Below are 55900 nucleotides of genomic sequence, written 5' to 3'. Positions count from 1 at the left end.
GACGATTGCAGGCGCAACGCTTGGCGGCATGGCTTATGTGCATGAGCAGATGCCGTCGAAGATGGAGCACGTCGCGCATATCGATCAGCCGTACTGGTTCGGAGAAGGCGGCGAGATGGATGCCGATGCCTTCGGAGCCGAACGTGCGAGCCAGCTCGAAGCGAAGATCGTCGAACTCGGCGCGGACAATGTTGCTGCGTTCATCGGTGAGCCGTTCCAGGGCGCGGGCGGCGTGATCTTTCCGTCATCGACCTATTGGCCGGAAATCGAGCGCATCTGCCGCAAGCATGACGTTCTCTTCATCGCCGATGAAGTGATCGGCGGCTTCGGACGCACCGGTGAATGGTTTGCGCATCGGCACTTCGGATTCGAGCCCGATGTCATCACCATGGCGAAGGGTCTGACGAGCGGCTATATCCCGATGGGCGCCGTCGGATTATCGGACCGCATCGCGAATGTCATCGTCGAAGGCGGAGAGTTCAATCACGGCTTCACTTACTCAGGGCATCCGGTCGCGGCGGCCGTGGCGGTTGCGAATCTCAAGCTATTGCGCGATGAAGGCATCGTCGCACGCGTCAAGAACGACGCGGGACCGTATTTCCAGAAGCAGTTGCGCGAGGCGCTAAGCGGTCATCCGATCGTCGGCGAGATTCACGGTGCAGGTCTCGTCGCGGGCATTCAACTCGCAGAAGACCCGGCTGCACGCAAGCGATTCGACAACGGCGGCGAAGTCGGAACCCTGTGCCGCAACTTCAGCTTCAACGACAATCTCGTGATGCGCGCAAGCGGCGATCGCATGCTGTTATCGCCGCCGCTCGTCGTGACGCACGACGAAGTCAACGAGATCGTCGCTCGGGCGAAAGCAGCGATCGATGCGACGGCAAAAGCGCTGAATATCAGGTGATCAGCTTTGCGTCTTGCTGGCGAAGTGGTCCGCCGCCATCAGCCTGAACGCGGTGACGGCGGGATTGTCCTGATCGACGCGCCACGCCATGCTCATTTCCGCCTGTACGCTGTTGTTTGCAATCAGGCGGAACTCGACGTTGTCGTAATGGAAGCGTTGTGCCGATGCCGGCAGGATACCGAGACCTAGCCCGGCGCGAACCAGCGACAGAATGGTCGGTGTTTGATCGATATATTGCGTGAAAAGCGGGTTCACTTCTTCCGCTGCAAGCATGCCCATGATGCGGTCGTAGAAGTATTTTCCGTGCGTCGGCGAATGCATGATGAACGGTTGATGATCGAGTTGCCTGAGCGCGATCTGTTCGTTGTCGCATAACGCATGACCCGCTGGCAGCGCGACGATCAACGGCTCTCTGTCCACGAGCTGAAATTCGAGCTTCTGACGCGACGGCAACGGCCTAAGAAATCCGAGGTCGATTGCATTGGCGGCAAAAGCCTCGATCTGCGCGACCGAAATGAGTTCGAGCAACACGACATCGATGTCCGGGAGTTCGCGCCGCGCCGCAACCAGCAATTCCGGAATCAGTTCATAGCCCGCCGCGCCCGTAAAGCCGATTCGCACGCGCCCCGTCTTTCCCTTGCTTGCCCGACGCACCGCGCTTTCCGCTTGCTCCGAGAGATTGAGCAAGCGCGTTGCATCGGCAAGAAAAACATGGCCTTCGGTGGTCAGCTTGACGGCGCGTCCGATGCGCTCGAACAGCTTGACGCCGAGGTTTTCCTCGAGCAGATGAATCTGCCTGCTGAGCGGCGGCTGCGTCATGTTGAGCAATGCGGCGGCGCGCCTGAAGTTGAGCTCCGTCGCGGCCGCGACGAAGCAACGTACTTGTCCAAGGTCGAGCATCGTGATCGGCGATATCGGCGCGGGTGACGGTATAGCCGACCATTATAGGTGCGCTTTCCGACGCGCCGCGCCGCTGCGCGAATCAGGTCGTGAGGCTGCCTTCAGGACGCTCGCCTGCAAGCGCCTGCGCGATGCTGGCGAGCACCATCTCGCCCATCGCCGTGCGCGACTCCACGGTCGCGCTCGCGCGATGCGCCTGCAGGACCACGCGATCCATGCCGAACAATTCGGACGGCACATTGGGCTCATCGACGAACACATCGAGACCCGCGCCTGCAATCACGCCGCCCTTGAGCGCATCGACGAGATCCTGCTCGGCCACCAGCTTGCCGCGTGCAACGTTGATCAGATAGCCGTCCTTGCCGAGCGCATCGAGCACGGCTGCATTCACGATGCCTTTCGCCTTGTCCGCAGCGGCGGCCAGCACGAGAATGTCGCTTTCACGCGCAAGCGAAAGCAGATCGGGCACGAAGCGATGCTCGACATCGTCCATGCGGCGAATATCCGTATAAGCGATGGGACAGCCAAACGCCGATGCGCGTTGCGCAATCGCGCGGCCAACCTTTCCCAGTCCCACGATGCCCACGCGCTTGCCGCTAAAGCGACGCGATAGCGGAATGGCAGCGGGGCTCGGATTCGATGGCCACTTGCCGGCCTTGACGAAGTCGTTGCCGGGGCAGATCTCGCGCAGCACCGTGATGATCAGGCCGATGGCCAGATCCGCGACATCCTCGGTCAACGCGCCGAAGGTGGCCGTCACCGGAATGCCGCGCGAGCGCGCGAATTCCAGATCGACGGCATCCGTGCCCACGCCATTCACCGCGATCACTTCGAGTGCGGGCAGCTTCGTAATGAGGTCGTTCGAGATGCCCGTATGTCCGCCTGTAATGACGCCTCTTATCGATGCGCCATGCTCGCGGATATACGCTTCCTTGTCGTCCTGCTCGAAGAGGCGATGCATCGTATAAAGCGCGTTCAAGGTGTCGTTGATCGCGGGCACGAGGATGGGATTCAGTTGCAAGATGCTGGGCTTCAAGATGATGTCTCCGTGTGGTCACGTTCGCCGCTGGCGGTGGATTGCGACGGATCATGTCGTCTTTTCCGGTGCGCGTCCAATCCCAAATCGCTATCAATTGATCCACGATTCGATGCGCCGCACGGCGCGCGGCCTATCGATTCAATACGGGAATCAGGTAATAGCAATAAAAGATTGGACGGGCGATCAGGTCCGCCGCGAGAATCGGTTCATCGGCAGCAAGAACACTAAAAAAGCCTTGAATCTGATCGGAGACATCAGCGTGAAATCGAGCCTCACATTCCCACTTCCGTTGCACTCCCCCGCATTCGCACGCCCTAGCGGCCCTGCTTGCTAAAGCACGTCCCCTCGCAAGAACGCGCGCTCATGTCATGCGCGATGTTCTCCTCGCGTCGAATGAACCGGAGGAAGTCACATGAATAACGCTGAAGGCGTTGTCTCGTCCGTGCAGGCCGAGCCCATTGCGGGCAAGCGCACGGGTCATCGATGGATCGTGATGGGCCTGATCTTCTGCATTTGGGCCATCGCTTGCGCGGACCGTGCGAATTTCGGCATTGCACTTCCCTATCTCAAGAAGGAATACCACATCACGAATACCGAGGCCGGCCTGATCGTCAGCCTCTTTTCGTTTGCTTATGGCTTCGTGCAGATTCCCGTCGGTCTGCTTTACAAGCGGCTTAGCGAGAAGACCACGGGCTTTCTGTTTGCGGTGTTCATGATCCTGACATCGGTGTTCACCGGGCTGATGGGCACCACATCGTCGGTGTTTCTGCTGCAGGCGTATCGCGTCGGACTGGGTTTGTCCGAAGGACCGCTCGGCATCGGCTGCACGAACATCATCAATCGCTGGTTCCCGGCTAAGGAAAAAGGCACGGCAACCGGCCTCTGGATCGCAGCGTCGAAGCTCGGGCCGCTGATCGTGCCGCCGGTGTGCATCATCGTGATCCAGCTTTGGGGATGGCGCGAAATCTTCTATGTGTTCGCGGTGCCGGGTATCGTGCTCGCGTTCGTGTGGATGGCGCTCGTGACGAATTCGCCGACTGAGAACCGCTTCTGTTCGCCCGCCGAACGCCGCTATATCCTCGATGAAGCGCCCTCCGGCAAGAGCGAAGTCAAAGCCGCGAGCCGCGGCCATCTCGAACCGATGCCCTGGCTCGACGCCATCAATCGCACGAAGCGCGTCGCTCCGCTCGAGACCATTCGCCAGGTGTTCCGCTCATGGAATGTCTTTGGCGTAGCGTTGGGCTATGGCTGCATGATCGGCATCAGCAATATCTTCATCTCGTGGATCCCGACTTATCTCGTGACCGTGAAAGGCTTCGCTTCGGTCAAGATGGGCTTCCTCGCGTCGGCGCCTTTCATCGGCGCGGTAGCGGGCAACATGCTCGGCGGCGTGATCTCGGACCGTCTGCTTGGCGGCCGCCGCAAGCCGATGATGATGCTCGGCGCGCTCGGCACGATGATCATGATGTTCGCGCTGATCGATGCACCCGATAGCGTCGCTTATCTGGGCGCGGCGCTGATCATGTCCGGCCTCATGCTCGGCATCGGCTTCGCGGGATATTCCGCCTATCCGATGGGCCTGGCGACGAAAGCCACGTATCCGACGGCATTCGGCATCGTCAATTCGCTCGGGCAGATCGGTGGCGCATGCGCGCCGCTGGCGGTCGGGCTGCTGCTGGATCGGTATAGCTGGACGAGCGTGTTCCTCTACATGTTCGGCACATCCCTGCTCTGTCTTCTGCTGCTCCTGAGCATCGTTGAACCGGTGGCGAGCGTCAATGCGCAAAAGAAGGGTTAAGCGGTCATAAGCCTTGCTCGACCATCGCAAGAAGACGCGTTGCAAGCGGCTCGACCTGTTCGGGGCCGAGCCCTTGCAGCGGGCCTTCGATCAATAGCAGCGCGAACCCATGCACCGCGCTCCACGCCAGATATTCCGCCTGCCTGCGCCGACGCGCTTCCAGCGCGCCCGCCTCCACCATCTCGTCCAGCGCGCGGCTCAATAGCTGGAAGGGATCGAGACCGCTCGGCCCTGCGCCATAAGGCGCATCGTGCTCGGCCCACTCCGCTTGCGGCGCGGCAAACGCCGTGCGAAACAATCCCGTCTCTTCCTGCGCGAACCGCAGATAACCCGCACCGATGGCGCGCAGGCCCGCGCGCGCGGCATCGGTGCGGCGACGCTTCCTCGGGCGCGCGGCAAGTTCATCTTCCATCGCCGCGGCCACCGACGACAGCGCCGCCGAGCGCACCGCCGACAGCAACGCCTGCCTGCTCTCGAAATGCCGATATGCCGCGTTAGGCACGACGCCCGCACGGCGCGTCGCTTCGCGCAGCACGATTGCATCCGGCCCGCCTTCACGCGCAAGCTCTATCCCGGCGTCGATCAATGCACGCCGCAAGTCGCCATGTCTGTAAGTGCTTCGCGCTTTCTTCGCGTTCGGTATTGTCATTTTGCTTCTAAGGGCGATGGCGTATGTGGACAGCGTCCATTATCTCTGCTAGTTTTTGTGGACGGTGTACACAAGCGAAGAATAATTTCGCTCAGGCCCTAGCCGTCTGTCACGGCAGGCGCGCATCGTATGAATACCGTCACGCGTGGAGGCATCATGTCCGTTCCGAACGACCGTATGAATGACGAAGCGCGCATTCGCGAGATTGCAGAAGCGTGGCGGCAAGCGGTGCTGGCAAAAGACGCGTCTGCGCTCGTCGCGCATTACGCGGCGGACGCCGTCGTGTTCGATGTCGTACCGCCCGCGTCCATGCAGGGTGTGGAGCGCTATCGCGAGAACTGGCAACGCTGGTTCGACAGCATCGCCGGCCCGTTCACGTTCGAGTTCAGGGAGATGCATGTCGCGGCAAGCGGTGACATCGCGTTCCTGCACTCGCTCAATCACGTGGCGGCGGGCGGGCGCGATGACATCGTTCGCGCCACCGTATGTTTCAGAAGAATAGACGGCGACTGGCGCGTGGTGCACGAACACGCCTCGGTGCCGCTGATGATGGACATGGACCCGGACGAGAAGTCCTGACAGTCGCATTTCAAGGAGCAGACATGCAAGTTCAGCCCTATTTGTTTTTCGAAGGCCGTTGTGAAGAAGCGGTCACGTTCTATCGCGAACAGCTCGGCGCGCAAGTGCTGATGATGATGCGCTTCCGGGACAATCCCGACGCGTCGAAAGACGGCGGCAGCGAAGCGGCCAGCGGCTGCAGCATGCCGGCAGGTTCGGAAGACAAGGTCATGCACACCGCGTTCACCATCGGCGATTCCATGTTGATGGCGTCGGACGGCATGTGCAGCGGCAAGCCCGAATTCAAGGGCGTGTCGCTCTCGCTGACGGCCAGCGACGAGCAGCAGGCCGAGAAGTTCTTCAGCGCCCTCGGCGACGGCGGCCAGGTGCAGATGCCGATGACCCAGACGTTCTTCGCCAAGCGCTTCGGCATGGTGCAGGACAAGTTCGGCGTGTCGTGGATGGTGCTCGGCGGCGTCGAGAGCAACCCGGCGTAATCGCCGCCCGCGCGGGCGGCCCATGGAAAGCCCTAAAGACCGGACACGCGTATAGGCCTTATAAAACGTGGAACAATATACGGCGCTATCCGCAAAACCGAACAGAAGGAGTTTTCAATGAGCAGCCCGCGCAAAAATCATCTAACCGGCTCGGACATGCCCGCTGATTCAGCCGATCGTCCGACGCGCGAGGAAGCCGAAGCAGCGGTGCGCGTGCTATTGCGCTGGGCCGGCGACGATCCCCGCCGCGAAGGCCTGCTGGACACGCCTGCGCGCGTCGTGCGTTCCTACGAAGAGTTCTTCGCGGGCTACGCGGAGAATCCGCACGACATCCTGGCCCGCACCTTCTCCGAAGTGCAGGGTTATGACGAAATGATCGTGCTGAAGGACATTCGCTTCGAGAGCTATTGCGAGCATCACATGGTGCCGATCATCGGACGGGCGCATGTCGCTTATCTGCCTAACAAGCGTGTGGTCGGCATCTCGAAGCTCGCGCGCCTTGTCAACGCTTTCGCGAAGCGCCTGCAGATTCAGGAGAAGATGACCGCGCAAATCGCGGATACGCTCGACGAGGTGCTGCAACCGCTCGGCGTCGGCGTCATTCTGGAAGCTGCGCATCAGTGCATGTCGACACGCGGCGTGCACAAGGCGGGCGTGGCGATGGTGACGTCGCGCATGCTGGGATCGTTCCGCGACGATCCTTCCACGCGGCGCGAGTTTCTTGCGATCGTCGGACAATCGAGCGCGTTCAGCGTGACCAATACCTGAAGCGGCAATTCGCGGCAGGCAAGAGAAAGGGCCTTCGCGGCCCTTTCGTCGTTTATGCGCCGTGACCGTTGTCGCTGCCGATGCCGTTGCGCGGCGCATCCGCTCCCGCGCCTTCGCGCACCTTGCCTTGCGACACGTTGCTGCCCGGCGGAACGCTATGCGTGAGCCACACGTTGCCGCCGATCACCGAGCCCTTGCCGATGGTGACGCGGCCAAGAATGGTCGCGCCTGCATAGATCACGACATCGTCCTCGACGATCGGATGCCGCGCGTTGCCCTTCACGAGCACGCCGTCATTGCCCGATGGAAAGCTCTTTGCCCCGAGCGTGACCGCCTGATAAACGCGCACCCGCTCGCCGATGACCGCCGTCTCGCCGATCACCACGCCCGTGCCGTGGTCGATGAAAAAGCTCGGACCGATCGTCGCACCGGGGTGAATGTCGATGCCCGTCAGCGAATGCGCGATCTCGTTGATGAAGCGCGCGAGCAGCGGCACGCCGAGCTCATGCAGCGCGTGCGCGAGACGATGATGCGTCATCGCCCATACGCCCGGATAGCACAGCAGAATCTCGGTGATGTGCTGCGCGGCGGGGTCGCCGGTGAAAGCGGCCTTGATATCCGAGACGAGCAGCGCGCGGATAGCCGGCAATTGCGCGCCGAATTCGCGCGCGATGCCGAAAGCATAAGTGTTCAGCTCGGCATCGTTGGTATCGCGATGCTCGGGCAGGAAGCGCAATGCGCGGCGAATCTGCTCGTGCAGCAGGCGCAGCGTGTTTTCCAGCGTCTGACCGACGTAGTAATCGACGCTTTCGTCGGTCAAATCCGGCGCGCCGTAATGTGTCGGAAAGAGCGCGGAACGCAGACCGTTGACGATCTTCACAATGGCGTCGCGCGACGGCAACTCGCGAATGCCGAGCGGATGCCGCGTGCGATGCAACTCCTCGCGCGACTCACGCAGTTCCGCGACGATGCGCGACAAGCCCCACTCGCGCGAATCGTGAAGCGGCGCGTCGTTGAGGGAGTCAGGCGCGATCTCGCGTGGCATTGAAGTCCTGAGCGAAGGCGTGTTCTGCATATCGACAGCGATGAAATGGAAACGGCCGCCGTGACGTGCGCGGCGGAATTACCACAAGCGTACCCGGTTTCGACTGGCCTTGCGTCGATGCAGGCCGGAGTTGGCGCTTCGACACGTGAGTCTGTCGATTCGACGCCGCTTGCTCAAACCGTGACATTGCTCGCGTCGATCCAGCGCACGGCCCAGTCCCGCGCATGCGCGATGGCGTCGCCCTCGCTGCGAAAGCGCAGTTCAGCGGGAAAGAAACGGTTCGCCACGAGTTCGCCATCGCTCGAACGCGAGATGACGACATACGGTTGATAGCTTCCGTCCGCCGTCCGGGCGGGGGCGCAGTTGAGAAGATAGCCTCGATGGGAAAAGGCTGCATCGTGTTGCATGAGTCACCCGTCCTAAAGTGCCCTGCTCTTTCGAATGGCGTTGCCCGAAGTCCGGCAGCGTCATTGCGCCTATTGCGCTTTGCTGCGGACAAGCTACAAATAATACTGGTAGTGAAACCCCCGAGTGTCGAAAAAAATCCGCTAAATTTTTAGCGTCGATGAAGCGCCCGTTGCGCAAGGGCTCCGGTTACATCGTCAGCACGCCGGAACGGCTCTTGCAGCGGCGCATCGTCACTCGTGCGAACCGCAGGAGGTCATCGTGAACAACGCTGAAGCTAACGAACCGCAAGGCAAGCAAAGCGATCGTGCGGCCAGGAGTCCGATCAAGACGCCCGCGACCGAGACCGTGCATGTCAGCATGGACGACGCAAGAAAGGCCGAAGCCGGCCGCGAAGCGCATGCCGGCGCAGGCGCGATGGCGGACACATCCGCGCCGAATCAGGCGCACCCGCGGCATCCGCGCGGCATCGATGTGGTCAACGACGAGACGCTCGACGACACCGTCGATACGGATGGCAAGAACGTTCATGCCAAACGGGAAGCAGAAATGCGCGCACGCGAGCCGGACTCGGTGATTTCATCGAATGCGACGCTCGTCAATACCGTCCCGGAACCGGGCGACGGCCTCGGCGGGTTCGACAGCCGTCCCGCGCGCAATGGTCTTGCGCTAGCGCTGGAGCGCGGCTATCGGATGATCGATCGCGGCATGGTCACGCCTGCGCTGCCGGAAGTGGAGGCGCAGCAGCGCTTCGAGGCACGCGATGCACGCGGCCACACGTTGCGCGGCCGCAAGCACTATGCGATGAACCACTTGCGGCCATCGCGGCTCATCGAGATCGAGCGTTCGTGACGGCGTGCGGACAGGCCGCGCGTTGTTGCGCAGCCTGTCCGCCAAAACGCGCTTACTTGTCCTTCTTCTCGCCTTCCTCGTCGGACTCGATGCGCGTCACGCCGCCGGTCGCGGGCGGGTCGCTCGCCGGAAACGTGTCTTCCACTGCCTTGTCGACGATCTCTTCATCGCGCTCGGAAGTGGGATTCTGTTCCTTGGTGTTGCTCATTGTCGGCTCCTTTGTCGTGCGCTCGCGCGTGGCGAGCCGTTGGTGTCGTAACGCAATGCAGCAACGTTCGTTCCAGACGGCGCGGTCCAGGCACACCGATTGCGCTTGGCGGTAGTTGCAAACAAATCGGGAAGACGGACCGCGTCAATCGAACGAGAAGAGGAAGGCCAACATGAGCACGAGCCAGGCATACGACGATTACAACGCCCCTGCCGCAACTGCCGGCACTCCCGCGCAGGCGCCGCTGGAAACGCGCGCCGCCGCGCCCGGACGAACGTCGGCGGAGCAACGGTTTCGCACCGCGCTCGCGTGTCTCGGCGCAGCTTACGCCCTCTCGTGGGCCGAACTGGGGCTCTCCCTCGCGATGGGTTTTCCCGGCGATGCGGCGAGCCATCCGGTCGCGGCATCGATCGTTTCGCGCGTGCTGGTCGGCCTGCTCTATGTCTGCGTCGCGTCGAGGCTGCAGTGGGCGCGCTGGCTGACGGTTGCGCTCGGTTTCGCATCCGTCGGTCTCGTCGCGCCGACGCTCGCGATGCAATGGCACGTGTTCCCCAGCGCCGCCGTGCTGTCCGGCGCGATGCTGGCATGCCGGCTCGCCGCCTCGCTCTACCTGCTTTCGCCGATGCCGTCGCGCAAGGCTCGATAAGCGCCTGGCTTTTCTTCGCGCAGCGGCGCGTGCACAATGCGTGGCGATCCTCAACCGCAACGCATAGCGAGGCTGCACATGAAAATTGCCGTTATCGGCGCCACCGGCACGGTTGGCCGGGCCGTTTGCGCCGAATTGCAGGCGCGTCACGACATCATCGAGATCGGCGCGACGCGCGGGACGCATCGCGTTAATCTGCTCGATGTCGACAGCATCAGGCGTCTCTTCGACGGCATCCGCCGCGTGGATGCGATCGTCGCCACGGCGGGGCATGTCCACTTCGGCGAACTCGTGAAAATGACGCCCGCGCAGTTTCGCGTCGGCCTCGACGACAAGCTGATGGGCCAGGTCAATCTCGTCCTCACAGCCCGCGACTATCTGAACGATGGCGGCTCGTTCACGCTGACGAGCGGCATCGTCGGCGCCGAGCCGATCCTGCAGGGCGCGAGCGCGGCGGCCGTCAACGGTGCGATCGAAGGCTTCGTGCGCGGCGCGGCAATCGAGATGCCGCGCGGTCTGCGCATCAACGGGGTCAGTCCGACGGTTCTGACCGAGGCGCTGGAAACGTTCGGCCCGTATTTTCGCGGGTTCGAAGCGGCGAGCGGTGCGCGCGTGGCGCTTGCATACAGCCGCAGTGTCGAAGGGGCGGAAACGGGGCGCGTTTATAAAGTTCACTGAACATGCAAAGCGCTGCCATGCAATGGACGCGTGACGAATACCGCGTGAGCACCGACGTCGATACATTCGATTTCGGTGTCGTCCACCGTTATCTGAGCGAAGCGGCGTACTGGTCGCCGGGCATCGCCCGCGAGACGGTGGAGCGCGCCGCCCGGCATTCGCTCGCGTTCGGGCTTTTCAGGGGCGAACGGCAGATCGGCTATGCGCGCGTCATCACCGACACCGCCACGTTCGCCTATCTCGCCGATGTGTTCGTGCTCCCCGAGCATCAGCGTGGGGGCCTCGGTACGTGGATGATCGAATGCATCATGGCGCATCCCGCCCTGCAAGGGCTCAGGCGAATGATGCTGGTCACGCTGGATGCACACGGCGTTTATGAGCGATTCGGCTTCGAGGCCCCGAGGCATCCGGAAAGAATCATGGAAAAGATCAGCCGCGCTTGAGCGTCGCGCGATTGTTCGCGTCCTCCGGATTCTCAATTCGACGCGCCGCCCTTTTTCCCGGCCGCCCGTCCTTCTACAGTGTGTCCTTCTTCGCGCCGGCCGTTTCGTCTGAACGCGCCGTGCGCCAGCTTTTCGACTGTCGACGAGCGAGGCCGCGGCCTTGCCGGCACTTTCCGGTTTCCATCGATATGCAACTTGACACGCCCACCGTCTCCGGCGCATCGGACGACTTTTCCACCACGATCCGCCAGTGGCTCGCCGTGCTCGCGGTCGCCGTCAGCGCGTTCGCGTTCGTGACGGCGGAATTCCTGCCGGTCGGCCTGTTGCCGCAGATCGCGCACGACCTGGGCGTGAGTCCCGGCATCGCGGGGCTGATGGTCACGACGCCCGGCGTGATGGCCGCGATCTTCGCGCCGACGCTCATCATCGGCGCGGGCCGCATGGACCGTCGATATGTGTTCCTGCTGCTCACCGCCGTCCTCTTCGTTTCGAACGTGGTGTGCGCGATGGCCCCCGGCTTCGCGATGATGCTCGTCGGGCGCGCGATGCTCGGCGCCGCGCTCGGCGGCTTCTGGACGCTCGCGACGGCCGCGGCTCCGCGCCTCGTGCAAGGCAGGGACGCGGCGAAGGCCACGGCCATCATCCTGACGGGCGTGACGTTCGCGACGGTCATCGGCGTGCCGCTCGGCATCTTCATCGCCTCGTTCTCGTCGTGGCGGCTTTCGTTCGCCGCGACCGCGGGGCTCGTCGCCGTCGCACTGATCGCGCAGGCGCTGCTCGTGCCGCGGCTGCCGTCCGCGTCCGGCCTGCGCGTTCACGACTTCAAGGCGCTGCTTGCAAGGCCGCATGCGCGGCTCAGCATGTTGATGGTCGCGTTCGCTTTCGGCGCGCACTTCTCGACGTACACGTACATTGCGCCATTGCTCGAACAGGACTTCTCGCTGAACGCGATCACGTTGCTGCTGCTCGGCTTCGGCGTCATCGGCTTCTTCTCGAACGCGCTGATGTCGGCGATGGTCGCGAAGCACCTCGTGAAATCCGTGGCCGTGATGATCGTGCTGCTGCTGGGCGCAATCGTATCGATGCTGCTGCTCGGACATTCGCACATCGGCGAGACGGCGGCCATGCTGATCTGGGGCGTCGCGTTCGGCGCGTTGCCGCTGTGCTTCAGCGTGTGGATTCAGCGCGGCACGGCGGACTATCCGGAGGCCGGATCGGCCATGTTCGTCAGCATCATTCAGGTGGCGATCGCAACGGGCTCCGCAGTGGGCGGCGCGATCGTCAACCGCGCGGGCGTGGAAACCGACTTCATGCTCGGCGCGGGCCTCGCCGTGCTCGGTCTCGTGACCTTGCAACGCGTGACCGCGCTGGGCCGTCCGGGCATGACGCATTCGGCCGAGAGCCGGTGCGAGCCGTCCCTCGACTGAGGCAGCGCGTCACGCTGCTTCAGCATCCCTGCGTATTCACGAACAGCGAATACAAGCCATGACTCGCCGCCATGAAGAGCCGGTTGCGATGCCGCCCGCCGAAGCACACGTTCGCGCATCGTTCCGGCAAATCGATATGGCCGATGGCCTCGCCTTGCGGCGTGAAAACGCGCACGCCGTCGAGCTCGGCGTCGCCCATGCCCCAGCCGCACCACAGATTGCCGTGAATATCGACGCGAAAGCCATCGGGCGTGCCGGGGCCGGCGTCGATCAGAAGGCGCGGCTTGCCGAGCGCGCGGCCACCGTCCAGCACGTCGAACGCGAATATCTTGCGCGGCGTCGAGCGCGAGTCGACGACGTACAGCACAGATTCATCCGGTGAGAACGCGAGTCCGTTCGGGCCGGCGAAGTCATCGATCATTTTCGTGATCTCGCCGCTCCGGCCATCGACGCGATACACGCACGGCTTGAGTTGCGCCTCCTGCTTCTCGCCCTCGTAATAGCCGTCGATGCCGAACACGGGGTCGCTGAACCAGATCGATCCGTCCGACTTCACGACAACATCGTTCGGTGAATTGAGCGGCTTGCCGTCGAAGCGATCCGCGAGCACCGTGATGGAGCCGTCGTATTCGGTGCGTGTCACGCGCCGCGTCAGGTGTTCGCAAGTCACAAGCCGCCCCTCGCGATCGCGTGTGTTCCCGTTCGCGTTGTTGGACGGCTTGCGAAACACGCCGACCTGGCCGCTCTCCTCGTCCCATCGCAGAATGCGATTGTTCGGGATGTCGCTCCACAGCACGTAGCGGCCATCGCCGAACCAGACCGGCCCTTCCGACCAGCGCGCGCCCTGATAGAGACATTCGACCGAAGCCGAAGCGATGCGCAGCGCGTTGAAGCGCGGATCGAGCACGCGAATGGCGGGGTCGGGGTAACGGCGATCGGATGAAGGCATGAAGCGGTCCTTTGCAGAAAGTGAAGTCAGTCACGAGACATGGATGCAAGCGCGGCTGCGGATCGGCGCAAGCCGTCGAAAATGCGTTCCGCCACGCGCGACGGGAAATCGCCCGGCAATTTCGCGGCGACTTCTTCGATCGCGCCGGGTGTCCGTTCGATGAGGCTTTCGATGATCGGCTCCGCGTCGTCGGCGAAACCGCAACGCGCGGCCATCGCGTTGAAGTGCCGCCGCTGGATGTCGCGGAACGCATAGTGCCGGCTCTTGCCCGGAATCGCCATCGCGAGTTTGGCCTTGTGCCATGACCACTGGTTCGCGCCGTCGCCTTCGACAGGCCAGATCGACATGACGTCGTAAAGCGGCGTGAGCCGGTATTGTCCGCCCGCGAGCAGGCGGATGCTGAAGTTCTTGGCGTGCCCGTCCGGCGCGGCAAGCAGCGAGAAAAGAATCTGCGATGTCACCAGCGTTCGGATGTCGCCGCGCGCATCGACCGATTGCTGCAACACGCGCGCGAGCTGCAGCACGCCCGGCCCGCCATCGTGCTCGTACTTTTTGTGCGGCGGCAAGCCGGCGACCTGGCAGAAGTCTTCCTGCGGCAGCCGCACGATCCAGTCGCCGCCGGCATGCAGCCTCCGGTCGAAGCGTTCGACGACGAGCACGCGGCGCTGCCCGAAAGTGGCAATGTGACAGTTCGCAACCGGCAAGCCGTATGCGCGGAGTATCGCCATGCACAGCCATTCGTTCTCGATGGATGTCGTCAGGTCCGCGCGCCGGTTGCCGACGAGCCCGAGCGGCAGCTTCAGGATATGCGTGGTCGGCGTCGCGCCGTGCGGCTTCAGCCATCGATCGCCGTGGCGAAGCAGTGCGGTCTTCTCCTGCGCGCCGGCGAGCGAAATGCGAAAGTCGTCGTCATCGTGAGCGCCGGACAGGCCGCCGCCGGCCGTCTGGTCGAGCAGCATTTCGATCTCGTGATCATCGAGCGGCGTTCCCTCGATGCTTCGCACGCCGAAGGGCGATTCGTCTTCCCCCAGCAACTGCACCGCGCCGACACAGTCGCGGCCGATCGCCCGCAACAGATCGAAGGCGTCGACACTGTCGGTGCTGAAGCGCTGCGCGATTCGGCGGCGGATCGCGTCGCTGTCGGGGAGCAGGTTGTCGAAATAATTGAGCACTTCGCCGCCGCGCAGTGGCGCGCCGTCGAGCGGGAGCGGCAGCGACAAGGACAGCGGACGCGCTTGCGGCGATGTGAGCCAGTCCGCGTCATATTGAAGTTCGGGCGCGCCGCGCGCCGGCAAGCGCCAGGTTGCGATGCGCTCGCCATTCGCCCAGACGGACAACGCCCGCGAATGCGACTTTCGGCCAGCCGTCACCATGATTCGGCGGGCGGGCTCGTTTGCGGCAGTTCCGGCCGGTCTTGCACCACGAGTTGTAATCCGTATGCTCCGAGCATCGCGAGTAACTGATCGAGAGTCAGCGCGCCGGGATTGCGTTCCAGCGTCGAAACGCGGCTCTGGCTGATACCGAGCCGCGATGCGGCCTGCGCCTGCGTCAGACCGGCGCGCCGCCGGCCGGCGGCGAGCAGTTTTTCCAATTGAGCGGGCGTTGCGACGACCTGTTGCATGAGCGTATCTGCGTGACGAATAAATGCACTTTATTCGCGACACAAATAAACGTCAAATACTTCTCCCGCAGATACGTCCGGCTCAGTTCGGCCCCAGTTCGCCATCCCTCAATCGCCACAGGTTCAGCGGGTTGTCGTCCGCCAGCGCTCGCGGCAACAGCGGCGCGGGCAAATCCTGGTAACAGACGGGCCGCAGGAACCGCTCGATCGCCATCGCGCCGACCGATGTCGACCGCCCATCGGACGTCGCGGGGAACGGGCCGCCGTGCACCATCGCGTACGCCACCTCGACGCCCGTCGGAAAGCCGTTCGCCAGGATCCGCCCGACCTTGCGTTCCAGCACCGGCATTAAACGCCGCGCCAGATCGATGTCGTCGTTGTCCATCAGCAGCGTCGCGGTCAACTGGCCTTCGAGCGTGCGCGCGACCGCGATCATCTCGTCCTCGCTCTCGCACGCCACGATCACGGATGTCGGGCCGAAGATTTCGTCGGCGAGCTGCGGCGTCGCGAGAAACTGCTCCGCGCTCACCCGATACAGCGCCGGCAACGCGCCGCTCGCCGCATCGCTTTCCTTGCCCGTCGCGACGCGCTGCGCGCCCGACGCGTCGCGATGCGCGATCCCATCCGCATAAGCCGCCGCGATGCCCGCCGTGAGCATCGTCTGTGCTTCCTTTTTTTCAAGGGCGGCCGTGGCGTTGTCGACGAAATCGTCGAGTTTCGCATCCGCCAGCGCGAACACGAGCCCCGGATTCGTGCAGAACTGGCCGACGCCGAGCGCAACCGAATCGATATAGCCGGCGGCGAGCGCATCGCCGCGCGTGGCGAGCGCGCCCGGCAGCGCGAAGATCGGATTCACGCTGCTCATTTCGGCGAAAACGGGAATCGGCTCGCGGCGTTTCGCGGCGATATCCGCGAGCGCGAGACCGCCGCGCCGTGAGCCGGTGAAGCCGACCGCGCGGATCGCCGGATGTGCGACGAGCGCCTCGCCAATCGCATTGCCCGAGCCGACGACCAGCGAGAACACGCCTTCGGGCAGGCCGATGTCGGCGACTGCTTTCTGCACCGCGCGTCCCACGAGTTCCGATGTGCCGAGATGCGCCAGATGCGATTTCACGACGACCGGACAGCCCGCCGCGAGCGCCGCCGCCGTATCGCCGCCCGCGACCGAAAAGGCCAGCGGAAAGTTGCTCGCGCCGAACACGGCGACCGGGCCGACGGGAATCTTCTGCAAGCGCAGATCGGGACGCGGCAGCGGCTTGCGATCCGGCTGCGCGGAATCGAGCGTCGCCGAAAGCCAGCGCCCTTCCCGCACGAGCGATGCAAAAAGCCGCAACTGCGCGACGGTGCGGGCGCGTTCGCCTTCGAGCCGCGCCTTCGGCAGCGCGGATTCCGCCTGAGCGCGCTCGATGAGCGCATCGCCCAGTGCGATGACGTTGTCCGCGATGGCTTCCAGAAACTGTGCGCGCGCCTCCAGCGGCGCGTGCCGATACGGATCTAACGCGGCGTCGGCAAGTTCGCACGCGCGGTCAACTTCCGCCGCGCCGCCACCGCCGAAGACAGGTTCGAGCTCGACGTTGCGGGCGGGGTCGAACGCGCGGAGCGTGGCGTCGGCGCCCCGCACGGCCGACGCGCCGATCAGCATTTCTCCGGTGATCATCATGGTGAATCCTCCGTGCTGGTGATGCAGCCCGCTGAGCAGGCGGCAGGGATGCTGCGAGCGGGCGACGCATTGCGTGTGCCAAAGCGGTGCGCGCCCTGCAGACGGACACGGGACCGTAAGAAGCGTTCCGTCACCGCCTGACGGCCCCGTTCACCCCTTCCCGACCTTCCGAAACGTTATATGCCCGATCCGCCGCACCAGCAAAACCGCGACCAGCGCGGCCACTGCCGTCAGCATCGTGCCGATGTGCACCGCCTGCACGAGCGCATCGCGGGCGGCGTCGAAGAGCGCGGAGGCATCCAGCCCGGCCGAGCGCAGATCGTGCAGCAAGGTATCGCGCAACGCTTCGTCGACGAGAATGCGCGGGTCCACGAAGCGCGGCTGCCATTGCGCCGATGCCGCCGCGCCCAGCACGCTGACCGTGCGCTCGACGACGTTCGCGTAGTGATGCGCGACGATCGTCCCGACGATGCTCGTGCCGAGCATGCCGCCGACCATTCGGGTCGACTGCAGCAGCGCAGTGGTGATGCCGAAGCGCTCTCGCCCCGCGATCTCCTGCCCGAACACGTTCATGTTGTTCAGCACGAAGCCGAGTCCGATGCCGACCGCGGCCATCGGCAATTCGATCCACACATGCGGCGTCAACACGCGCGCAAACGACAGCCCGACCGAGGCCAGCACGAGCAGCGTGAAACCGATGGTCAGGATCTGCGTCGGCTTGCGCAAATGGATCACGATCCGGGTATTGATGAAGCTGCCGAGCGCGATGCACGCGGCGATCGGCGTGGCGAGCAGGCCGGCTTCCTGGGGCGAGAGCCCGAAGCCGCCCTGCAGCAGCAGCGGCGCGAAGAAGATCAGCGAGAACATCACGAAGCCCGCCATGAAGGAGAGCGTGAACAGCGTGACCAGATGCGGATCGCGGAAGATATCGAGCGGAATGATCGGATGAGTCGCGCGCCGCTCGCAGACGAGCAGCGCCGCCGCGCCCGCGATCACCGCGCAGCCGAGCGCGATGTTGCCCGTCGAGAGTCCCGATTTCGGCACGGACTCGATCAGCGCCTGGAAGCCGCCGAGCACGAGCGCGACGAGCGCCGCGCCGAGCCAGTCGATCTTCACGCCGCCTTCGCGCGGCCGGTGCAGATTCGGCAGATGCGACCAGATGAAGTACAACGCCGCCGCGCCGACCGGCAGATTGATCAGGAACGTCGAGCGCCAGCCCCAGTGCTGGCTCATCCATCCGCCGAGCGACGGCCCCGCCGCCGTGCCGATGCCGTATGCCGCCGCGAGCACGACCTGCCATCGCACCCGCGTGCGCGGATCGGGGAAGAGATCGGGGATGGCGGCGAACGCGGTGCCGACCATCATTCCGCCGCCTACGCCCTGCAGTCCCCGCGACAACGCCAGAAACAGCATGTTCGGCGCAAGCCCGCACAGCACCGAGGCGACGGTGAAGGTCACGACCGCCGCGATGACGAACCGCTTGCGGCCAAAGTAATCGCCGAGCCGCCCGAACACCGGCACCGTGACGACGGACGCCAGCAGATAGGCGCTCGCAATCCACGCGTAATACTCGAAGCCGTGCAGTTCCGCGACGATCGACGGCAGCGCCGTGCTCACCACCGTCTGGTCCAGCGCGACGAGCATGTTGACGAGTCCGATGCCGAGCATCGCGTAGAGGGCGGTTCGGAACGCAAGCGCGTGCGGCTGGGGTTCGGTGGTGCGGTCGTCGGTCATGCGGCGTGTTAAGCGGGCGCTGAGTCGGTGGAACCACGGATTGTACGGCGTCGCTTGCGACAGATCGACTCATCCTGAAAACTGCGCGGTCTCGCGACACGACCGCCGCGCTATGCTGAAAGCGCGTATCGCCGCGATGCAAGCGCCACGCCACGCGTCGGCCGGCATGCGCCCGACATTCTCACCGCACGAGGAACACGCCATGTTCAAACGCATCATCGTCGCCATCGACGGCAGCCGCACGTCCCAGCACGCCTTGAATACCGCGCTCGATCTCGCTGTCACGCATCACGCGGTCGTCCAGCCGTATTGCGTCATCGAAAGCGGGCCGATGGTCATGGACGTGCCGGGCTACGATCCGTCCGCGCTGCAGAAGGGCCTGACCGAACAGGGCGAAGCCGTTGCGCGGGAAGCCGCCGAAGCGATGAAGGCGCGCGGCGTTGCGGGCGATGTCGCGACCGTCGAGGCCACCGCCAGCGACGACGTCGCCTCGCTCATCATCGCCGCCGCCCACGCGTTCAACGCCGATCTGCTCGTGATGGGCACGCATGGCCGCAAGGGCTTCAAACGGATGATTCTCGGCAGCGTTGCGGAGCGTTGCCTGCGTCAAGCCAGCTTGCCGGTGCTGTTGATTCCCTCGGCGGCAAATAATTCGGACAACGCCTCTACCGCATGATGTGAAGATTGTGCAAGCGCCGGGGGCGCGGCATTTTTTCACGCGGTCGGCCGGGCTTGCTATGGGACAATCAATTTGTCATCCATCAAGAAACCGAGCTCGCCATGTCTGATCCGATCCTCCCCCGGCGGCAAGCGGCGCACTGTTCCAGCTGCGCAATGCGCCATCTGTGCATGCCCGAAGGCCTGTGCGCCCGGGACGTCACCAAGCTGGAACACATCATCTCCGTGACGCGCAAGATTCGTCGCGGCGATGCGCTCTTTCGCACCGGCGACACGTTCGATTCGCTCTACGCGGTGCGCTCGGGTTCGCTCAAGACCGTCGTCACGAATGACGGCAGCCGCGACGGCGGACGCGGGCGCATGACCGGCCTGCTGCTCGCGGGCGATGCCCTCGGTCTCGACGGCATCGGCGATGGCCGCCACACGTGCGACGCCATCGCGCTGGAAGACAGCTCCGTCTGCGTCGTGCCCTACGCGCTTTTCGAGCGCATGTGCCGCGAGACGGATTCGCTGCAACGGCGCATGCATCGCATGATGAGTCAGGCGATCAATCGCGAAGCCGAACACGTCGTGCGGCTGGGCATGCTGCGCGCCGACGAGCGCGTCGCCCGCCTGCTGCTCGACATGTCCGCGCGGCTCGCGCGGCGCGGGTACGCCACTGCGGAATTCACGATGCGGATGACGCGCGACGACATCGGCAGCTATCTCGGCATGACGCTCGAAACGGTGAGCCGCACGCTATCGCGCTTCGACAAGCTTGGACTCATCGAGGCGCAGGGCAAATCCATCCGCATCCGCGACTTCGACGGGCTGCGCGGCATCTGACAATCGCCTGAGCGCGCCGGTTCGCTCGCCACAGCCGAACAAACGCCGCAATCCGGCGCGCTGGCACGAACTTCGCTAAACACTGGCTCTTTCATGCAAGCGAGCAGGCGTTTTGACGCCTGTTCGAATCCTATGCAATGCTCTCGGCTTGCACCGGAGACAGAGCGAAATGAATCGCGAACCATCCCTGCGTCATCCTTTGCTCGAGCGGCTCGCGGAAGCGCGCCGCGTGACCGACGAACTCTTCGACATCGTCAGGCGCGAGCATCTTTACGACCGGCCGATCGCCGAGCGGCATCGCATCGTCTTCTATATCGGCCATCTCGAGGCGTTCGACCGCAATCTGTTCGACAAGCGCCTCTTCGACCTCCCGAACGCCGATCCCGCCTACGACCAGCTGTTCGCGTTCGGCATCGATCCCGTCGATGGCGGCCTGCCGACCGATCAGCCGGCCGACTGGCCTTCGCTCGACGAAGTGCAGGCTTACAAGGCGAAAGTGCGCGCGGATATCGACGCCCGTTTCGATCCGCTCAAACTCGTCGCCGACCCCGTTTCCGCGGACGAGCCTGCCGCGAAGCTGCTCGAAGTCGCGATCGAACATCGGCTGATGCACGCGGAAACGCTTGCGTACATGCTGCATCAATTGCCGGTCGACAGAAAAATTGCGCCGGCCAATGCGATATGCGAACGGACATCGGACCGCCCGCTCGTGCATGAAACCGTGCGCGTTCCCGAAGGCACGGTCACGCTGGGGCTTTCCCGCGAGAGCGGACGATTCGGCTGGGACAACGAGTTCGATGAAATGCGCGTGGACGTGCCGGCGTTCGATATCGACCGCTACATGGTCACGAACCGCGATTATCTGCGCTTCATCGATGCGGGCGGCTACTGGAATCGCGACTACTGGAACGACGGCGACTGGGCGTGGAAGGAGCGACATCGCATTGCGCATCCGGCGTTCTGGATTGCGGGCGACGAAGCCGTCGACGACGCCGGCAGCGCCGAATCCGGCTGGAAGCTGCGCACGATGTTCGAGGAACTCCCGCTTCCGCTCGACTGGCCGGTCTACGTGAGCCATGCGGAAGCCAGCGCCTACGCACGCTGGGCGGGCAGGAAGCTGCCCACGGAAGCGCAGTGGCAACGCGCGGCCATCGGCGCGCCGCATGTGGCGGAAGGCAACTTCGATTTCCGCCGATGGGACCCGACGCCGGTGCAGGCGCATCCCGAGAACCGCAGCGCGTTCGGCGTCGAGGGACAGTTCGGCAACGGCTGGGAATGGACATCGACGACCTTCGGCCCGCTCGACGGCTTCGAGCCGTTCCCGTTCTATCTCGGCTACTCGGCGAATTTCTTCGACGGCAAGCACTTCGTCATCAAAGGCGGCTCGCCCCGCACGGCGGCGTGCATGTTGCGGCCGAGCTTCCGCAACTGGTTCCAGGGGCATTATCAGTACGTGTATGCGGGCTTTCGCTGCGTGAGCGAGCCAGCCGTCTGAAGATTCTTCGCCGATGGGCTTGTATATCGAGTGCGGGGTCTCTATAATGCGCGGCTCAACAGGCTCGTAGCTCAGCTGGTTAGAGCACCACCTTGACATGGTGGGGGTCGTTGGTTCGAGTCCAATCGAGCCTACCAACGCATATGCTGTAGAAAAATCGCCGCGTTTATCGCGGCGATTTTTTTGCTCACTCTTTTTCCTTCCCTCTCCTGCTTCGCTAATCCCACATGTTCCGGAACGCCACAGCGGCGATCACGGGTACGGTCAGCACGAGCGGAATCGCGAAGTACGGCACTTCCAGATTGACCGTCCAGCTATAGATCAGCCAGCCGATACCGAGCGCCAGCGTGCCGATGCCGACCAGCGCCGAGAGGACATTGAGCGACCGCTTCGACAAGCGCCTGCGGGACGTTTCTTTACTCGAAGTCGGTTCCATGATGACGGTGAGCGCTTCATGCGCGAGACATATACATCGAAGTTTATACCGCTCGCCGGCGCGGCGTAGCGCGGTCCGAAACCATGACAAAGCGCCGCCGGTTCGCGAAAGGAACCGGCGGCGCGCGTTCTTCGGGCGGCTCGATCAGAAGTCAGTCGTCATCGACAGAAGCACCGTTCGCGGCGCGCCTTGCGTCAGATAACCGCCGATCGTCGACGACCAGTACGACTTGTTGGCCACGTTGAGCACGCTCGCTCGGAACGTCGTCGGCTTGCCGAACAGCACGGTCGCATAGCGCGCGCCGAGGTCGAAGCGATCCCACGCAGGAATCGACAGCGTGTTCGTCACGTTCAGATACTGCGAGCCGGTATGAATCCAGCGCGCCGTCAAGGTGAGGCCGTTCAGCACCGGCACGTCGTATTCCGCATTGACGTTGAACATGAAGGTCGGCACGCCGATCGGCATGTTGCCGTCCGTCGTCGCGCTGCCGGTGTCGAGCTGCGTCGCGTGGATGTACGTCGCCCCCGCGATCAGCCGAACGCCGCGCAACGGCTCGCCGTAGATCGACGCCTCCACGCCGCGATGCCGCTCGTTCCCGTTATCGACGAAATAACCGGCGCTGTTCGTGTACGTCAGCGGCTTCTCGATCTGGAACAGCGCAAGCGATGCGCCGTACTTGCCGTTGTCGTACTTCGCGCCGACTTCGTACTGCTTCGACTTCTGGGGCGGCAGTTGCTCGCCGAAATTGACGGCCGTGTTCGGCGCGGAATCCCCGATCGCAAGCGCCTCGCTGCGATTCGCGAAGAACGCCACGTTCTGCCACGGCTTGACGACGAGGCCGAAGAGCGGCGTCGTGATCGAATCGTTATAGGCGCGGGTCTGCTTGCCGGTGTAATCGAACGTGTTGGTGTGCAGTTCCTGATAGCGCGCGCCGACGGTGAACAGCACGCGATCGTTCAGGAAGCCGAGCGTGTCCGACACCGATGCGCTGCGCATCAGATTGAGCGCCGTCGTGCCCGGATCGGCCAGATTGCCGGCCGACAGCGTGCTCGCCGGATACGGCACCTGCGGCGTGTCGTAGAGGCTCGTCGGGAACGCGCCGGCGAACGTATAAGCCGACATCGAATCCACCCGCACGATCGACGCGCCCGCCGTCACGAAATGCGATACCGGCCCGGTGTTGAAATGGCCGCGCACGCCCGCTTCCGCCGAGCTGCCGTCTTCCTTGTGCGGCACGCCGAGCCGCGATGCGGTCGTGGCCGTACTGGATACGGTCGGCGACGAATACTCGCCGTGCTCGTCCGTGTGCCGCATGCCGCCCGCGATATAGGCCGTCCAGCCAGGCAGGAAGTCGTATTCCGCGCGCAGGATGCCGACGGTATCCTCGATGGAACTGAAGCTCCAGGTCTGCGCGTAGTTGTAGGTCGCCGACGGCGTTTCGGGAATGAAATTGCCGCTGACGTTCACCGTCGGCCGGCCGCCGTTCACGCGCTGCCGCTGATAGAGAAAGTCGCCGTAGAGACGCAGCTTGTCGCCGCGCCAGTCGAGCGAAACGGCCGTGGTGTTGTCGCGGCGATGTTCACCGTCGATGCTCGTTTCGCCGTCGTGATTCGCCTGATTCACGCGGATGCCGAACTGCCCTTCGCTGCCGAAGCGCCGTCCCACGTCGACATGCGCGCCGATTTCGCCCGACGCCGTGCCTTCGAGCGTGACGCGCGTGAGCGGCTTGTCGTCCGCGCGCTTGAGCTGCAGATTCAGCCCGCCGCCGACGGCCGATCCGTTCGGCGACGCGCCGTTCAGAAACGTATTCGCGCCCTTGAAGACATCGACGCGCTCCAGCGCATCGGTTGCGACGAGCTGGCGCGGCGTGATGCCGTACAGGCCGTTGAGCGAGACATCGTCGCCATCGAGCTGAAAGCCGCGGATGATGTACGTCTCCGCGAAGTTGCCGAAGCCGTAGGCGGTACGCACCGCCGGATCGTTCGCGAGCACGTCGCCGATGGTGCGCGCCTGCTGGTCCTCGATCAGCTTCGACGTGTACGTCGTCATGCTGAACGGCACGTCGAGCGTGCGCTGCTGGCCGAGCACGCCGAAATCGGCGCCGCGCGCGACCTGGCCGCCCGCGAAGGTCGGCGCGAGATCGCCGGGAAGCTGCTCTTTGCTCGCCTCGACGCGGACGGCCGGCAGCGTGTTTTCAGCCGACGGCGCGGCGTCGGCGCCGGCTGCGGTCTGGGCATGGGCCGGAAAGGAAAAAGCGACGGCAATCGCCGCGACGATGACGGCGCGATGCGACAGCGCCTTCGCAGGCGCGGCCTGCAAGGTTTGCAAACGGAGAACAGGCATGAATCGGAGAAAACGTCGGTGTTGGTCGGTTCCGGCCCGGGGCGTCGAAGGAATCCGGGCGGCGTTTTTCTTGGGTCGTTACCGGCAATCGGAGGCGCGTGACGGCTCGACTTGTCGCCGGATTCTAACGTAAATAAGAGTCGTTATCATTTAAATAACGCGCGGCTTTGCGGAATCGCAACGCGTTCGGTGCTCAGGCGTCAGGACGACAGCGAGCGGCCGCGCGCCGCCCGCGCATCGGCGGCGGCGGCCGAGTGACGGCGCGCGGCGCGTTTTCGCATCCAGATGATGAGGCCCGTTGCGCTCAACACCGCGACCGCGACGCCGACCGCGCTGATCAGAATGCGCCCTGTCAGCCCGATAATGCGCCCCGAATGAAGCGGAAACTGCGCCTGCATGAAGACATCGCCTGCGGAACCGCGGCCTGGAATGGACGATCCGGCGAGCGTTCCGGTGTGGCCGTTGTAGTAAAGCCAGGCATTGCCGAGGCCGCCATCGCCGTGATCGTGGCCCGGTGCAAAGAAGCCGACGCCGTATGCCTGCATCGCGGGCACGTAGTACAGCGCGCCCATCGGCTCCGCGACGTTTTCGCGCTTCGCATCGCGCGCGGCGGTTTCGATGATTTGCGCGCGCGTCGCGGCCGGCTGGCCGGGCGGCGCGGCCCGCATCAGCTCCGCGTTCTCGAGAAACGATGGCGACAGCTTCGAGAACGCGGACACGATGGGCCGCACGACCGGATCGGCGAGGTTCATCGAAACCGACGTGAGCGCCATCATCAGCAACAGCGCCCAGATCCAGACGCCGCCCGAGCGATGCAGATCGAACGTCAGCGCATAGCCGCCGCGCCGGAAGCGGAACGCGAGCGACTTGCGCCACGCCTTGACGCTCGGAAACGACAGCACGAGCGCGATGCCGCTATCGAAAAGCCAGATGATGCCGACGATGCCGAGGAGCCACGTGCCCGTATCGAAGCCGGCGAGCACCGGCAGATGCAGCGTGTAGTGCAGTTTGTAGAGGAACGGCATCAGGTCGATGCGCGCGAGCGACACCGCGCCCCACATCCGCCGCGCCTGAACTTCGCCGGTGGCGGGGTCAACGGCGATCTGGTTGTAGTCGACCGCGTACGGCGCGCCCGTCGACGGATTCGTGCGCGGCCACACCATCATCTGCGTGGTATGCCCCGCCTCGACGCCGAGCGGCAGATAGGTCACTTCGACGCGCGGATCGGCGGCTTCGACGCGCCGCGCGAGTTCCAGCGGCGGCAGCGGCGCGCCGTCGGTGCGTGCGTGGAAGAACGACGGATTCAGAATCGCATCGATTTCGTGATCCCACGCGATGACCGCACCGGTCAGCCCCGAGACGAACAGGAACAGCGCGGTCGCGACACCAAACCAGCGATGCAGGCGGACGAGAACCGGCCTCATGCTTGCATTGCCCTGAAACGGAGGTTGCGCGCGGCTGCGATCATTCGACGCTCTTTGGTAAATAGGAATTATTCGCAATGTTATACAGGACCGGCGATGCGGACAAGCGTTTCGTAAGGCGGCGACATCCGGCGAAACAAATGCTGCGTGGTTTTTGACAGGCGCCGTCACTACAGTGGGTTCATTCGCAACCACTCAGGGCGACAGCATGAAACTGATCGGGAAGTTATCGATGTATGTGCTCGTCATCGTGCTCGCGGCATCGATGATCGAAGCGCTGATTCTCAGCCGCGTCCGCAAGGGGACCGCCCGTGCATTCGACTGGCACGAAGTGTTGATTTCTCTCGCGGATCTCGCCGGCCGCAAATTGCTTGCGTTTCTGCCGCTGTCGCTCGCGACGCCGGTGGTCGCGTTCGCGTGGGAGCATCGCATCCACACGGTGACGAGCAACGCGCCGCTGACGATCTTGCTGCTGTTCATCGGCATGGAGTTCTGCTACTACTGGTATCACCGCGCTTCGCACACCGTGCGTTTTTTCTGGGCGACGCATGCAGTCCATCACTCACCGAACCAGTTGACGCTTTCTTCGGCCTATCGCCTCGGCTGGACGAGCAAGATCACGGGCGCCGCGATGTTCTTCACGCCACTCGTGTGGCTGGGTGTGAAGCCCGAAGTCGTGCTCGCGGCGTTGTCGATCAACCTGCTCTATCAGTTCTGGCTGCATGCGACGTGGATTCCGAAGCTCGGCTGGCTGGAATACGTGCTCAATACGCCTTCGTCGCATCGCGTGCATCACGCGTCCAATGCGGCTTATCTCGATGCGAATTTCGGCGGCGTGCTGATCGTGTTCGACCGCCTGTTCGGCACGTATGTCGAAGAGCGCGCGGATGAGCCGTGTCGTTATGGCCTTACGACGCCGACCACATCGCGCAATCCGATCGTCGTCGAGACGGAGCACTGGACGAGCCTCGCGAAAGACGTGCTGAGCGCGAAGAGCGTGTCCGACGCAGTGGGCTTCGTGTTGCGCCCGCCGGGCTGGCTGCCGGATGGCGAAGGAGAGACGACGGCCGAGTTGCAGAAGCGCGCGAAGGTGTCCTGAGGCTGCGACGGTTCTTCAAGCGAAGGCAGGACGAACGATCTCGATTATTCATCAAGCATCCTAAGCATTCATCGATTCAGGCCACCGGAAATTTTGCCCCGCGCCGCAAGCGAATGGGACCGCGAATGATCGCTTCCGGCGATACCGTAACCGCCCCTTGCGTGATCACGATGCTTCCCTCTTGCGCCAGCCGCGCGGCGACCTGGCGTATCGCGGGCATCAGTTGACGCCATGCTGTTTCATCGTCGGGAATGAGTTGGCGGGCGACATCGGACGGGCAAATGGATGCAGTCGGGGCGCGCCGCCCGAGCAGTTCCAGCATGCATAGCTGAATGTTCCTGTCCGATATCTTCATCGCTCAACGCTCAAAAGCTGTGCCGAAGCCCCGTCATCACCGATAGTTGCGTCAACCCTCCCGCCGCGCTCACTCCGCTCACGCCTTGCAATTGCGCGCCAATGAGCCCGCCGCGATACAGCGAGTAATCAGCCTCGACATAGACATCGGTGCGGCGCGACAGGCCATGATCGGCGACCACCTGGAACTGTGTTGCGTGACCATCTCCGCTTGCGTTCTTGCCGTCCTGAAGCGTGCGCCACACGTTGGCCGACAAGTGCGTGCGCCTGCCGATCAACTGTGTCACTCCGCCAAAGAACATTTGCCGCGATGAAAACTGCGTGAATCCCAGCGCCGTCAATTGAGCCGGCGTATAAGGGCCGTTCGGAGCGTTACCCAGATAAGCCGCGTCCTCGCGATTCACCGCCCAGCCCGCGTTGACCGACGTGTTCCCGAACGTATAGGCTCCGCCCGCCGTCCATGACTTCATGTGCGCGGAGCTGTTCACCGCGTCGCGCGTGTCGAGATAAGCCGCACCCAGCCGCAACGGCCAGCCCGGCACGTAGGTCACGGATGCACCAATCTGGCTTCCCGCGCCATAAGCGCCGGCCACGCCGCCGAACGCATACGAGAGTTCCATCGTCACGTCCTGCCAGCGCGCCGTGTACTTGGCCATGTTGCTGGTCCAGACGCCCTGCGCCATGCCGACCTCCGGCCTGAAGACATACACCGTCGGCAGCCATGGATTGGTGACATAGGTCCGCAGCACGGCCGTCGCGAGCGGATTGACTTGCCGTCCCAGCGTCAGTCGCCCGAAAGTCGAGGACCTGACGCCGACGAACGCCGTGTTGAAGAATGGATAGGAAGGGTCAGTCGTCCCGCTATTCGGGAAGAAGCGATTCTCCAACTGAAAAACGACGCTCGCTCCACCGCCGATGTCTTCCGAACCAAGCAAGCCCCAATGACTTTCGCCGAGGCCGCCGTTCGAGAGTTGCAGGCGGTCGTTGCCGGACGTATCCGCATGAGTCGTGTAGCGCAGCGCCGTATCCACGAGTCCATAGAGCGTCACAGAAGACTGAGCTCGCGCATTGACACCAGAAAGCGCAAGCCCTGCGAGCAGTACGGCCAGCGGTCGCGGTCTCCGTTTGTTACCCAGGTTCATTGTCTGCCCATGTGCTTAGCGAACTTATTGCGGTCGATGCAGTGTCGAACGTACTGCAATCCGAATGCGAAGGCCGCAGACTACCAGCAACGCACACGCGCCAGCGAGTTCGTGTCTCATCGGTAAGAAACGCCTTGACTTTTGCCTTCACTCGCTAAGGAAAAAAGGGAACACGGAAATACTCATGTAAAACCTACTCGCCTCGTCGACACGGCGCTCCCGGCTTGGCGGCCGGGACACATCACGTCCCGCACGTTCGTGAGAATCTTGGTCGTCGCGTTTAGGGGCCAACCTTTATTCCCTAAAGCGGCGCACTTTTTTCTTTCTTTAATCCACGGGATAAAAAATGGACCGCATCGACTCAGCACTTCTCACCCAACACCTGGGCTTTTCATCGCTCGAACAGGACCTGACGCCCGACACCGTCAAGAAAACGGAAAGATTGCCGTTTACGATAAAAGTCGTGAGTGATCAGGCAGAACTCGAGAAGGCCGTCGCAATGCGCCGGGCTGCCTACGGGCGCCATTTGCCGGAATTCGCGGAAACGATGGACGTCGAGGCGCTGGACGCCTCGCCCGGTACGGTCGTGCTGCTCGCGCAATCGCGGCTCGACGGGGGCCCGCTCGGCACCATGCGGATTCAGACGAACGTTCTCGGACCGCTCGCGGTCGAGCAATCCGTCCGCCTGCCGGACTGGCTGAACGAGGCGCGTCTTGCCGAGGCTACACGGCTCGGCGTCGCGCGCGGTGCGATCGGCCGGATGGTCAAGGTGGCGCTGTGCAAGGCGTATTACATGTATTGCGTTCAGAACGATATCGACTGGATGCTGATTACCGCACGTTCACCGCTCGACCGGGAATACGAGGCGATGCTTTTCAGCGACGTGTATGGCCAGAACGAATTCCTGCCGATGACGCACGTCGGCGGCATGCCCCATCGCGTGATGGCCAAGCCCGTTGCGCTGGTCCGCCAGCGCTGGGCCGCGGTCAATCACTCGTTTTACGGCTTCTTCTTCGAAACCGATCACGTCGACATTGATGTCAGCGTCGCCGCGGCGCTCGATGACGCGCAAGGCTGCGCCGATTACAGCGCGCTGCAATCGCTGAGCGAAGCGTAAGGTAACGAACGTCCGCTCAGGCATGATCGGGCGGACCGGTGATCGGCGGCGTCGGCGCATTCGTGCTGTCGTTGCCGATTGTCGTAGCATCTCGATCAACGAGGCGAAAGCGGTAGTCAAGGAGGAAAGGGCAGCAAATGACAAGCGATAAGTGGACGTTTCGGGACCGGCTGACGAGTTGGGCGTTCCTGCGGTTCTCCGTATACGTAGCGCCGTTCGTGATCGCGCTCGGCACCATCGCGGTCATGTTCTGGGCGCCGCGCCAGTTCGACACCACAGGCACGGTTCCGCTTCACTTTCATGTCATCGCGGACCCTTCTGCGACGCTGCAGCCCGCCGACGCCATCGCCCGCTTGCGCGAGTCGGCGTCCACTGCCTCTGCGCGCTTCAGCACGCATCGCGCGGAAACGCCGTTCTGGTTCCTGCTCGAAGCGCCCGCACGCGACACCGGTGTTCCCGCGTTCATCGAGCTTCCGTCGCGGCACGCGCAAACGATATCCTGCTGGAGCACGGACGCGCTCCCTGCCCTGCTCGGCGCCGGCGACCGCTACGGCACGCGCGGCGACATTCGCTTCAACAAGGCAGGCTTTGCGCTGCGACTCGATGCACGCACGGGCGAAACGCCCATTCTTTGCCGCGGCACGTTTTCCGGGCCCGCGTATATCACCGCGACCGCGCTGAGCCGCGACAAGCTCGAAGAAACCACACTGGATTTCCAACAAGGTGCGTCGCTGATTACGGGCGGGCTGCTCACGCTCGCCATCTTCGTGTTCGTGACGGCGATCATCAATCACGAATGGACGTACGTCATTTTTGCCGCATGGCTCGTCGGCAATCTGCGCCTGACGGCCAACGCGATGGGGTTCGATACCGAATGGATGGGCCGCCTCATCCCGCCCGGCCATATTCAGTTCTTGCGTGAATTCACGTTCGCGTCGTACTACATCCTCACCGCGACGCTGTTCGTCGAGTTGTTCCGCCGCGAGCTCAAAGCGATCGGCCTGCGCTGGACGCTGCACGCCGTGCGCTACGGCGGCTGCATCCTGATGGCCGCTGCGTTCACGCTCAGTTACGCCCACTTCATTCCGGTGCTGTGGGCGAGCGCCAGCTTTTGTATTGTCGTCCTAACTTATTTTCTGGCGCAGCTCGTCTTCAAGGCGCGCTCGCGAACGGTGCTGTGGTATGTCGCGTCGATGGGCATCGTGCTGTTCGCGACGCTGTCGGAAGTGCTGGAGGCGGCGTTCGGCTTCAAGGGGCTGGCAGGCGCGCATAGTCCCGTCGTAACGGCGCTCTCGTCGAGCATGCTGTGCGCGTTCGCGATCGCCGAACGCATGCGTGAAGAGCGAGAACGCCGCCGTCAGATGCAGATCGAACTGCGCAATACATATGATGTCACGCCCATCGGTCTCTTCACGCTGAACGAGGAGCATTGCTTCGTTCGCGCCAATCCCGCGCTGCACGCGATGCTCGGCCTGCCTCATGCGCAAGACGGCCTGCATCGCTGGGCCGACTACTTCGCGACAGGCGCCGAGCGTGCGCTCGACGAACTCCTGCGAGGCGACGAATCGGCATCGATCGAAATCGAAGGCGCGCCGGGGACCACCACCGCCGGACGCCGCTATTCGCTTCGCGCCATCCGCGCGAACGGGTTCATCGAAGGTTCGCTCGAAGACGTGACGGACCGCTCGAAAGCGGTCGAACGCCTGCACTTCCTCGCCGAGCACGACCCGCTCACCGGGCTTCTGAACCGGCGCGGAATCGAACATGCCATCGCGCGGCAATGCGAACAGCGCGGCGCGTGGGCGCTCGCGTATCTGGATCTCGACCGCTTCAAGGTGTTCAACGACCTCTTCGGCCACAGCACGGGCGATGAGATCCTTCGGCATGTCGCCGCGCGTCTCGTCGAGCGTCTGGGCTCGCATGTGCCGATCGGGCGCATCGGTGGCGACGAGTTCGTGTGCGTGCTGGCCGACATGACGATCGACGATGCCATCGCGCGCTGCAAGGAACTCGTCACCGCGTTGAACGCGGCGCCGTTTCTCGTCGATACCCGCGCTTTCCAGGTAAGAGGATCCATCGGCGTCGTCGAGTGCTCGCATGGCGAACGCGGGCAGGACGCGCTCGCCTACGCCGACCGGGCCTGCCGCGCCGCGAAGCGCGGCGGCAACGCGCGGCTCGTCGCATTGCGCAAGGGTGCGCCCGCGTTCGAGGAACGCGCCGCCGAGATCAATCTCATCGAAGCGCTGGGCGAAAGCCGCTTGCCCGATGGACTCTTCCTCGTGATGCAGCCGATCATGTCGATGCACGCGCCGGGAGAAGCGCTCGACTTCGAAATGCTGCTGCGTCTGCGTACGCCCGATGGGGCCGTCGCGACTGCGGGCAAGCTGATCGCCGCCGCCGAGGACTCGGGCACGATCGTGCAGATCGACCGCTGGGTGCTGTCGACGACGCTTGCATGGCTGAGCGAGAACCGCGCATCGCTCGCAAGAACGCGCTTCGTCTGCGTGAATCTGAGCGGCGGCTCGCTCAACGACGAGCACTTCCTCGACGAGCTGTTCGCGCTCTTCTCGCGTTACGAGGACGTGGTGCACTACCTGTGCATCGAGATCACGGAGAGCGTCGCGCTGCACGACCTGGAGCATACGGAGCGCTTCATCGCACGCGTGCATGACATGGGCGCGAAGATCGCCATCGACGACTTCGGCGCGGGGCAGACCTCGTTGCGCTATCTGAAGAAGCTGTCGGCCGACGCGCTGAAGATCGACGGCGAGTTCGTGCGGACGATGTGCAATCATCCCGCCGATATCGCGATCGTCGAAGCGATCATCAATCTCGCGCGCAACCTCGGGATGCGCAGCATCGCCGAATGGGTCGAAGACGTGCAAACACTCGATGCGCTGAAAGAACTGGGTGTCGATTACGTGCAGGGTTTTGCGATCGCGAAACCACAAGAGGCCCGCGACATCCTGGCGGCCTCTTCCGCCGCGAGCTTCGTGACCAATGCGGAAGTCAAACGTTATCTGCAAGCGGAAACGGTATGACCTGCATGCGCCACGGAGGTGGCGCATGCACTTGCAGTGCGATTCAGCGCAACACGTCGCCGGTTTCGAGCTTTCGTATGCGCCGCTCAACATCGGCGAGATCTTTCGCGTCGGAAACATACGCATCGTGCCGCTTGCGTTCGCTCGCGTCGAGCCAGGCATCCAGTAGATAGAACAGGAACATGATCATGGCAGTACACCGTCTGGTCGTGTGATAGGGCTCGCGCCATCATGACTGCGCGAAAACATCCGTGCCGCAAATGAGCGTCCGGGCTTGCAGGGGTTCGAGCGCGGCCGCGAGCCGCCGGCCTTGCGCTTCGCTCACCATGCCGCTGAGCACATCGGCGAAGCGCGGGGCCTCCACGCCCGAAACGATGTACTGCCAACGATATGCATCGAGCACGCCCGCGCAGACGCGTGCCTCCTCGTCGTCGGACAACGCGCGGTCGAGCATCGAGAGGAAGCAGTGTGCATCGGCTGCGGCCTGCGTCTGCAATAGGCCGTCTATCGCACAGACGAGATCGATGAGATCGCCGACTGCCGCATCGCGCGCGGCTTCGTCGATGCGCGCATCTTCCCGCTGCCATTCGATTTCGTCGATGATCGCGTGCTGCGACTCCTCCTGCCAGTGAAACAGGAAGATGTCCTTGAAAAGCGGCGACATGCTGCTGTCGCTTTCCATGCTCTGCCGGTAGTGCACCTGCGTGACGATCTCGATGCAGCACGTCAGCGCAAGGATCGACCACGTTGACTTCGTGAGCACGAGCGCGGCGACGTCGTCGGCGTTGGCCGTGAAGCGATAGCCGTGCGGCATGGCCGCCGCGGCGAGCACATCGACACGGCGGAACAGTTCCTGATGCTTCAGCTCTTCGTCGGTGAATCGCACGATGGCTTCGAATGCGGTCTGATCGGCGAGCGCGTGGTCACGGCCCAGTTCGATCATCTTCGCGCCGATGAAGCGCTCGATCAGCCCGAACATGTTCGCGTAAGTGCGGCCCTGAATCTGCGACATCAGGCGGCGTTCGCCGTCATCGAGAAACGGCAGGCGTTCCGTTTCGCTCAGTCCTTCGGGCATGAACTTGTGCAACGGGTCGAAGTGACGGCCGCGTAATACGTCCCGGTCGATGTCCCAGCGAATGCGGCGCGATGCTTCGATGCATTTCATGTAGCGTTGCTGGGCGGCTTGAGGACTGAAGGCTTTCATGGACAACTCCGTGAACTGTCTATCGGAAGAGAAAGGACGGTTCGGCGGAAGAAGAATGAATGCGTTGCGCCACCGTCTGGAGATCATTCTGGGCAGACGCATGCGCGAAAACATGAGTCGCGCGTCCCGGTTGACGCCGGGATCGGGCGCGCAATACGTGTTAATGCGGGACACGTGTCCCGGCGAGCGTGGGTCTATGTCGAAACGTCGTCGAAGCCGGCGCGGCGCGCAAGCACGATCGCCTGTCCGCGGCTATCGACTTCGAGCTTCGAAAAGATGCTGGTGAGGTGATTGCGCACCGTCTTTTCGCTCAACGCGAGCCGCGCGGCGATCTGCGCGTTGTCGCGGCCGCCCGCCAGCAATTCGACGATGTCGCGCTCGCGCGGCGTCAGCATCGCGAAGGCGGGATCGGGCGCGGTCGTTGCCGGAAGAAACGCCCGCACTTCGTCGCGCCATCGCTGCCAGGCGGGTTCGGTTTCGAGCACGAGATGATTGTCGCTCTCGAGCGGCACGAACCGCGCACCCGGGATCATGCCCGCAATCAGGCGGCTCTCATCGAACGGAACGCGCGCATCGCCGCTTGCATGAAGCACGAGTACCGGGCATTCCACCTTCGGCAGCAGATCGAAGACATCGATCTCGTTGAAGACGCGCATGATGCGCGCCGCGTTGCGCGGCGTGGTCGTCATGCGTTCGAGTTCGTTGAACCAGCGATGCTGTTCCGGACTGCCGCCCGGTATGAACTGCGTAGTGAAGAACTGGCGAAACGCGGGATTGCTCTTGCCCCAGCCGATTTCCGCGAGGCGCACGAGCATCTCCGCTTCTTCGTGCAGCGCGAGATCGTCGGTGCGTTTGAGACGTCCTCGCGAATAGCCGCCGTGCAGCACGAGATGCGTCACGCGCTCGGGATGCGCAACCGCATAAGCGACTGCGATCGACGCGCCTTGCGATATGCCAAGCAGCGGAAAACGGTCGATCCCGCAGGCGTCGACGACGGTTTCGAGATCGCGCAGCCAGGCATCGAACGATATTTCGGCGACATCTCTATCGGAGAGACCACAGCCGCGCTGATCGTAGCGGATCAACGTGTGATGCTGGCACAACTCCAGCATCAGATGGCTCCACACGGGGCTCGAAAAGTCCAGCTCCAGATGACTCAGCCAGTTCGCGGCCTTGATGAGCGGCGGCCCCGCTCCGCATGTCGCGTAAGCGATGCGCGCGCCATCGCTCGACGTGCATAGACGTATCTGTTGCCGCGGCGGGGACGAACACTGCTTCATAACGAGGCAATGATGTAGGGAGTACGTACAAATTCGGCCGATCGATACGATCGCCCGATTGAGTCATGCTCGCGCGCAATGGCGGGGGAGTCAAGGCTCGCGACCGGCGTTCTTTCCGCAACCGCGCACCGGACGTGCCGCTGCGGCCTGAGTTGACACTAGCGCCCGATAAGTCTATAACCATCCCATTGGATGGCGAACGGATGGAAGCGTCGGAGCATGGAAAAGACAGACACCCCCGAAGCGGCCCGCACGCGCGGCGGCGAAACGGAAAAAATTACGATCAATCTGGGCCCGGTTGACCTGGGCCAGATCGATTTGCTCGTCGAAGAAGGTTTCTATTCGAACCGGACAGACCTGATTCGCACGGCCATTCGCAATCAACTGGCCGTTCACGCGGTGGTCGTCCGGGAGACGGTGACGCGGCGCGAGCTGGTGCTGGGCTTGCAGTACTTCTCGAGGCGCGATCTCGAAGCGGTACGCGCCGCCAACGAGCGGCTCCGGATCCAGGTGCTCGGACTCGCCAGCATCGCTGCCGACGTGACGCCCGAACTCGCCTTGGCCACCATCGATTCAATCCTGGTGCGCGGCGCACTGCACGCACCGGCGGCCGTCAAGGCTGCGCTCGCGGATCGAATCCGCTAGCGCGACCCTGACCGTCAACGCTAAACGGACCCACAAATGAAACTCAACGAAGGCTTTCTGGACTCGATGAAAGAAGCGTTCGCGCGCTTCAAGGAACACGACACTGCCGCTGCAACCGACCTGATCAGGCGGGCGTTACGCGGAGAATCGGCGAACGTCGAGCCGCCGCCCGCGAAACGCCCGGAACGTGCGAAGGCCGAGCGCGTTCACCGGACATCGAGTGAAGCCGATACTGCCGTCGAGGATCGCGGACACTTCAGCCGCCGAAGCTACGCGAATGCCGCCGGACTGCGCGACTACAAGCTGTACGTGCCGAGCGGATATCGCGGCGAGCCGATGCCGCTCATCGTCATGCTGCACGGCTGCACCCAGGACGCGGACGACTTCGCGGCCGGCACGCAGATGAACGCACTCGCGGACGAACACGGCTTCATCGTCGTCTATCCGGTTCAGCCTCAAGCGGCGAATGCCTCGAAGTGCTGGAACTGGTTCAAGCCTGCCGATCAGGCGCGCGACGGCGGCGAGCCGTCGTTGATCGCGGGCATCACGCGCGAAGTCATGGCGAGCCACAGCGTGGACCCGGGGCGCGTGTATGTCGCGGGATTATCGGCGGGAGGCGCGATGGCCGCGATACTTGCAGAGACCTATCCCGACCTGTACGCCGCGGCAGGCGTGCATTCGGGGCTGCCCGCCGGATGCGCGCACGATCTCCCGTCCGCGCTCGCCGCGATGCGCGGCGGCAAGCGTCCCGCGCACGCGGCCACCCGGCCGCCGCGCTGCCCGCTCATCGTCATTCACGGCGATGCGGACACCACTGTTCACTACGCCAACGCCGATGCGATCCTGCGCGGCTTCAGCGTCGACACGAGCGCGTCGGCCGCGCCCGCAAGCGAGATGGTCAGTACCCGCAAGTACACGGTGCGCAAGCTGGTCTCGCGCGACGGCACGCGGGCGGAATGCTGGACGATCCACGGCGCGCCGCACGCGTGGTCGGGCGGCAGTTCACGCGGCTCCTTCACCGATCCTGCCGGCCCGGATGCGAGCGCCGCCATGCTGCGATTCTTTCTGGCGCATCCCCGGCGGGATTGAGCCCTATCGGGCTGATCCGCCCTGCAGCAGCCAGGCAGGATCGGAAAGATGCGCCGCGAAGAAATCGCCGAGCGCCGTCACCTTCGCCGGGCGCGCCCTCGCCGATGGCGTGACGAAGTACAAGCCGCCTCGCGTCAGCCGCCAGTCGGTCAGGATGGTTTCGAGACGGCCATCGGCGAGGTATTCGCCTGCAATGAATTCGGGCAGCTCGGCAATCGCGAGTCCTTCGAGCAGCATCGGCAGAAGCGCATCGGCGTTCGTGACGCGCAACGGTCCCGTCGGCGTGACGGGTTCTTCATCGCCTGCATCGTTCGTGAAGCGCCACACGGCGTTGCCCGCGCGATATGCATACGAAAGGCACGGGCGGCCCGCGAGATCGCGCGGATGCGTCGGGCGGCCATGCCGCTTCAGATATTCCGGCGAAGCCACGACGAGTTGCGACACCGGACACAGACGCTTCGCCACCAGCGACGAATCCGGCAAGGCCGCGATCCGCAGCGCCGCATCGAAACCCTGCGCGACGATATCGACCGTCGCATCCGACAGGTGCAAGTCCACCGATACTTCGGGATACGCCCGGAAGAACGCGGGCATGAGCGGCGCGACCCAGCGCAGCCCGAATGACATCGGCACCGCGAGACGCACCAGCCCGCGCGGCTGAATCGACATCTCGCGCGCGGCGCTTTCTGCCTCTTCCGCCTGCCGGTAAATGTCGCCGGCTTTCTGCGCGATCGTGCCGCCGAACTCCGTCAGCGCGAGCTGCCGCGACGTTCGATTGAACAGCCTCGCGCCCAGCCGATCTTCCAGCCTCGCCACCCCGCGCGACACCGTCGCGACCGAGACGCCCATCGCGCGGGCGGCGGCGGCGAAAGAGCCCTCTTCGGCAACCTTGGCGAACATGGCCAGGCCTTCAAAGTCCGGAAGCTTCGTCATTTCAATTCTGCAACGATGGTTTGCAGGCGATTCTATTTCGAAAAGACGCATCCGTCGATATTCTTCTCACATCGCTTCACGACATGACACCTCAACCGGACACACAAGGAGAAACATCATGGCACGCAAGCTCGAAGGCAAGATCGCGCTCGTCACCGGCGCCACCAGCGGCATCGGCCTCGCCACCGCGAAGCGCTTCGCAGCGGAAGGCGCGCACGTCTACATCACGGGCCGCCGCCCGGCGGAACTCGATGCAGCGGTTACGGCAATCAACGCGGTCGGCTCCGCGACGGGCGTTCGCGTCGACTCGTCGAAGCTCGACCAGCTCGATGCGCTGTATGAGCAGATCCGCGCAGAGAAAGGCCGGCTCGATGTGCTCTTCGCCAACGCAGGCGGCGGAAACATGCTGCCGCTCGGCGAGATCACCGAAGCGCATTATCACGACACGTTCGACCGCAACGTGAAGGGCACGCTCTTCACGGTACAGAAGGCGCTGCCGCTGCTGTCGAGGGGCGCCTCCGTGATCCTCGCGGGATCGACGACCACCATCGAAGGGACGGCGGCGTTCAGCGTGTATTCGGCGTCGAAGGCTGCGATCCGCAACTTCGCCCGTAGCTGGATTCTGGACCTGAAGGACCGCGGCATCCGCGTGAACACCATCAGCCCCGGTGCGACCAAGACGCCCGGACTCGTCGAGCTGGCAGGCCCGGACGAGGCGCAGCAGCAAGGCTTGCTCGACTATCTGGCGTCGCGCATCCCGATGGGTCGCGTGGGCGATCCTAACGAAATCGCTGCTGCGGCGCTCTTCCTGGCCTCCGACGATGCGAGCTTCGTGAACGGCGCGGAACTCTTCGTCGATGGCGGTCAGGCGCAAGTCTGAGCGTCGCGGACGGGACGGAGGCAGCGGTGTTCGCCGCCTCCTTCGATAGATGCAGCGCCGGTCCGTGGGCTTATGATCCTCGGCTCTCTCTCAGGTTCTGGCTGGCCGATAACGGTTTTTCCGGCGCTGCGCGCGCAGGATATCGTGGAACCGGTTCCAACGTCGCATCGTATTTTGCAATAACCTTATTACGAGCGATGATTTGGAGCGCCAGGGCGGTGCAGGCGCTACCTCTGCCGGGCGCGCCCAAAAAAAAGCCGGCTCGATGAGCCGGCGCAAAAGTTCTGGCCAATCCGAGGGCCGTGCCAGAACCTGAGAGATCGAGCGTGCCGGCACGTATATGCGACACGCGAAGCGCAGTATAGCGGAATGCTGAACCGGTCGCTTCTCTTGCTGCCGTTTTTACCAATTCAAAAATGGACGAACAGCGGAATTGCGCTAGCCAATATTCCGAGAAACCGCCACGCTCATCTTGGGAACGCAGCAAACGACGCAGCCGCCGCCCGACCGCTTCCCTTCCGTTTTTATCATTTCCAGCGGGGCGACAAGACGAAACCGTTGCCGCTCTTAGGGCGTTCGCGTTCGTTTGTCTCTTGCCACGCTCCGGCTGACTTGCGCAAGCCATCGACACGGCAACGCGGCTGATGCGATGCGGCCTCGCGACCTCGACAGGCAGCGTGCGGCGCATGCAGTTGTTCATCCACTACATTCTCGACACTAGCCGCATCCGGGCGTGACGACATGTGCGCAAGTAACCGACGACGGAGTTGATCCGTTTCATCGGCGATACGCGTCGGCATTGCGCTCGACCCTGCGAAAGCGGCTCGCTCGACGACACGAATAATCGCGGCGGCATGAGCGGGCTGAATATCGCGAACGCGATCATCAAGCAACCGCACGATGCGCAACTCGACGGCGATTCGACGCGACGCAGGCACGCGTCGCGGTCCGGCTGCCGCGCCTTGCCGCGCAAGACGGGCTAGCCCTCCCGCACGCTCACGCGTGATTGCGCGAGAACGCTTCGTATGGCATCGAAGAGACGCGCGGGGTCCACGGGCTTCGAGAGATGCAGATCGAACCCCGCCTGCAGTGCGCGCGCCTTGTCGTCCGCACTGCCGAACGCGGTCACGGCGAGAGCCGGCGTCCGATGCCCGGCATGTCGCAACGATTGGATGAGCGAGTAGCCGTCTTCGTGCGGCATGCCGATGTCGGACATGATCACGTCGAAGCGCTGCGTCGCGAGACATGCTCGCGCGGCGGACGCCGATTCCGCGCCGCACACGTGCGCCCCGACGGAGTTGAGCACGGCGGTCATCGCGTCGCGCGCGTCGGCCTCGTCTTCGACGAGCAGGATGTCGAGGCCGTCCAGCACATCGTCACGCACGGAGGACGCCGCGTTGCGCGACGGCACGTCGTGGCCCGTCCGCGACGGTAACGCGACAGTGAAGACGCTGCCCTGTCCTTCGCCGCCGCTATGCGCCGTGATCGACCCGCCATGCAGGTTGACGATGCTCTTTGCGATCGCCAGTCCGATCCCGAGGCCGCCGAATGTGCGCGTCGTAGCCGTCGCCTGAGAAGCCTGCGCGAACGGCTCGAATACGCGCTCGATGAACGACGCCGGAATGCCGCGGCCATTGTCGGCCACTTCGATTTCGGCCAGTTCCCCTCGTCTGCGTGCGCTGACGCGTATGCGTCCGCCGGGCTGCGTGTATTTGAGCGCATTGCCGAGCAGATTCGAAAACACCTGACTGAGCCGCGTGGGATCGCCTTCTATCTCGAGCGATTCAGGCAGCGAACGAAGGACATCGATGCCCTTCGCCGCCGCATCGAGCGCCACGTCTTCCATCTCCGAGACGAGCAATGGCACGAGGTCGAACTTCTCCATCTCGATGAGAAGCTGCCCCGCCGCGATACGGCTCAGATCGAGCAGGTCATCGACGAGGCGAGCCTGCAGCTTCACGTTGCGGTCGATCGCATCGATGCCGCGCGCGTGCAATTCGGCGTTGGCGCTTTCGTGACGCAGCACATAGCTCCACGACTGCATCGCGTTGAGCGGTGTCCGCAGTTCATGCGATACGGTGGCGAGAAACGTGTCTTTCAGGCTGCTCGCGTGCTGCGCTTCGAGACGCAGAAGCCGTTCATTGGCCAGTAGCCGGTCACGCTCGCTTTCGAGGCGCTTCTGGCGCGATATGTCGATGGTGATGCCGTCGAAGCGCACCGGCGCGCCATCGTCGTCGAGATGAGTGCGGCCCTTGGCGCGTATCCACCGAACTTCCCCGGCCGGCGAGACGGTGCGATATTCCATATCGTAAGGAATGCCATCATTGACGGCCTGCTCGATGGCCAGGCGAGTCTTCTGCCGGTCGTCCGGATGAACGATCTGGAAGAACAGCTCGAGGTCGACCTCTGCGTTCGGGGCCAGCCAGAAATGCTCCTTGCATTTCGGATTCCAGATGATCCGATCGAGTGGAATCGGGCAATGGAACGTGCCGATTTCGGCTGCCTCGATCGAAAGGTCCAGACGCTCGCGCTCCTCACGAAGGCTCTGCGCGGTCCGGAGCGTCTCTTCGACATCGGTGATCATGCCGACCCACTCGTAGACATCGCCATTCTTGTCGCGGGTGCCCGCCGCGCGAACCTGACAGCGCCGGTAAGTCGACGAAGCCGCATGCCACAGGCGCACGTCGACACGGTAAGGCTGGTCCGTCTTCACGGCGCGTTCGAGCGCGGCCCCGGCGAGACAGCGATCCGCTTCGTGGATCATCTCCATCCAACCGTGGCCCTGATGCTTCTCCCACGGCTGCCCGGTATAACTCTCCCACGATGGCTGCGGAATCGCGAAACGCCCGATGTCGTCGCACACATACGCGACTGCGCTCGCGACCGTGACCAGCGCCCGATACCGCGATTCGAGCCGCAAGCGTTCCAGTTCGATGTTCTTCGGCTCGTTCACATCGATCGTCGCGCCAAGCCAGCGGACAATCGCGCCCTCCCGATCCTTCAGCGGCGTCGCGAGCGAACGCATCCAGCGATACGCGCCGTCCGGCTGGCGCAGGCGGTGATCGATCACATAGTCCGAGCCGTCCTTCACGGATGCCGCCCATCGTTCGAGCGTCGCTTCGCGATCGTTCGGGTGAGTCAACGTCTCCCATGCCCGTCCAAGCAGTGGCCGATCGGCGGCGGTATTGCGCAATACCGCGCTCGAGATGTGATCGAGCAGGCCATCGGGACTTGCCGTCCACAGGATGATGGGCATGGCTTCCGACAGCATCCGATAACCGGCCAAGGCTGTCTCGAGGTCCATCAACGCGGGATGAGCCGCGGCATCGCGAGTCGATTCTTCCTTTACGACCAGCAGCATCGCAGCCTCTTGCGTGCGGGCCGTGCCTTGCGCGAGCGGACGGAAGTCGAGCGTCCACGCGATCGCATCTTCGGCAGTCGAAGACGCGGGCGCGGATACGACCACACTCGTCGCCCTCGCCTCTTGCAGCGCTTGCGCCGCGACAGCCGTTACGCGCGCGCCCCACTCCGCCCGCGATGATTCAGACTCGCTCGTCAATAGGCGCGCAACGAACTCTTCCGATGCAAACGCGTGCGGTGAATCGCCGAAGCGTTCGATGAAGCGCTCGTTACCCGAAACGACGGACAGATCCCGCGCAAGGATGGCGCAAGGAAGAGGGTTGGCATCCAACAGCGCAAGCACCAGTGAGTCGTCGTTGATTGTGGGCATTTCTACGGCGGTCGGGAGTCACGAAAGTACGTTCAGAATCTTTGAAGGTCTTCTTCGAATCAGTAAGTCTTTTCTATGTTACCTGCGCGAGTACATGCCATGCGTGGCATGAAGCAATGAAAATGCCTTCCACGCGGCGATTGAACGTTTGCCTGGCGTGTCCATATTCTGTTCAGTTCAGCTTCGCTGGCGGATGCCGTAAACGGACAGAACACACTGCGCACCAGCGTTTCTTCGTCGCACGCGGCCTTACTGATAGCCGCACCCGGCGCACGCGAAAGCATCGGCGACTGCGACGCTATCGCTGGACGAACAAGGCCTTGATCCATCCCATATGGTTCCGTGCTTTCGTTTACATCTTCTTTATCGACGGTTTAAGTTGACAGCCGGCGACGTACAGGAAACCAAGAAAAATGTGACAATGTCACCTCTCAACACGCCCAAGACGCATAACGCGCTCGTGTTCTCCTTCAGGCTCCTATGGATGACTTCATCAGATCGCTTTCCCAAGCGGACGGCCCGGACGCGGCAGCATGGTTTGAAGCGATCCTCGATGCGTATGTCATTCTGGACGAGAATTTCCGTATATGTTTTGTCAACGCCCGTTATTCGCAGTTGACGGGGCATACACGTGAAGCACTCATCGGCAAATCGATCTACGAGATCAATCAATACGGAAGCGAAGCGCATCGCGTGGCCCGCAATCAGTGGGTTGCGGCTGCACTCGTGAATCTCGCGGCGGGCGAAACGCGTTCCTCGCCCCCATTCCGTGCCGAATGGCCGTCAGGCCCGGATGGCAAGCTCGCTTTTCGCTTCTGGAAGATCAAGGCGAGCGTGATCGTGCCCGCGAATGGCGTGCGCTCTTACTACGCCATTCGCGTCAGCGATGTGACCGAGCGCGTGCAACGCAGTGAGGCCGACAAGCGGGAGAAGGCGCGTCTTCGGTCGCAGGCGCAGCTTCGGCAGATCATCGCTGCGGAGAAAGAGAAGCAGCTACAGGAAAGCCGCGAGCAGCTCGCGGAGGTCCTTGCTTTTGCGAAAGTCGGCGCATGGCAGCGCGATCTGCTGACCGGGGTCATCACATGCACCACGCAGGCCAAGATCAACCTGGGCCTGACGGCGCACGAAGAGCTGACGACAGAACGGCTTTTCAACGAACTCATCGATCCTGTCGACCGCGACCGCGTGCGCGCGGAACTGGATGCGGCCATTGCGGAGCATCGCGATTACCGCGTCGAGTATCGCGTCGTATGGCCGGACGGTTCGGGCCACTGGGTCATGGTGGGCGGCCGCGCGCGCTATGGCGAAGGCGGCCGGCCCACGCAGATGCTCGGCTTCGTGCTCGACATCACCGCTCGAAAACAGCAGGAAATCGATCAGCAACGTATCGCCGGCGATGAACGGCTCGCGCGCGAACAGAGCGACAGGAACGCGCTTGCGATGGACCATTTTCTGACGACGGTCTCTCACGAACTGCGCTCGCCCATCAGCGTGATTCTCAACTGGGCCGAACTGCTGGACCGCACCGATTACAAGGGCGGACTGCCGCGCGCCACCGCCACCATTCAACGCAACGCGAAGCAACTGGCGCTGATGGTCGACGATCTGCTCGACAGCGGAGCAATCGTGTCGGGGAAGCTGTCGATCGAATTCGCACCGCTCGCGCTGGATCGGCTCGTGATGGATGTCGCGAACGACCTTCGCCTGCAGGCCGAACACAAGGGCCTGCAACTGACGAGCCGCAGGATGGAGCCGTGCACCGTTCAGGGCGATGCCGCGCGCGTGAAGCAGATCGTCTGGAATCTCGTCACCAACGCGATCAAGTTCACGGATGCGGGCGTCATCGACGTATCCGTGACATGCGATAACGGGCAGGCCGTGCTCAGTGTGAGCGATTCGGGCTGTGGCATTTCCCCCGATGCGATCGACAAGGTATTCGAGCGCTTCGAGCAGTTGAGGCCGAGGTCATCGGGGCGCGTGGGCGGCCTGGGACTGGGCCTGTGGCTCGTCAAGACGCTCGTTGAACGACAGCATGGACGTATCGAAGCGCATAGTGCCGGCATGGGGCGCGGCACGACGTTCGTGGTGAAATTGCCGTTGAGCGCTTAGTCGTCGCCTGGCGGCGGCATCATGCGCGCAGCGCCGGGCTGTCGTGGCCGATGCTTGTTCAGCACGAGCCAGAATGCGCCGATGTCCTTGATGGCGTCCATGAAGTCCGTGAATTCGACCGGCTTCACCACGTATGCATTCACGCCGAGGTCGTAGCTTGTCAGGAGATCTGTTTCCTGGCGGGACGACGTCAGCATCACGATGGGAATGTGCTGCAGATGTTCGTCTTCGCGGATGGCCGCAAGCACGTCGTGGCCATCGAGTCTCGGCAATTTCTTGTCGAGCAGAATGACGGCCGGGTGCACGTCCGGGCGACCGCTCCACTTGTTCTCGCAACGCAGATATTCCAGCGCCTCTACGCCGTCGCGAACGACATCGACGGGATTTTGCAAGCCTGCCCTTTGTAGCGAAAGAAGCGTCAACTCGATGTCGTTCTCGCTGTCTTCGACAAGCAAGACCGCTTTCAGCTCTGCCCCCGCCATACAACTTCTCCCTTTCCCTCGATCCTTGCTGATTCGGTCTGCCACCGCCGGCGTCACGTTGCGGGCGCTGGCTGCGATGGGGCCGATTGTAGCGCCGATGGCGCGTTCACGGTCGCGCCGGCGCTGCGCAGCAAGAACCGGGCCGCGCGGGCGCGCAATCGTTCACCCTCGCCTTCGGCTCGCTGCTCAGCCGCGTCGGCAATTGCTTGCCACGCGCTGCGTAAAAAGCATCCAACAATAAAACGTTTGTCGTGCCGGTACGCGCCAGCTTCTAATGAATAGCTCCTTTCTCGACTGACACGCCGCGCATCGAGATCAACAATGGTTATCACGGAACCTGCATGGCCGACCTGACTTCTTCGCGCAACACCTATGCGTCAACGCCCTCCACGCGTGCGAGCGTTCCGAAGGGCGTGTTCTATCGATGGCTTTCATGGACCGTGCCCGCGATCGTCGTGCTGCTCTGGGAAGCCGCCGCCCGCGCCGGACTGATCGCACCGCAGGTTCTTCCCGCGCCGAGCAGCGTCTTCGCGACCGCCGCGAACATGGCGCAGAACGGCGAGCTGTTCGTGCACCTCGGCGTCTCGCTGCTGCGGGCGGGGGCAGGCTTCGTCATCGGCGGGACCATCGGGCTCGCGCTCGGCGTCGCCGTCGGCTTCTCGCCGCTCGCGCAAGCGCTGCTCGACCGTCCCATTCAGATGATCCGCGCTATTCCGTTTCTCGCGATGCTTCCGCTCGTCATCGTATGGTTCGGCGTCGGCGAAGTCGCGAAGATCTTTCTCGTTGCGCTCGCGGTGCTCTTCCCGATCTACATCAACACGATGCTCGGCATCCGGCAGATCGATCCGAAGCTGATGGAACTTGCCCGCGTGATCGGCATGAGCCGGACCGGCATCGTGCGGCGAATCGTGCTTCCCGGCGCGATGCCTTCGATTCTCACAGGCGTGCGCTATGCCCTCGCACATGCGTGGCTCGCGCTCGTCATCGCCGAGACGCTCGCGACGACGCGCGGCATCGGCTTTCTCGCGATGGACGCACGCGAGTTTCTGAACACCAACGTCATCCTGCTCACCATCATCATCTACGCGATCATCGGCGTCGTCGCGGACGCCCTCGTTCGCATGCTCGAAACCCGCTTTCTGTCGTGGCATGCGAACTACGTCAAAGGAGCGCGCCAGTGACGCAGCGCATCGAACCTATCTCCGCCGGGGCAAGGACTCACGACCGCATCGAGCCATCGACACTCGCGGTGTCGGCGCGCGGGCTGCAACGACGTTATGGCAGCCGCATCGTCATCGATTCGCTCGACCTCGATATCCGCAAGGGCGAATTCGTCGCGCTGCTCGGCGAAAGCGGTTGCGGCAAGACCACGCTGCTGCGCGCGCTCGCACGGCTCGATACGCCTGATGCGGGCAAGATTCAGGCGCCGGAGCGCCCATCAGTCGTATTCCAGGAGCATCGCCTGCTGCCCTGGGCGATGTTGTGGCAGAACGTGGCGCTCGGTCATGAAAATACGATCGGCCGTGACGGCGCCGCCCGCGCGCTCGCCGAAGTCGGGCTTGCCGGCCGCGAGGACGACTGGCCGCGCAACCTGTCGGGCGGCCAGGCGCAGCGCGTGGCGCTCGCGCGCGCGCTCATCCACGATCCCGCGTTATTGCTTCTCGACGAACCCTTCGCCGCACTCGACGCGCTCACGCGCATCCGCATGCATGGACTCGTGAAGGAACTCGTGGCGCTTCATCAGCCCGGTGTGCTGATCGTCACGCACGATGTCGACGAAGCGCTCGCACTGGCCGACCGCATCCTCGTCATGCGCGCCGGACGGATTGCGGCATCGTTCGACACCGACGACCACGCGCCGCAGGCGCTGCGGCCCACGCTGCTCGCAGAACTGGGCGTGCAGCGTCACTGACCGTTTTCCCACAAGACAGGAAGGACCTGAAAGGATGAACGATTCTTCGATGACCCGCCGCCGCTTGTTGCGCGCGGCGGGTGGCTTGCTGGCCGGCGCAGCCACGAGCGGCCTGTTCCCCGCGCACGCGGCCGAGCCGCGCAAGCTCACACGCAACACAGACATCGTTCGCATCGGCTGGGGCTACGGCAGCCTGCCGGATATCGCGAAGCAACGCGGCGTGTTCGAGAAAACGCTGGCGGCCAAGGGCATCAAGGTCGAATGGATCGGCCCGTTCCCGAATCATGCGCCCTCGATTCAGGCCGTGGTCGGCGGCAGCGCCGACTTCGGCTTCTGGGGATCGACGACGCCCGCGCTTGCCGCGATGCTCGCCGGCTCGCCCATCGTATTCAACGCATTCGATATCTACTCGCCGCGTTCAACGGCCATTATCGCGAAGAAGTCGAGCGGCATTAATTCGGTATCCGATCTTTCCGGGCGGAAGGTGGCGGTCAACCGGTCGGGACTCGGCGAGTTTCTGCTCATCGCGGCGCTGGAGAAGCATCGCGTCGACCGGGACAAGGTGCAGTTCGTCTACCTCAATCCGCCCGATGCAGCGCCCGCGTTCGCACAAGGCAAAGTCGACGCATGGTCGATGTGGTCGCCGGGCGTGGACATCTCCCGCTTCTCGAACGATGCGAAGGACATCTTCAACGAAGGCCGCGACCTCGACTTTCTCATCGACTATAGCTCGCTCGTGACGCGTCGCAAGTTCACCGAGGAAAACTCGGAGCTGATCCGCGCGGTCATCGATGCGTATTACGTCGAAGGCGCATGGCAGTCCACGCATTCAGCCGACGCCGAACTGCTCGTGCAGCGCGAAGGCAAGTATCCGGATCAGGTTCGCGACTATCTGACGAGCCTCAAGCGCGTCAATCAGTTCCACGAGCCCGACGACGCCGCTTTCGTCGCGCAGTTTCAGCGCGCCGCCGACTGGCTCGCGGAACGCAAGATCATCAATTCGCGCATCAAGGTGGCGGATTACAGCATCAAAGTGTGATGCGAGGAGACCAACCATCATGACGGAACGCCCGCACAACGCGGGGCCGAGGCTCGTGTCCGACGTGTCGGCAGCACTCGGCTTCTCGCAGGCCATCGGCGACATCGCTGCGACAGCGGCCGAACGCGAACGATTGCATCGCCTGCCGCATGACGAGATCGCGAAGCTCAAGGCGCTCGGCTTCGGCGCGCTGCGTTTGCCGTCCGATGCCGGCGGCCACGGCTTGTCACTGCGCGACATGCTCGCCGTCGCGCGCGATGTGGCCGCCGCCGACTCGAACATCGCGCATGCCTTTCGCAATCATCTGTGGCAGGTCGAAGCCGCGCTCCGGCGCCGCGATCATCCGTTCCATGCGCGTGTGCTGGCACTCACCGGCCAGGGCAAGACGCTGGGGCTCGGTTTCGTCGACAGCGATGTCACCGCAGCCGGCGCGCGACCGACGAAGGTCTTGAGCAGGCTCGAATGGGACGCATCGCGCGATGTCTATGTCGGCTCCGGCGACAAGGTCTATGCAACGGGCAATCTCTATAACGATGCGTTCACTGGCGTCGCAGTGGAGAGCCGCGCGGGCCGCACCGTGCAATACGTGCTGGAACGCGGCCCGGGCGTCGGCGATGACGATGACTGGCAAGGCTTCGGTCAACGCCTGACGGGTTCGGGAACCGCGCGCTTTCGCAATGTGGCGATTCCCGCCGCGCAGCTTTATCCGGCCGATCCGCCGAAGTCCGACGAAGCCGCGCCGTGGGGATACACCTTCCATCAGGTGTATCTGACGAACTGCATTGCAGGCATCGCGCGTCGTGTCGCGCTGGACGCCACTGATGCGTTGCGCGCGCGAGGGCGCAACTTCTATCACGGCGATGCCGCGCATCCCGCCGACGAGCCGGTTCTGCAATCGATGCTTGGCCGCATCCGCGCCTATGCCGCGAGCGTCGAAGCGATCGCGGACCGTGCGGTCGATGCCCTGCAGCGTGCGTGGGATGCATACGGTACGCGCGGCGAATACGACGCGACGCTCGCCGCCACGCTCGCGGCATCGGAGGCCAAGGTCGTCATCGACGATCTCGCACCGCAGATCGCGGGCTGGCTGATCGATCTCGGATCGGGCTCGGTGGTGTCACGCATCGGCGCGCTGGATCGGCACTGGCGCAATATCAAGGTCATCGCGTCGCACAATCCGCGGCTTTACAAGGAACGCCTGCTCGGGCAGAACTTGTTGACCGGGCAACTCCCGCCTACAGGCGCGTTCTTTTGATGATGAGAGACGCCTTCGCATATCGCTAGCGAAGGCGTCCTGTATCAGGCGCTCAACAGGCGACGCACGCGCGGCGCCACTTCCTGCGCGAAGCGGGCCATGTCGGCTTCGAACGGCTGGAACTGCAGCATGAAGAGTTCGATGCCCGCGCGATGAAAGTCCGCAATGCGCCGCGCGACGGTATCGTAATCGCCGACGAGATCGGCAGCCGTCCCGCCGTTCGAGCCGACCCGCGCCGAACGCGCGAAGGTCTGATGCATCACCGCGTTCGGATCGGTGTTCGCCTTTTGCCGCTCGCGCAGCGGCTTGTCCAGTTCCGCGAGTGCAAAGAGATGCTGCAAATGGGCCTGCGCTTCGTGCTCCGTCTCCCGCGCGATCACGAAGGCCGACAGCCCGAAGCGCAAGGGCTCGCGTCCCTCGGGGCGCACGCGCGCGGAAACATCGGCGATCAGGCTCGCTACGTCGCCGTGTGGCTGGCCGTTGATGAACCATACGTCGCCATGCGCCGCCACGAGCGAACGCGCGGGCTCGGATTCGCCGCCGACATAAATGCGCGGGCGCGCGCGAAACGGATCGCCGGGGCGCAACCGATAATCATCGATACGGAAGTGGTCTCCGCGATGCGTCACGGCTTCGCCGCGCAATAGTGCATCGACGACCGCGATCCATTCGCGGCCATAGGCATAGCGCTCGTCGTGCTCGGCAAAGCCGATGCCGGCGCGTTCGAGCTCCGGCCGGTTCCATGCATTGACGAGGTTGATCGCGAAGCGCCCGCCGCTGATGTGCTCGATTTGCTGGGCCATTTTCGCCAGCACCACCGGGTGATAGAGATAAGGCTTGATCGCCGCGATGATCTCGATGCGCGACGTGAGCGCCGCCAGCGCCGCGGACGCCGTCCACGCTTCGAGCTGGTCGAGCGAAGGATCGTGCGGATTGATCGTATGCTGCGCGACGAGCACGGAGTCATAGCCGAGACGCTCGGCCTCGAGCACGAGCGCCTTGTTGCGCGCCCAGGATGCGTCGTAAGGCTCATCGGGGTCCTGCAGCGCCGCACGGCTGCCATGCACGAGCGCCCAGACACCGAAGCGGGGAAAGTTGGACATCGCTTGAATGAACCAGAGGACGAGTTGGAAAGAAGCACATGCTAACGCCGGACGTGACCGGGTCCATCCAATTTCTATCGATAACCTATTGCGGTTTGAAGCATTAGGCCGCGCGCCACATCTTGCTCATGCATCGCGTATAAAGTTATGCGGAGCAATTGGTTCTCCAGGCCAGGCACGATTCTTAGAATGACTGTTTCTCTCACCTTTCATTCCAAGGACTCGCCCCACTGTGCGAACGCTCACATTGCGCCTTCTGCGCACGCTATTGCCTTTTGCACTCGCCATTACGTTCGCTGGCGCCGCACGCGCGGACCAGCTCATCCTCAAGGTCGGCGTGACGAGCGGGCCGCATGAGGAAATCTTCGAAGCAGTCAAAAAAGTCGCGGAGCGCGATTACGGCCTGCGCATCAAAATCGTATCGTTCAACGATTACATCCAGCCCGATGCAGCGCTCGACGCCGGCGATCTCGACGCCAACAGCTATCAACACCGGCCCTTTCTCGCTTCGCAGATTCGTGCACGCAATTACAAGCTCGTAGGAATCGGCCGTACGTGGATCGGGCCGATCGGCCTTTATTCCAGGCGATACACGAAATTCAGCGAGCTTCCCCCGGGCGCGACCATTGGCATCCCGAACGATCCCGCGAATGAAAGCCGCATCCTTCTCCTGCTGCAGAGGGCCGGCGCCATCAAGCTGCGACAAGGTATCGATCCGGTCACCGGCATCAACGCGACGCCGCTCGACGTCGTCTCCAATCCGAAGCAATTCCGCTTCAAGGAAGTCGATGCGGCGCAACTGCCGCGCACGCTCGACGATTTCGACGCGACCACCGTCAATGCCGACTACGCGATCAAGGCGGGACTGAATCCCGCCCGGGACACGATCTTGAAGGAGGACGGCTCGGGCATCTATGCATGTCTCATCGCCGTGCGCGAGCAGGATGCGGGCAAGCCGTGGGTTCAGCAGCTCGTCGCGGCGTATCAGTCGCCCGAAGTCAGACAGTTCATCCTGTCGCGCTATCAGGGGGCGATCATTCCCGCCTTTTGATCGGCTATCAACGATCGCAACGCAACGATTCCGCCTTAGCTTCTGAAAATTCCTCGTTTAGCGCGCGCGCATTGCTTGCCGATAATCGTCGCTTCACGAAACCTGAACGAGCCTCCATGCCTTTCGATCGCAATGCTCCCCTGCCTGCCGATGCGACCGTCGGCGCAGCCTGGGGCGTCGGCCCGACCGACAACTATGCCGCGCTCGCCGCACGCTTTCGGCCCATCTTCGCGCGCATTCGCGAAGGCAGCGTCGCGCGCGAAGTCGAGCGCCGCCTTCCCGTCAACGAAATACGCTGGCTCCGCGAAGCCGGCTTCACCGCGTTGCGTGTGCCGCGAGAATACGGCGGATCGGGCATTCGTCTGGTCGAATCATTCGAATTGCTGACTGAACTGGCGGAAGCCGATTCCAACATCGTGCAGGCGCTTCGCGCGCATTTCGGCTTCGTCGAACATACTTTGCACAGTCCCCTAGAGCGCCGCGAGCGATGGCTCGGGCGGCTTGCCGAAGGCGCTATCGTCGGCGGCGCATGGTCCGAGACCGGCGAAGCGCCTCGCAGCCAGTTTGCGACACGCATCGCGCAAGAAGCGGGCGAATGGCGTCTGGATGGCGTGAAGTTCTACACGACGGGATCGCTCTTTGCCGACTGGATTCACGTCGGCGCAAGCGATGCCGACGAAGCGCAAGTGTCCGTCACGGTGGACCGTCGCACGGCCGGTGTCGAAGTCATCGACGATTGGGACGGCATGGGACAGCGTCTCACCGCGAGCGGTACGAGCCGCTTCACCAACGTGAAGATCGACGAACGCGAGATCGTCGCGGGACGTGTGCCGTTTCCGTACTCCGAGGCGTTTTATCAGCTCGTGCATATCGCGACGCTCGCGGGCATCGGCCGCGCCGCGGTCAGCGATGCCGCCGCGGCCATCGCCGCCCGCAAGCGCAGCTATAGCCACGCGGTGACCGCGCACGCCGCCGAAGACCCGCAACTGCTGCAGGTCATTGGACGCGCGCGCGCGCATGCATGGACCACTGGTGCGATCGTCGCGCAGGCGGCGCGTGCGCTCGAACGCGCAGCGCAATCCATCGAGCGGCCCGACGCGCTCGCGGTCATCGCGGAAGCGGAAATCGAAATATGGCAGGCGCAGACGGTCGCCTCGCAACTCATTCTCGATGCCACCGCCAGCGTGTTCGACGCGCTCGGCGCATCGGCGACGCTGCGTACGTCCGGTCTCGATCGATACTGGCGCAATGCCCGCACCCTTGCGTCGCATAACCCGCGCATCTACAAGGACCGCATCGTCGGCGACTTCGCCGTGAATGGCACGCTGCCGCCGGGGCAATGGCGCATCGGCGTGGCGTGATCTCTTACAGGGCGCATGCATGGCGCACGCACGAATCCATGAGCAAGAAGCAAATCATTCTGAACGCGTTCAACATGAACTGCGTCGGCCATATCAATCATGGCCTTTGGACGCATCCGCGCGACCGCTCGACCGACTACCGCAAGCTGTCGTACTGGACCGATCTTGCGAAGCTGCTCGAACGCGGCCTGTTCGACGGCCTCTTCATCGCGGATATCGTCGGCGCGTACGACGTGTATGGACAATCGGTGAATCTCACGCTCAAGGAATCGATTCAACTCCCCGTCAACGATCCGATGATGCTCGTCTCCGCGATGGCCGCGGCCACGACGAACCTCGGCTTCGGCATCACGGTGAATCTGAGCTATGAAGCGCCTTATCTGCTCGCGCGCCGCTTCTCCACGCTCGATCATCTGACGGACGGGCGTATCGGCTGGAACATCGTGACGGGCTATCTCGACAGCGCCGCGCGCGCGATGGGCCAGAGGGAAATGATCGCGCATGACGAGCGCTACGACCGCGCGGACGAATATCTCGACGTGCTCTACAAGCTATGGGAAGGAAGCTGGCAGGACGGCGCGGTGCGGCGCGACCGTGAGGGCCGCGTGTTCGCCGATCCGTCGAAGGTCCGCAAGGTCGAGCACCACGGCCGCTATTACGACGTCGAAGGCTATCACCTCTGCGAGCCTTCTCCGCAGCGCACGCCGGTGCTGTTTCAGGCGGGATCGTCGGGGCGCGGGCAGGCGTTCGCCGTGCGTCACGCCGAATGCGTGTTCGTATCGAGCCAGAGCAAGGAAGGCACGCGCAAGCTCGTCGATGCCCTGCGTGCGCAGGCCGCCGAAGCCGGACGCCTTCCGAGCGATCTGAAGATCATCATGGGTGTGACGGTCGTCGTGGGCCGCACGCGCAAGGAGGCTGAAGAGAAGTTCGCGGAGTACGCGCGATACGCAAGCCCCGAAGCGGGCCTCGCGCATTTCGCGGCGGGCAGCGGCATCGACTATTCGACGTATGCGCTCGACGATGAACTGTCGCCGCCGGGCGGACACAAGGGGCGAGGCATCGAATCGTCGGTGCAGCGCGTGACCGACGGCAAGCGCGGCGTGACGCTCAGGCATCTGCTCGATCAGATGCAACTGGGCGGCCGCTATACGACGATCGTCGGCGATGCGGTCCAGGTGGCGGATGCGCTGCAATCATGGGTCGATGATGCGGGCATCGACGGCTTCAATCTCACGCGCACGGTCACGCCGGAAAGCTACGAGGATTTCATCGATCTCGTCATCCCCGAACTGCAGTCGAGCGGCATCTATAAGACATCGTATGCGCAAGGCACGTTGCGCGAGAAGCTGTTTGGGCGCGGCGCGAGGCTCGGCTCGCGTCATGCGGGCGCGGCGTTTCGGGACCTGAATGACGCTCACGCGGCGCAAGGCAAATGAGCGCCGCTTCGCCGTTACTCGTCATCGACAGGCTCTCCGTTTTCTTTCGATGGACACGCTGCCGTTCGTCGGGCGATCGCGAGATCGCGCGGGGTGAAATGCTCGCGCTCGTCGGGGCGTCGGGCAGCGGCAAATCGACGATCGCCCTCGCCACCATGCGCCTTCTGCCGAGCCACGCGCGCGTGCGCGGCGCGATCCGTTTCGAAGAACGGCCGCTGCTCGGCCAGAAGGAACGCGAGCGGAACGTTGCGTGGCGATCGCATCAGCATGGTCTGATCGCGGTGCCCGGCTCGGCCATAGCGTTTACGGTGCGTTCGGCAGCGAGACAGTCGCGCGGGTTTGTCTGAAGAACGTTCCGGCGGACCACACGCTCGCGCAGTCGAAACTCGTGAAGGGGCCGACCGCGCCCATCGGCCTCTATAGCCACACCCTCCTTTTATAAGTGCCGCTCGATGCCATAGCGGATCTGGCCGGAATACGGCCCGGCGGTCGCGCCGGAGCGGATTTCAAGCTCATTAGGGTCGGCGGCGCAGGCGTGCGAACGAACACTGCAATCGATACGACAGTGAGCACGGTTGCTCGCCATGAAACGGATTTCTTCATCATGGCCTTCCGCCTTGCTTCGCGCTTGCGAGGACCGAAGCAGTCGTTGCCCGTGCGCCATCCGCTTACAAACGGCCCCGTCAAAGCCCGACCAACGAATCAATCTATGGATTTCGTCATTCGCGTCTTATACGCTTGCAGTCACGCACCGCGTTGCAGTGAATGAGGACGCACCGCTCACATCACGATCAGGAGGCACCGCAATGAGCCGCACCGAGAACGCCCCGTGGACCGAGCCGCTCGACGCGGTGCTGCGCGAATGGGCGCAAACCGCCGCCGCGCGCGACAAGTCGGGCGGCACGGCCTTTCACGAGCGCGGCCTGCTGCGCAAGAGCGGGCTGCTTCGCCTGTCGATACCCGCGCAATTCGGCGGCGACGGTGCGCCGTGGTCAACGACGCTCGATATCGTGCGACGCATGGCGCAAGTCGACAGCTCGCTCGCGCATCTCTTCGCGTTCCATCATCTGCAACTCGCGACGATCCGCCTCTTCGGCCGCGACGCGCAGATTCGCCACTGGCTGGGCGAGACCGTCAAGCAGGGCTGGTTCTGGGGCAACGCGCTGAATCCGCTCGACAAGAGCACCCGCGCGCTGCCCGGCGAAGCGAACGGCTATCTCTTCGATGGCCGCAAGAGCTTCTGTTCCGGCGCGCGCGATTCGGATCAACTGCTCGCCTCCGCATTCGATGCAGACGGACGCCTGCTGATCGCCGTCACGCCGACAAACCGCGCGGGCATCACCGTGCTCGACGACTGGGACAACATGGGCCAGCGTCAGACGGACAGCGGCACGGTCGTTTTCGAGCGCGTCAGCATCGCCGCTGACGAATTGCTGAACGATCCCGGCCCGCTATCCAGCCCGTTCGCGTGTCTGCGGCCGCTGCTCGCGCAGGCTATCTTGAGCCACATCTATGTCGGCATCGGCGAAGGCGCCTTGCAGGCGGCGCGGGAAGCGACGCTCGCGCAAACACGGCCGTGGATCGCGTCGCAGGCCGAGCGGCCATCGGAAGACCCGTACGTGGTCGCGCATTTCGGCGACTTCTGGGTGGCGCTGC

The 55900-nt window shown here is 63.5% G+C and carries 54 protein-coding genes and 1 tRNA gene (2 of these 55 only partly in view); 31 read left to right on the top strand and 24 right to left on the bottom strand.

The window, feature by feature from the left end:
• Nucleotides 1–904, top strand: the 3' portion of a protein-coding gene (locus tag P9255_RS05335; RefSeq protein WP_309789222.1) for an aspartate aminotransferase family protein. Its footprint begins 470 nt before the window's first position; 904 of the gene's 1374 nt are visible here — the last part of the coding sequence; its start codon lies beyond the left edge, outside the window; the stop codon is at nucleotides 902–904.
• Here the strand turns inward: P9255_RS05335 and P9255_RS05330 are convergent, their stop codons facing one another.
• Nucleotides 905–1804, bottom strand: a complete 900-nt coding sequence (locus tag P9255_RS05330; RefSeq protein ID WP_309765873.1) for a LysR substrate-binding domain-containing protein — start codon at nucleotides 1802–1804, stop codon at nucleotides 905–907.
• 82 nt (nucleotides 1805–1886) lie between these two features.
• Complete coding sequence (locus P9255_RS05325) at nucleotides 1887–2840, bottom strand: 2-hydroxyacid dehydrogenase (protein WP_309765872.1); 954 nt, start codon at nucleotides 2838–2840, stop codon at nucleotides 1887–1889.
• A 415-nt stretch (nucleotides 2841–3255) separates the two neighbouring features.
• Between P9255_RS05325 and P9255_RS05320 the strand changes: the two genes are divergently transcribed.
• Nucleotides 3256–4641: an MFS transporter gene (locus P9255_RS05320; RefSeq protein WP_309765871.1), complete on the top strand. Its 1386-nt coding sequence runs from the start codon at nucleotides 3256–3258 to the stop codon at nucleotides 4639–4641.
• A gap of 4 nt (nucleotides 4642–4645) precedes the next feature.
• Here the strand turns inward: P9255_RS05320 and P9255_RS05315 are convergent, their stop codons facing one another.
• Entirely contained in the window at nucleotides 4646–5290 is a 645-nt protein-coding gene (locus tag P9255_RS05315; protein ID WP_309765870.1) for a TetR/AcrR family transcriptional regulator, read from the bottom strand.
• Nucleotides 5291–5446: 156 nt separating this feature from the next.
• Between P9255_RS05315 and P9255_RS05310 the strand changes: the two genes are divergently transcribed.
• The 3 genes from P9255_RS05310 to folE all read left to right on the top strand — a co-directional run bounded on the left by P9255_RS05310 (nucleotide 5447) and on the right by folE (nucleotide 7113).
• Nucleotides 5447–5869: a nuclear transport factor 2 family protein gene (locus P9255_RS05310; RefSeq protein WP_309765869.1), complete on the top strand. Its 423-nt coding sequence runs from the start codon at nucleotides 5447–5449 to the stop codon at nucleotides 5867–5869.
• A 23-nt stretch (nucleotides 5870–5892) separates the two neighbouring features.
• Nucleotides 5893–6345, top strand: coding sequence for a VOC family protein (locus P9255_RS05305; RefSeq protein ID WP_309765868.1), 453 nt, complete (start codon nucleotides 5893–5895; stop codon nucleotides 6343–6345).
• Between the two features lie 117 nt (nucleotides 6346–6462).
• Nucleotides 6463–7113 carry a GTP cyclohydrolase I FolE gene (gene folE / locus P9255_RS05300; protein WP_309789221.1) on the top strand — a complete coding sequence of 217 codons (651 nt, stop codon included), beginning with the start codon at nucleotides 6463–6465 and terminating at the stop codon, nucleotides 7111–7113.
• A gap of 52 nt (nucleotides 7114–7165) precedes the next feature.
• Here the strand turns inward: folE and epsC are convergent, their stop codons facing one another.
• Nucleotides 7166–8158, bottom strand: a complete 993-nt coding sequence (gene epsC, locus P9255_RS05295) for a serine O-acetyltransferase EpsC (RefSeq protein ID WP_309765866.1) — start codon at nucleotides 8156–8158, stop codon at nucleotides 7166–7168.
• 173 nt (nucleotides 8159–8331) lie between these two features.
• A complete protein-coding gene (locus tag P9255_RS05290) occupies nucleotides 8332–8565 on the bottom strand; it encodes a hypothetical protein (RefSeq protein ID WP_309765865.1) in 234 nt (77 codons plus the stop codon).
• Between the two features lie 259 nt (nucleotides 8566–8824).
• Here P9255_RS05290 and P9255_RS05285 point away from each other — a divergent pair, with 259 nt between their 5' ends.
• The gene (locus tag P9255_RS05285) at nucleotides 8825–9415 is read left to right on the top strand and encodes a DUF3005 domain-containing protein (protein ID WP_309765864.1); all 591 of its coding nucleotides are present in this window, start codon (nucleotides 8825–8827) and stop codon (nucleotides 9413–9415) included.
• A gap of 52 nt (nucleotides 9416–9467) precedes the next feature.
• Here the strand turns inward: P9255_RS05285 and P9255_RS05280 are convergent, their stop codons facing one another.
• Nucleotides 9468–9623, bottom strand: coding sequence for a hypothetical protein (locus P9255_RS05280; protein WP_309765863.1), 156 nt, complete (start codon nucleotides 9621–9623; stop codon nucleotides 9468–9470).
• Between the two features lie 172 nt (nucleotides 9624–9795).
• Between P9255_RS05280 and P9255_RS05275 the strand changes: the two genes are divergently transcribed.
• The 4 genes from P9255_RS05275 to P9255_RS05260 all read left to right on the top strand — a co-directional run bounded on the left by P9255_RS05275 (nucleotide 9796) and on the right by P9255_RS05260 (nucleotide 12817).
• Complete coding sequence (locus P9255_RS05275; protein WP_309765862.1) at nucleotides 9796–10269, top strand: hypothetical protein; 474 nt, start codon at nucleotides 9796–9798, stop codon at nucleotides 10267–10269.
• Nucleotides 10270–10305: 36 nt separating this feature from the next.
• Nucleotides 10306–10947: a short chain dehydrogenase gene (locus P9255_RS05270; RefSeq protein WP_404980256.1), complete on the top strand. Its 642-nt coding sequence runs from the start codon at nucleotides 10306–10308 to the stop codon at nucleotides 10945–10947.
• Nucleotides 10948–10964: 17 nt separating this feature from the next.
• On the top strand, nucleotides 10965–11390 hold the full coding sequence (locus tag P9255_RS05265) for a GNAT family N-acetyltransferase (protein ID WP_309765860.1): 426 nt from the start codon (nucleotides 10965–10967) through the stop codon (nucleotides 11388–11390).
• Between the two features lie 188 nt (nucleotides 11391–11578).
• Nucleotides 11579–12817, top strand: a complete 1239-nt coding sequence (locus tag P9255_RS05260; RefSeq protein WP_309789220.1) for an MFS transporter — start codon at nucleotides 11579–11581, stop codon at nucleotides 12815–12817.
• A gap of 19 nt (nucleotides 12818–12836) precedes the next feature.
• Here P9255_RS05260 and P9255_RS05255 read toward each other — a convergent pair whose 3' ends face one another.
• From P9255_RS05255 to P9255_RS05235, 5 genes are all read right to left on the bottom strand, one after another.
• The gene (locus tag P9255_RS05255; protein ID WP_309765858.1) at nucleotides 12837–13766 is read right to left on the bottom strand and encodes an SMP-30/gluconolactonase/LRE family protein; all 930 of its coding nucleotides are present in this window, start codon (nucleotides 13764–13766) and stop codon (nucleotides 12837–12839) included.
• A gap of 26 nt (nucleotides 13767–13792) precedes the next feature.
• The gene (locus P9255_RS05250; RefSeq protein ID WP_309789219.1) at nucleotides 13793–15139 is read right to left on the bottom strand and encodes a type II toxin-antitoxin system HipA family toxin; all 1347 of its coding nucleotides are present in this window, start codon (nucleotides 15137–15139) and stop codon (nucleotides 13793–13795) included.
• Nucleotides 15133–15387: a helix-turn-helix transcriptional regulator gene (locus P9255_RS05245; protein WP_309765857.1), complete on the bottom strand. Its 255-nt coding sequence runs from the start codon at nucleotides 15385–15387 to the stop codon at nucleotides 15133–15135. The genes P9255_RS05250 and P9255_RS05245 overlap by 7 nt, the downstream gene beginning before the upstream one ends.
• 82 nt (nucleotides 15388–15469) lie before the next feature.
• A complete protein-coding gene (locus P9255_RS05240; RefSeq protein ID WP_309789218.1) occupies nucleotides 15470–17047 on the bottom strand; it encodes an aldehyde dehydrogenase (NADP(+)) in 1578 nt (525 codons plus the stop codon).
• Nucleotides 17048–17197: 150 nt separating this feature from the next.
• Entirely contained in the window at nucleotides 17198–18715 is a 1518-nt protein-coding gene (locus P9255_RS05235) for an MFS transporter (RefSeq protein ID WP_309789350.1), read from the bottom strand.
• A 268-nt stretch (nucleotides 18716–18983) separates the two neighbouring features.
• Here P9255_RS05235 and P9255_RS05230 point away from each other — a divergent pair, with 268 nt between their 5' ends.
• The 4 genes from P9255_RS05230 to P9255_RS05215 all read left to right on the top strand — a co-directional run bounded on the left by P9255_RS05230 (nucleotide 18984) and on the right by P9255_RS05215 (nucleotide 21916).
• Nucleotides 18984–19457, top strand: coding sequence for a universal stress protein (locus P9255_RS05230; RefSeq protein ID WP_309765855.1), 474 nt, complete (start codon nucleotides 18984–18986; stop codon nucleotides 19455–19457).
• Between the two features lie 104 nt (nucleotides 19458–19561).
• Nucleotides 19562–20284: a helix-turn-helix domain-containing protein gene (locus P9255_RS05225; RefSeq protein WP_309765854.1), complete on the top strand. Its 723-nt coding sequence runs from the start codon at nucleotides 19562–19564 to the stop codon at nucleotides 20282–20284.
• 169 nt (nucleotides 20285–20453) lie between these two features.
• A complete protein-coding gene (locus P9255_RS05220) occupies nucleotides 20454–21779 on the top strand; it encodes an SUMF1/EgtB/PvdO family nonheme iron enzyme (RefSeq protein ID WP_309765853.1) in 1326 nt (441 codons plus the stop codon).
• Between the two features lie 60 nt (nucleotides 21780–21839).
• A tRNA-Val gene (locus tag P9255_RS05215) sits at nucleotides 21840–21916 on the top strand.
• An 80-nt stretch (nucleotides 21917–21996) separates the two neighbouring features.
• On the opposite strand, the gene P9255_RS05210 is transcribed toward P9255_RS05215, so the two are convergent.
• The 3 genes from P9255_RS05210 to P9255_RS05200 all read right to left on the bottom strand — a co-directional run bounded on the left by P9255_RS05210 (nucleotide 21997) and on the right by P9255_RS05200 (nucleotide 25982).
• Nucleotides 21997–22215: a hypothetical protein gene (locus tag P9255_RS05210; protein WP_309765852.1), complete on the bottom strand. Its 219-nt coding sequence runs from the start codon at nucleotides 22213–22215 to the stop codon at nucleotides 21997–21999.
• 144 nt (nucleotides 22216–22359) lie between these two features.
• Entirely contained in the window at nucleotides 22360–24558 is a 2199-nt protein-coding gene (locus tag P9255_RS05205) for a TonB-dependent siderophore receptor (RefSeq protein ID WP_309765851.1), read from the bottom strand.
• A gap of 200 nt (nucleotides 24559–24758) precedes the next feature.
• Complete coding sequence (locus P9255_RS05200; protein ID WP_309765850.1) at nucleotides 24759–25982, bottom strand: PepSY-associated TM helix domain-containing protein; 1224 nt, start codon at nucleotides 25980–25982, stop codon at nucleotides 24759–24761.
• Nucleotides 25983–26190: 208 nt separating this feature from the next.
• On the opposite strand from P9255_RS05200, the gene P9255_RS05195 reads away from it, so the two are divergent.
• Entirely contained in the window at nucleotides 26191–27081 is an 891-nt protein-coding gene (locus tag P9255_RS05195; protein WP_309765849.1) for a sterol desaturase family protein, read from the top strand.
• A gap of 76 nt (nucleotides 27082–27157) precedes the next feature.
• On the opposite strand, the gene P9255_RS05190 is transcribed toward P9255_RS05195, so the two are convergent.
• Both P9255_RS05190 and P9255_RS05185 read right to left on the bottom strand, forming a co-directional pair.
• On the bottom strand, nucleotides 27158–27436 hold the full coding sequence (locus P9255_RS05190) for a DUF3253 domain-containing protein (protein ID WP_309789217.1): 279 nt from the start codon (nucleotides 27434–27436) through the stop codon (nucleotides 27158–27160).
• Between the two features lie 10 nt (nucleotides 27437–27446).
• Complete coding sequence (locus P9255_RS05185; protein ID WP_309789216.1) at nucleotides 27447–28577, bottom strand: porin; 1131 nt, start codon at nucleotides 28575–28577, stop codon at nucleotides 27447–27449.
• Between the two features lie 463 nt (nucleotides 28578–29040).
• On the opposite strand from P9255_RS05185, the gene P9255_RS05180 reads away from it, so the two are divergent.
• Nucleotides 29041–29694: an N-acyl amino acid synthase FeeM domain-containing protein gene (locus tag P9255_RS05180; RefSeq protein ID WP_309765846.1), complete on the top strand. Its 654-nt coding sequence runs from the start codon at nucleotides 29041–29043 to the stop codon at nucleotides 29692–29694.
• A gap of 137 nt (nucleotides 29695–29831) precedes the next feature.
• Entirely contained in the window at nucleotides 29832–32735 is a 2904-nt protein-coding gene (locus tag P9255_RS05175) for an EAL domain-containing protein (protein ID WP_309765845.1), read from the top strand.
• Nucleotides 32736–32778: 43 nt separating this feature from the next.
• Here P9255_RS05175 and P9255_RS05170 read toward each other — a convergent pair whose 3' ends face one another.
• The 3 genes from P9255_RS05170 to P9255_RS05160 all read right to left on the bottom strand — a co-directional run bounded on the left by P9255_RS05170 (nucleotide 32779) and on the right by P9255_RS05160 (nucleotide 35219).
• Complete coding sequence (locus P9255_RS05170; protein ID WP_309765844.1) at nucleotides 32779–32925, bottom strand: DUF3563 family protein; 147 nt, start codon at nucleotides 32923–32925, stop codon at nucleotides 32779–32781.
• Between the two features lie 39 nt (nucleotides 32926–32964).
• Entirely contained in the window at nucleotides 32965–33939 is a 975-nt protein-coding gene (locus tag P9255_RS05165) for a hypothetical protein (protein WP_309765843.1), read from the bottom strand.
• A gap of 194 nt (nucleotides 33940–34133) precedes the next feature.
• On the bottom strand, nucleotides 34134–35219 hold the full coding sequence (locus P9255_RS05160) for an alpha/beta fold hydrolase (RefSeq protein ID WP_309765842.1): 1086 nt from the start codon (nucleotides 35217–35219) through the stop codon (nucleotides 34134–34136).
• A 219-nt stretch (nucleotides 35220–35438) separates the two neighbouring features.
• Between P9255_RS05160 and P9255_RS05155 the strand changes: the two genes are divergently transcribed.
• Nucleotides 35439–35864 carry a CopG family transcriptional regulator gene (locus P9255_RS05155; RefSeq protein WP_309766769.1) on the top strand — a complete coding sequence of 142 codons (426 nt, stop codon included), beginning with the start codon at nucleotides 35439–35441 and terminating at the stop codon, nucleotides 35862–35864.
• 36 nt (nucleotides 35865–35900) lie between these two features.
• Complete coding sequence (locus tag P9255_RS05150; protein ID WP_309765841.1) at nucleotides 35901–36953, top strand: PHB depolymerase family esterase; 1053 nt, start codon at nucleotides 35901–35903, stop codon at nucleotides 36951–36953.
• A 3-nt stretch (nucleotides 36954–36956) separates the two neighbouring features.
• Here the strand turns inward: P9255_RS05150 and P9255_RS05145 are convergent, their stop codons facing one another.
• Complete coding sequence (locus P9255_RS05145; RefSeq protein ID WP_309765840.1) at nucleotides 36957–37886, bottom strand: LysR family transcriptional regulator; 930 nt, start codon at nucleotides 37884–37886, stop codon at nucleotides 36957–36959.
• 118 nt (nucleotides 37887–38004) lie between these two features.
• On the opposite strand from P9255_RS05145, the gene P9255_RS05140 reads away from it, so the two are divergent.
• Entirely contained in the window at nucleotides 38005–38766 is a 762-nt protein-coding gene (locus P9255_RS05140; RefSeq protein WP_309765839.1) for an SDR family oxidoreductase, read from the top strand.
• Between the two features lie 70 nt (nucleotides 38767–38836).
• Here P9255_RS05140 and P9255_RS05135 read toward each other — a convergent pair whose 3' ends face one another.
• The gene (locus tag P9255_RS05135) at nucleotides 38837–39466 is read right to left on the bottom strand and encodes a hypothetical protein (RefSeq protein WP_309789214.1); all 630 of its coding nucleotides are present in this window, start codon (nucleotides 39464–39466) and stop codon (nucleotides 38837–38839) included.
• A 154-nt stretch (nucleotides 39467–39620) separates the two neighbouring features.
• Here P9255_RS05135 and P9255_RS05130 point away from each other — a divergent pair, with 154 nt between their 5' ends.
• Nucleotides 39621–39749 (top strand): hypothetical protein, encoded by a 129-nt coding sequence (locus P9255_RS05130; protein ID WP_309765838.1) that lies wholly within the window; start codon nucleotides 39621–39623, stop codon nucleotides 39747–39749.
• Here the strand turns inward: P9255_RS05130 and P9255_RS05125 are convergent.
• Nucleotides 39746–42496: a PAS domain-containing protein gene (locus P9255_RS05125; protein ID WP_309765837.1), complete on the bottom strand. Its 2751-nt coding sequence runs from the start codon at nucleotides 42494–42496 to the stop codon at nucleotides 39746–39748. The two genes, P9255_RS05130 and P9255_RS05125, sit on opposite strands and share 4 nt — an antisense overlap.
• Before the next feature lie 480 nt (nucleotides 42497–42976).
• On the opposite strand from P9255_RS05125, the gene P9255_RS05120 reads away from it, so the two are divergent.
• Nucleotides 42977–44605, top strand: coding sequence for an ATP-binding protein (locus P9255_RS05120; RefSeq protein ID WP_309765836.1), 1629 nt, complete (start codon nucleotides 42977–42979; stop codon nucleotides 44603–44605).
• Here P9255_RS05120 and P9255_RS05115 read toward each other — a convergent pair.
• On the bottom strand, nucleotides 44602–45087 hold the full coding sequence (locus tag P9255_RS05115; protein ID WP_309765835.1) for a response regulator: 486 nt from the start codon (nucleotides 45085–45087) through the stop codon (nucleotides 44602–44604). The genes P9255_RS05120 and P9255_RS05115 overlap by 4 nt on opposite strands.
• Before the next feature lie 341 nt (nucleotides 45088–45428).
• Here P9255_RS05115 and P9255_RS05110 point away from each other — a divergent pair, with 341 nt between their 5' ends.
• The 4 genes from P9255_RS05110 to P9255_RS05095 are packed head-to-tail and all read left to right on the top strand — an operon-like array spanning nucleotide 45429 to nucleotide 49293.
• Nucleotides 45429–46268 carry an ABC transporter permease subunit gene (locus P9255_RS05110; RefSeq protein ID WP_309765834.1) on the top strand — a complete coding sequence of 280 codons (840 nt, stop codon included), beginning with the start codon at nucleotides 45429–45431 and terminating at the stop codon, nucleotides 46266–46268.
• A gap of 17 nt (nucleotides 46269–46285) precedes the next feature.
• A complete protein-coding gene (locus tag P9255_RS05105) occupies nucleotides 46286–46999 on the top strand; it encodes an ABC transporter ATP-binding protein (protein ID WP_404980290.1) in 714 nt (237 codons plus the stop codon).
• Nucleotides 47000–47033: 34 nt separating this feature from the next.
• Nucleotides 47034–48038, top strand: coding sequence for an NrtA/SsuA/CpmA family ABC transporter substrate-binding protein (locus P9255_RS05100; protein ID WP_309765833.1), 1005 nt, complete (start codon nucleotides 47034–47036; stop codon nucleotides 48036–48038).
• 19 nt (nucleotides 48039–48057) lie between these two features.
• The gene (locus tag P9255_RS05095; protein ID WP_309765832.1) at nucleotides 48058–49293 is read left to right on the top strand and encodes an acyl-CoA dehydrogenase family protein; all 1236 of its coding nucleotides are present in this window, start codon (nucleotides 48058–48060) and stop codon (nucleotides 49291–49293) included.
• 44 nt (nucleotides 49294–49337) lie between these two features.
• On the opposite strand, the gene P9255_RS05090 is transcribed toward P9255_RS05095, so the two are convergent.
• On the bottom strand, nucleotides 49338–50396 hold the full coding sequence (locus tag P9255_RS05090; RefSeq protein WP_309765831.1) for an LLM class flavin-dependent oxidoreductase: 1059 nt from the start codon (nucleotides 50394–50396) through the stop codon (nucleotides 49338–49340).
• 268 nt (nucleotides 50397–50664) lie between these two features.
• On the opposite strand from P9255_RS05090, the gene P9255_RS05085 reads away from it, so the two are divergent.
• From P9255_RS05085 to P9255_RS05065, 5 genes are all read left to right on the top strand, one after another.
• Nucleotides 50665–51447 carry a MetQ/NlpA family ABC transporter substrate-binding protein gene (locus tag P9255_RS05085; protein WP_309766766.1) on the top strand — a complete coding sequence of 261 codons (783 nt, stop codon included), beginning with the start codon at nucleotides 50665–50667 and terminating at the stop codon, nucleotides 51445–51447.
• Nucleotides 51448–51563: 116 nt separating this feature from the next.
• A complete protein-coding gene (locus P9255_RS05080) occupies nucleotides 51564–52808 on the top strand; it encodes an acyl-CoA dehydrogenase family protein (protein ID WP_309789213.1) in 1245 nt (414 codons plus the stop codon).
• A 38-nt stretch (nucleotides 52809–52846) separates the two neighbouring features.
• Nucleotides 52847–54244 (top strand): LLM class flavin-dependent oxidoreductase, encoded by a 1398-nt coding sequence (locus P9255_RS05075; protein ID WP_309765829.1) that lies wholly within the window; start codon nucleotides 52847–52849, stop codon nucleotides 54242–54244.
• A 98-nt stretch (nucleotides 54245–54342) separates the two neighbouring features.
• Nucleotides 54343–54591 (top strand): ATP-binding cassette domain-containing protein, encoded by a 249-nt coding sequence (locus P9255_RS05070; protein WP_309765828.1) that lies wholly within the window; start codon nucleotides 54343–54345, stop codon nucleotides 54589–54591.
• Between the two features lie 459 nt (nucleotides 54592–55050).
• Nucleotides 55051–55900: the 5' portion of an acyl-CoA dehydrogenase family protein gene (locus tag P9255_RS05065; protein WP_309765827.1), read on the top strand. 326 nt of this gene lie beyond the right edge of the window; only the first 850 of its 1176 coding nucleotides appear in the window; it begins with the start codon at nucleotides 55051–55053; its stop codon lies beyond the right edge, outside the window.

It is taken from the genome of Caballeronia sp. LZ019 (assembly GCF_031450825.1).
Classification (GTDB): domain Bacteria; phylum Pseudomonadota; class Gammaproteobacteria; order Burkholderiales; family Burkholderiaceae; genus Caballeronia.
This window is presented reverse-complemented; position numbering and strand designations above follow the sequence as displayed.

Bases quoted from the DNA above. Each gene is read 5' to 3' on its own strand.
- P9255_RS05095 (WP_309765832.1), top strand. From the start codon at position 48,058: ATGACGGAACGCCCGCACAACGCGGGGCCGAGGCTCGTGTCCGACGTG.
- P9255_RS05260 (WP_309789220.1), top strand. From the start codon at position 11,579: ATGCAACTTGACACGCCCACCGTCTCCGGCGCATCGGACGACTTTTCC.
- P9255_RS05225 (WP_309765854.1), top strand. From the start codon at position 19,562: ATGTCTGATCCGATCCTCCCCCGGCGGCAAGCGGCGCACTGTTCCAGC.
- P9255_RS05240 (WP_309789218.1), bottom strand. From the start codon at position 17,047: ATGATGATCACCGGAGAAATGCTGATCGGCGCGTCGGCCGTGCGGGGC.
- P9255_RS05310 (WP_309765869.1), top strand. From the start codon at position 5,447: ATGTCCGTTCCGAACGACCGTATGAATGACGAAGCGCGCATTCGCGAG.
- P9255_RS05175 (WP_309765845.1), top strand. From the start codon at position 29,832: ATGACAAGCGATAAGTGGACGTTTCGGGACCGGCTGACGAGTTGGGCG.
- P9255_RS05200 (WP_309765850.1), bottom strand. From the start codon at position 25,982: ATGAGGCCGGTTCTCGTCCGCCTGCATCGCTGGTTTGGTGTCGCGACC.
- P9255_RS05205 (WP_309765851.1), bottom strand. From the start codon at position 24,558: ATGCCTGTTCTCCGTTTGCAAACCTTGCAGGCCGCGCCTGCGAAGGCG.
- P9255_RS05255 (WP_309765858.1), bottom strand. From the start codon at position 13,766: ATGCCTTCATCCGATCGCCGTTACCCCGACCCCGCCATTCGCGTGCTC.
- P9255_RS05130 (WP_309765838.1), top strand. From the start codon at position 39,621: ATGAGCGGGCTGAATATCGCGAACGCGATCATCAAGCAACCGCACGAT.
- P9255_RS05125 (WP_309765837.1), bottom strand. From the start codon at position 42,496: ATGCCCACAATCAACGACGACTCACTGGTGCTTGCGCTGTTGGATGCC.
- P9255_RS05075 (WP_309765829.1), top strand. From the start codon at position 52,847: ATGAGCAAGAAGCAAATCATTCTGAACGCGTTCAACATGAACTGCGTC.
- P9255_RS05220 (WP_309765853.1), top strand. From the start codon at position 20,454: ATGAATCGCGAACCATCCCTGCGTCATCCTTTGCTCGAGCGGCTCGCG.
- P9255_RS05155 (WP_309766769.1), top strand. From the start codon at position 35,439: ATGGAAAAGACAGACACCCCCGAAGCGGCCCGCACGCGCGGCGGCGAA.
- P9255_RS05195 (WP_309765849.1), top strand. From the start codon at position 26,191: ATGAAACTGATCGGGAAGTTATCGATGTATGTGCTCGTCATCGTGCTC.
- P9255_RS05230 (WP_309765855.1), top strand. From the start codon at position 18,984: ATGTTCAAACGCATCATCGTCGCCATCGACGGCAGCCGCACGTCCCAG.
- P9255_RS05070 (WP_309765828.1), top strand. From the start codon at position 54,343: ATGCTCGCGCTCGTCGGGGCGTCGGGCAGCGGCAAATCGACGATCGCC.
- P9255_RS05100 (WP_309765833.1), top strand. From the start codon at position 47,034: ATGAACGATTCTTCGATGACCCGCCGCCGCTTGTTGCGCGCGGCGGGT.
- P9255_RS05160 (WP_309765842.1), bottom strand. From the start codon at position 35,219: ATGAAGCAGTGTTCGTCCCCGCCGCGGCAACAGATACGTCTATGCACG.
- folE (WP_309789221.1), top strand. From the start codon at position 6,463: ATGAGCAGCCCGCGCAAAAATCATCTAACCGGCTCGGACATGCCCGCT.
- P9255_RS05145 (WP_309765840.1), bottom strand. From the start codon at position 37,886: ATGACGAAGCTTCCGGACTTTGAAGGCCTGGCCATGTTCGCCAAGGTT.
- P9255_RS05265 (WP_309765860.1), top strand. From the start codon at position 10,965: ATGCAATGGACGCGTGACGAATACCGCGTGAGCACCGACGTCGATACA.
- P9255_RS05115 (WP_309765835.1), bottom strand. From the start codon at position 45,087: ATGGCGGGGGCAGAGCTGAAAGCGGTCTTGCTTGTCGAAGACAGCGAG.
- P9255_RS05210 (WP_309765852.1), bottom strand. From the start codon at position 22,215: ATGGAACCGACTTCGAGTAAAGAAACGTCCCGCAGGCGCTTGTCGAAG.
- P9255_RS05245 (WP_309765857.1), bottom strand. From the start codon at position 15,387: ATGCAACAGGTCGTCGCAACGCCCGCTCAATTGGAAAAACTGCTCGCC.
- P9255_RS05110 (WP_309765834.1), top strand. From the start codon at position 45,429: ATGGCCGACCTGACTTCTTCGCGCAACACCTATGCGTCAACGCCCTCC.
- P9255_RS05320 (WP_309765871.1), top strand. From the start codon at position 3,256: ATGAATAACGCTGAAGGCGTTGTCTCGTCCGTGCAGGCCGAGCCCATT.
- P9255_RS05080 (WP_309789213.1), top strand. From the start codon at position 51,564: ATGCCTTTCGATCGCAATGCTCCCCTGCCTGCCGATGCGACCGTCGGC.
- P9255_RS05315 (WP_309765870.1), bottom strand. From the start codon at position 5,290: ATGACAATACCGAACGCGAAGAAAGCGCGAAGCACTTACAGACATGGC.
- P9255_RS05305 (WP_309765868.1), top strand. From the start codon at position 5,893: ATGCAAGTTCAGCCCTATTTGTTTTTCGAAGGCCGTTGTGAAGAAGCG.
- P9255_RS05270 (WP_404980256.1), top strand. From the start codon at position 10,306: ATGCGTGGCGATCCTCAACCGCAACGCATAGCGAGGCTGCACATGAAA.
- P9255_RS05135 (WP_309789214.1), bottom strand. From the start codon at position 39,466: ATGAACAACTGCATGCGCCGCACGCTGCCTGTCGAGGTCGCGAGGCCG.
- epsC (WP_309765866.1), bottom strand. From the start codon at position 8,158: ATGCCACGCGAGATCGCGCCTGACTCCCTCAACGACGCGCCGCTTCAC.
- P9255_RS05185 (WP_309789216.1), bottom strand. From the start codon at position 28,577: ATGAACCTGGGTAACAAACGGAGACCGCGACCGCTGGCCGTACTGCTC.
- P9255_RS05290 (WP_309765865.1), bottom strand. From the start codon at position 8,565: ATGCAACACGATGCAGCCTTTTCCCATCGAGGCTATCTTCTCAACTGC.
- P9255_RS05235 (WP_309789350.1), bottom strand. From the start codon at position 18,715: ATGCTCGGCATCGGACTCGTCAACATGCTCGTCGCGCTGGACCAGACG.
- P9255_RS05140 (WP_309765839.1), top strand. From the start codon at position 38,005: ATGGCACGCAAGCTCGAAGGCAAGATCGCGCTCGTCACCGGCGCCACC.
- P9255_RS05250 (WP_309789219.1), bottom strand. From the start codon at position 15,139: ATGGTGACGGCTGGCCGAAAGTCGCATTCGCGGGCGTTGTCCGTCTGG.
- P9255_RS05190 (WP_309789217.1), bottom strand. From the start codon at position 27,436: ATGAAGATATCGGACAGGAACATTCAGCTATGCATGCTGGAACTGCTC.
- P9255_RS05280 (WP_309765863.1), bottom strand. From the start codon at position 9,623: ATGAGCAACACCAAGGAACAGAATCCCACTTCCGAGCGCGATGAAGAG.
- P9255_RS05330 (WP_309765873.1), bottom strand. From the start codon at position 1,804: ATGCTCGACCTTGGACAAGTACGTTGCTTCGTCGCGGCCGCGACGGAG.
- P9255_RS05275 (WP_309765862.1), top strand. From the start codon at position 9,796: ATGAGCACGAGCCAGGCATACGACGATTACAACGCCCCTGCCGCAACT.
- P9255_RS05170 (WP_309765844.1), bottom strand. From the start codon at position 32,925: ATGATCATGTTCCTGTTCTATCTACTGGATGCCTGGCTCGACGCGAGC.
- P9255_RS05150 (WP_309765841.1), top strand. From the start codon at position 35,901: ATGAAACTCAACGAAGGCTTTCTGGACTCGATGAAAGAAGCGTTCGCG.
- P9255_RS05090 (WP_309765831.1), bottom strand. From the start codon at position 50,396: ATGTCCAACTTTCCCCGCTTCGGTGTCTGGGCGCTCGTGCATGGCAGC.
- P9255_RS05120 (WP_309765836.1), top strand. From the start codon at position 42,977: ATGGATGACTTCATCAGATCGCTTTCCCAAGCGGACGGCCCGGACGCG.
- P9255_RS05165 (WP_309765843.1), bottom strand. From the start codon at position 33,939: ATGAAAGCCTTCAGTCCTCAAGCCGCCCAGCAACGCTACATGAAATGC.